Annotated in this window: 40 protein-coding genes and 1 pseudogene (2 of these 41 only partly in view); 22 read left to right on the forward strand and 19 right to left on the reverse strand. The window is 33.7% G+C overall.

Translation table 11 applies throughout. The features are described 5' to 3' along the window. From HND39_03285 to HND39_03310, 6 genes are all read left to right on the forward strand, one after another. Nucleotides 1-231, forward strand: the 3' portion of a protein-coding gene (locus tag HND39_03285; GenBank protein QKJ95375.1) for an AMP-binding protein. Its footprint begins 1,500 nt before the window's first position; only the last 231 of its 1,731 coding nucleotides appear in the window; the start codon falls outside the window, past its left edge; the stop codon is at nucleotides 229-231. A gap of 17 nt (nucleotides 232-248) precedes the next feature. After that, nucleotides 249-962 (forward strand): SDR family oxidoreductase, encoded by a 714-nt coding sequence (locus HND39_03290; GenBank protein QKJ95376.1) that lies wholly within the window; start codon nucleotides 249-251, stop codon nucleotides 960-962. A 706-nt stretch (nucleotides 963-1,668) separates the two neighbouring features. Then, nucleotides 1,669-2,124 carry a HEAT repeat domain-containing protein gene (locus HND39_03295; protein ID QKJ95377.1) on the forward strand — a complete coding sequence of 152 codons (456 nt, stop codon included), beginning with the start codon at nucleotides 1,669-1,671 and terminating at the stop codon, nucleotides 2,122-2,124. 276 nt (nucleotides 2,125-2,400) lie between these two features. Then, nucleotides 2,401-3,075 (forward strand): hypothetical protein, encoded by a 675-nt coding sequence (locus tag HND39_03300; protein ID QKJ95378.1) that lies wholly within the window; start codon nucleotides 2,401-2,403, stop codon nucleotides 3,073-3,075. 20 nt (nucleotides 3,076-3,095) lie between these two features. After that, nucleotides 3,096-4,685, forward strand: coding sequence for a hypothetical protein (locus HND39_03305; protein ID QKJ95379.1), 1,590 nt, complete (start codon nucleotides 3,096-3,098; stop codon nucleotides 4,683-4,685). Beyond that, nucleotides 4,672-5,238, forward strand: coding sequence for a hypothetical protein (locus tag HND39_03310; protein QKJ95380.1), 567 nt, complete (start codon nucleotides 4,672-4,674; stop codon nucleotides 5,236-5,238). The genes HND39_03305 and HND39_03310 overlap by 14 nt, the downstream gene beginning before the upstream one ends. 33 nt (nucleotides 5,239-5,271) lie before the next feature. Here the strand turns inward: HND39_03310 and HND39_03315 are convergent, their stop codons facing one another. The 5 genes from HND39_03315 to yidD all read right to left on the reverse strand — a co-directional run bounded on the left by HND39_03315 (nucleotide 5,272) and on the right by yidD (nucleotide 10,452). Continuing rightward, complete coding sequence (locus tag HND39_03315) at nucleotides 5,272-5,952, reverse strand: response regulator transcription factor (protein ID QKJ95381.1); 681 nt, start codon at nucleotides 5,950-5,952, stop codon at nucleotides 5,272-5,274. A gap of 51 nt (nucleotides 5,953-6,003) precedes the next feature. After that, nucleotides 6,004-6,909, reverse strand: a complete 906-nt coding sequence (locus HND39_03320) for a response regulator (protein ID QKJ95382.1) — start codon at nucleotides 6,907-6,909, stop codon at nucleotides 6,004-6,006. Continuing rightward, complete coding sequence (locus tag HND39_03325; protein ID QKJ95383.1) at nucleotides 6,887-9,358, reverse strand: hypothetical protein; 2,472 nt, start codon at nucleotides 9,356-9,358, stop codon at nucleotides 6,887-6,889. Before HND39_03325 ends, HND39_03320 begins: the two co-directional genes overlap by 23 nt. A 108-nt stretch (nucleotides 9,359-9,466) precedes the next feature. Continuing rightward, a complete protein-coding gene (gene mtgA / locus HND39_03330; protein ID QKJ95384.1) occupies nucleotides 9,467-10,189 on the reverse strand; it encodes a monofunctional biosynthetic peptidoglycan transglycosylase in 723 nt (240 codons plus the stop codon). A 14-nt stretch (nucleotides 10,190-10,203) separates the two neighbouring features. Continuing rightward, a complete protein-coding gene (yidD, locus tag HND39_03335) occupies nucleotides 10,204-10,452 on the reverse strand; it encodes a membrane protein insertion efficiency factor YidD (protein ID QKJ95385.1) in 249 nt (82 codons plus the stop codon). A 156-nt stretch (nucleotides 10,453-10,608) separates the two neighbouring features. Here yidD and topA point away from each other — a divergent pair, with 156 nt between their 5' ends. From topA to HND39_03350, 3 genes and pseudogenes are all read left to right on the forward strand, one after another. Further along, on the forward strand, nucleotides 10,609-12,951 hold the full coding sequence (gene topA, locus HND39_03340) for a type I DNA topoisomerase (protein QKJ95386.1): 2,343 nt from the start codon (nucleotides 10,609-10,611) through the stop codon (nucleotides 12,949-12,951). A gap of 72 nt (nucleotides 12,952-13,023) precedes the next feature. Beyond that, the gene (gene lgt, locus HND39_03345; GenBank protein QKJ95387.1) at nucleotides 13,024-13,839 is read left to right on the forward strand and encodes a prolipoprotein diacylglyceryl transferase; all 816 of its coding nucleotides are present in this window, start codon (nucleotides 13,024-13,026) and stop codon (nucleotides 13,837-13,839) included. Next, nucleotides 13,811-15,134: pseudogene (locus HND39_03350) on the forward strand (nucleotide sugar dehydrogenase). Before lgt ends, HND39_03350 begins: the two are co-directional and overlap by 29 nt. Before the next feature lie 20 nt (nucleotides 15,135-15,154). Here HND39_03350 and HND39_03355 read toward each other — a convergent pair. Then, a complete protein-coding gene (locus HND39_03355) occupies nucleotides 15,155-16,261 on the reverse strand; it encodes a glycosyltransferase family 9 protein (protein QKJ95388.1) in 1,107 nt (368 codons plus the stop codon). A 316-nt stretch (nucleotides 16,262-16,577) separates the two neighbouring features. On the opposite strand from HND39_03355, the gene HND39_03360 reads away from it, so the two are divergent. Further along, nucleotides 16,578-16,850 carry a hypothetical protein gene (locus HND39_03360; GenBank protein ID QKJ95389.1) on the forward strand — a complete coding sequence of 91 codons (273 nt, stop codon included), beginning with the start codon at nucleotides 16,578-16,580 and terminating at the stop codon, nucleotides 16,848-16,850. 96 nt (nucleotides 16,851-16,946) lie between these two features. Here HND39_03360 and HND39_03365 read toward each other — a convergent pair whose 3' ends face one another. The 3 genes from HND39_03365 to HND39_03375 all read right to left on the reverse strand — a co-directional run bounded on the left by HND39_03365 (nucleotide 16,947) and on the right by HND39_03375 (nucleotide 20,915). Then, on the reverse strand, nucleotides 16,947-19,442 hold the full coding sequence (locus tag HND39_03365; protein ID QKJ95390.1) for a T9SS type A sorting domain-containing protein: 2,496 nt from the start codon (nucleotides 19,440-19,442) through the stop codon (nucleotides 16,947-16,949). A gap of 381 nt (nucleotides 19,443-19,823) precedes the next feature. Next, complete coding sequence (locus tag HND39_03370) at nucleotides 19,824-20,681, reverse strand: SDR family oxidoreductase (GenBank protein QKJ95391.1); 858 nt, start codon at nucleotides 20,679-20,681, stop codon at nucleotides 19,824-19,826. Between the two features lie 18 nt (nucleotides 20,682-20,699). Beyond that, a complete protein-coding gene (locus tag HND39_03375) occupies nucleotides 20,700-20,915 on the reverse strand; it encodes a hypothetical protein (GenBank protein ID QKJ95392.1) in 216 nt (71 codons plus the stop codon). Nucleotides 20,916-21,420: 505 nt separating this feature from the next. On the opposite strand from HND39_03375, the gene HND39_03380 reads away from it, so the two are divergent. Both HND39_03380 and HND39_03385 read left to right on the forward strand, forming a co-directional pair. Then, a complete protein-coding gene (locus tag HND39_03380) occupies nucleotides 21,421-22,758 on the forward strand; it encodes a DUF362 domain-containing protein (protein QKJ95393.1) in 1,338 nt (445 codons plus the stop codon). A 320-nt stretch (nucleotides 22,759-23,078) separates the two neighbouring features. After that, nucleotides 23,079-25,709: a T9SS type A sorting domain-containing protein gene (locus HND39_03385; GenBank protein ID QKJ95394.1), complete on the forward strand. Its 2,631-nt coding sequence runs from the start codon at nucleotides 23,079-23,081 to the stop codon at nucleotides 25,707-25,709. Nucleotides 25,710-25,783: 74 nt separating this feature from the next. On the opposite strand, the gene HND39_03390 is transcribed toward HND39_03385, so the two are convergent. After that, complete coding sequence (locus HND39_03390) at nucleotides 25,784-26,308, reverse strand: hypothetical protein (protein ID QKJ95395.1); 525 nt, start codon at nucleotides 26,306-26,308, stop codon at nucleotides 25,784-25,786. Between the two features lie 270 nt (nucleotides 26,309-26,578). Between HND39_03390 and HND39_03395 the strand changes: the two genes are divergently transcribed. From HND39_03395 to HND39_03440, 10 genes are all read left to right on the forward strand, one after another. Then, on the forward strand, nucleotides 26,579-30,022 hold the full coding sequence (locus HND39_03395) for a T9SS type A sorting domain-containing protein (protein ID QKJ95396.1): 3,444 nt from the start codon (nucleotides 26,579-26,581) through the stop codon (nucleotides 30,020-30,022). 294 nt (nucleotides 30,023-30,316) lie between these two features. Further along, nucleotides 30,317-31,840: a DUF362 domain-containing protein gene (locus HND39_03400; GenBank protein ID QKJ95397.1), complete on the forward strand. Its 1,524-nt coding sequence runs from the start codon at nucleotides 30,317-30,319 to the stop codon at nucleotides 31,838-31,840. Between the two features lie 358 nt (nucleotides 31,841-32,198). Beyond that, complete coding sequence (locus tag HND39_03405; GenBank protein QKJ95398.1) at nucleotides 32,199-34,634, forward strand: hypothetical protein; 2,436 nt, start codon at nucleotides 32,199-32,201, stop codon at nucleotides 34,632-34,634. Nucleotides 34,635-34,650: 16 nt separating this feature from the next. Continuing rightward, a complete protein-coding gene (locus HND39_03410) occupies nucleotides 34,651-35,742 on the forward strand; it encodes a T9SS type A sorting domain-containing protein (protein QKJ95399.1) in 1,092 nt (363 codons plus the stop codon). A 389-nt stretch (nucleotides 35,743-36,131) separates the two neighbouring features. Beyond that, complete coding sequence (locus HND39_03415; GenBank protein ID QKJ95400.1) at nucleotides 36,132-37,454, forward strand: polysaccharide deacetylase family protein; 1,323 nt, start codon at nucleotides 36,132-36,134, stop codon at nucleotides 37,452-37,454. Between the two features lie 28 nt (nucleotides 37,455-37,482). Then, nucleotides 37,483-37,959 (forward strand): hypothetical protein, encoded by a 477-nt coding sequence (locus tag HND39_03420; protein QKJ95401.1) that lies wholly within the window; start codon nucleotides 37,483-37,485, stop codon nucleotides 37,957-37,959. Between the two features lie 16 nt (nucleotides 37,960-37,975). After that, the gene (locus HND39_03425; protein QKJ95402.1) at nucleotides 37,976-39,091 is read left to right on the forward strand and encodes a T9SS type A sorting domain-containing protein; all 1,116 of its coding nucleotides are present in this window, start codon (nucleotides 37,976-37,978) and stop codon (nucleotides 39,089-39,091) included. An 861-nt stretch (nucleotides 39,092-39,952) separates the two neighbouring features. Continuing rightward, nucleotides 39,953-42,007 carry a T9SS type A sorting domain-containing protein gene (locus tag HND39_03430; protein QKJ95403.1) on the forward strand — a complete coding sequence of 685 codons (2,055 nt, stop codon included), beginning with the start codon at nucleotides 39,953-39,955 and terminating at the stop codon, nucleotides 42,005-42,007. Between the two features lie 455 nt (nucleotides 42,008-42,462). Further along, nucleotides 42,463-44,253, forward strand: a complete 1,791-nt coding sequence (locus HND39_03435) for a T9SS type A sorting domain-containing protein (GenBank protein ID QKJ95404.1) — start codon at nucleotides 42,463-42,465, stop codon at nucleotides 44,251-44,253. 2,047 nt (nucleotides 44,254-46,300) lie between these two features. Next, entirely contained in the window at nucleotides 46,301-46,861 is a 561-nt protein-coding gene (locus HND39_03440; GenBank protein ID QKJ97864.1) for a T9SS type A sorting domain-containing protein, read from the forward strand. Between the two features lie 97 nt (nucleotides 46,862-46,958). Here the strand turns inward: HND39_03440 and HND39_03445 are convergent, their stop codons facing one another. The 9 genes from HND39_03445 to HND39_03485 form a co-directional block, all read right to left on the reverse strand. Then, nucleotides 46,959-48,089 (reverse strand): glycosyltransferase family 4 protein, encoded by a 1,131-nt coding sequence (locus tag HND39_03445; protein QKJ95405.1) that lies wholly within the window; start codon nucleotides 48,087-48,089, stop codon nucleotides 46,959-46,961. A gap of 204 nt (nucleotides 48,090-48,293) precedes the next feature. After that, complete coding sequence (locus HND39_03450) at nucleotides 48,294-49,763, reverse strand: oligosaccharide flippase family protein (protein ID QKJ95406.1); 1,470 nt, start codon at nucleotides 49,761-49,763, stop codon at nucleotides 48,294-48,296. Nucleotides 49,764-49,964: 201 nt separating this feature from the next. Then, nucleotides 49,965-51,278 (reverse strand): O-antigen ligase family protein, encoded by a 1,314-nt coding sequence (locus tag HND39_03455; GenBank protein ID QKJ95407.1) that lies wholly within the window; start codon nucleotides 51,276-51,278, stop codon nucleotides 49,965-49,967. Between the two features lie 199 nt (nucleotides 51,279-51,477). Next, nucleotides 51,478-53,349 (reverse strand): asparagine synthase (glutamine-hydrolyzing), encoded by a 1,872-nt coding sequence (gene asnB, locus HND39_03460; GenBank protein QKJ95408.1) that lies wholly within the window; start codon nucleotides 53,347-53,349, stop codon nucleotides 51,478-51,480. Nucleotides 53,350-53,372: 23 nt separating this feature from the next. Next, the gene (locus HND39_03465; GenBank protein ID QKJ95409.1) at nucleotides 53,373-54,281 is read right to left on the reverse strand and encodes a glycosyltransferase family 2 protein; all 909 of its coding nucleotides are present in this window, start codon (nucleotides 54,279-54,281) and stop codon (nucleotides 53,373-53,375) included. 25 nt (nucleotides 54,282-54,306) lie between these two features. Next, complete coding sequence (locus HND39_03470) at nucleotides 54,307-55,479, reverse strand: glycosyltransferase family 4 protein (GenBank protein ID QKJ95410.1); 1,173 nt, start codon at nucleotides 55,477-55,479, stop codon at nucleotides 54,307-54,309. Nucleotides 55,480-55,487: 8 nt separating this feature from the next. Continuing rightward, complete coding sequence (locus HND39_03475) at nucleotides 55,488-56,402, reverse strand: hypothetical protein (GenBank protein QKJ97865.1); 915 nt, start codon at nucleotides 56,400-56,402, stop codon at nucleotides 55,488-55,490. A 74-nt stretch (nucleotides 56,403-56,476) separates the two neighbouring features. Next, the gene (locus HND39_03480) at nucleotides 56,477-56,896 is read right to left on the reverse strand and encodes a methylmalonyl-CoA epimerase (protein QKJ95411.1); all 420 of its coding nucleotides are present in this window, start codon (nucleotides 56,894-56,896) and stop codon (nucleotides 56,477-56,479) included. Between the two features lie 17 nt (nucleotides 56,897-56,913). Beyond that, on the reverse strand, nucleotides 56,914-57,671 hold the 3' portion of the coding sequence (locus tag HND39_03485) for a peptidoglycan bridge formation glycyltransferase FemA/FemB family protein (protein ID QKJ95412.1). The gene runs 172 nt beyond the window's last position; 758 of the gene's 930 nt are visible here — the last part of the coding sequence; its start codon lies beyond the right edge, outside the window; the stop codon is at nucleotides 56,914-56,916.

The raw sequence follows: 57,671 nt of genomic DNA on the forward strand, positions 1-57,671 counted from the left end.
ATAGTTCCTGATACTTCTGCTTTTATTGAATACTCGAATAAAAATAATGTGCAGATAAATCCTGAATTAATTGATAATCTTATTTCACAGGCAGTAAAAGAAACAAACAAGCAGTTACCTGCGTTCAAGCAAATAAGAAATTTTTACATCCACGAGCACGAACTGGAAAAAACAACCACACAAAAAGTGAAACGTTATGCAGTCAACGTTAAGGAAAGGACAATTGTTTAATTAAATGGAAAAAGAATATGAGACTTAAAGATAAAGTAACTATTATAACTGGCAGCAGTCGGGGAATCGGAAAAGCTATTGCGTTAGGATTTGCAAATCAAGGTGCTCATATAGTTGTTGCTGCCAGAACAGAATCAGAAGTTACTTCAGTAGCGGAAAAAGTTAGAGATGTTGGCAGAGAAAGCATGGGTATTATTTGTGATATCTCAGATGAAACCCAGGTAAAAAATCTCGTTGATGCTACAATTAAAAAATTTAATCGGCTAGATGTGCTCATTAACAATGCTGGTATTGGATCTATGCGTCCTGTTTACGGAACTTCGCTTGAATCATTTGAAAAGGTTTTAAAAGTGAATCTCACAGGAACATTTCTCTGTACAAAACACGTCTGGCAGCCAATGAAAAATTCGGGTGGAGGCTCAATTATAAATGTTTCTTCACTTGGCGGATTGGTTGGTTACCCAATGCTATCAGCTTACTGTGCCAGTAAATGGGGACAAATTGGTTTTACCAAAGCTTGTGCTGAAGAAGGAAAGAAAGACAATATTAGAGTTAATGCAATTGCACCAGGTAAAGCTGATACAGCGATTCGTGCAAATATTAAAGAAGATAAAACCAAAATGCTAACTCCGGAAGATCAGGTGGATGCGTGTGTTTTCCTTGCTTCGGATGAATCAAGATACATAACCGGACAGGTAATTTCTTTGGAATGGTTTGGTGAAGAAAAGTAAACACCTCAGATAAACCTTATAATATTTCAACAATCAAGTATGTCATTCCGTGCTTGACACGGAATCTATAATCAAATTCTGATTTGAAATTCCTGTTATCCACTACACTCGATCTGAATGACAATTCAGATAAAATTACCAAACAAAAATCAAAGTCCCGTACGGGATGACATATTGTTTTTAAAAATGATAATAAATATGAACTCGATAAATAAATTTTATATATCATCCTTACAGGATTTTATTTGTTCTTTTTGTTCTTACATTTCTATAAACATTAAATCCCTACGGGATTAAAAAACTAATTTTATATATTCTGTTTTGAAGAAATTGTCCCGTTAGGGACAAAATATTTATAGACAAAATTACCAAACAATAATTAAAGTCCCGTACGGGACGACATATTGTTTTTATAATAGAAAATAAATATGAACAAAATGTTATTACATCAAGCTTTGTTAAAGACGGGATGCAAAAACTATTAAAAAACGCAAATGCGAAACACTCGATAAATAAATAGATGAATTGGTTTAACGGAAGGAGAAACATCACACGATAATAAAAATACAAACACAGTAGTGCGATATCATTCCTTTTTAAACACAAATCTTACGACCCTTTTACATTTAGCTGACAACCCCGCCTTCTTCATTAACTAAGTTTCAAGTGAATTCAATTTAATATTAACAATTATTTAGGAGGTACCGTGTATAAGTCAAAATTGATCGCAATTGTTATTTTAGTTTTGTTTTCACTTTTGATCTTTAAAGTTGAAACTATTGCCCAAACAGCTTGTGCAGGGACGAAAGATCTTAACGAGAACACTACTGCAAGTCTGATTCAGGGCTTGAACTCTGATAATGACGGTTTACAATCCAGTTGTGCTTACTGGCTTGGAGAATACAGAATAAATGAAGCTGTTATTCATTTACAGAAAGTGTTAAAGAATGACGAGTCTGAATCTGTAAGAATTAGCGCAGCATTAGCATTATTCAAGATCGGAACACCGAGCGCAATCTTCACAGTAAAACAAGCCGGAAGCTTTGATGTGAGTGAAAGAGTAAGAAGACTTTCTTCTATCTTCTATTCAGTTTATCTGGATGAATTCAGAGATAATGAAAATCGAATTGAGGAAAAAGGATGGCTTGCAGGAAAAAACTAAATTGCAATAAATCTATCTAAGCCTGCAATTGAAAAGTGCAGGCTTTTTTTATTTCTGAACGCTAAACTTTTACCACACGCTGTCAACTTTTATATACTTTCATCTTTTCCCCTGAAGATAAAATTACTGCAAATGATTTAAATAAGCCTTTTCATTTACATCACTGAAATTTGGATGAACTTCGTATCAGTAAAATATCAGACATGTATTTTACAATTCCATGACATCTACGCCGCTGTTTTAATTTACATTTTGAGCAGATAAAAGGAACTTAACATGAAACTTAAAATTATTTTTATTACAATTTTCTTAGTCATAAACAGCTTCTCCCAAATCAGGGAAGTTAAACCATTTTCATCCTTCAAACAGGGAGATTTTGAGGCTAATTTTTCAACAAATTTGGGCGCTGCATTCTCAAAAAACAATGTAACCACTACCAACCAGTACTTTAATTATTATGATTCAACCTACACTACCAGCAAAAATAATTCTGAAAATTCCAGCAAAGATTATCTTATGCTACTTACTGCTTCCATCGGATATTATTTTGTTGATGGGTTAAGTTTTGAACCTGAGCTTGATATTAACTTAATTACAGACGATGAAATTTCAATTTCAATTTTAGCTAACCTTACATACAATTTCAGTACTTCAAATAGCAAAACCTATCCTTATGTAAAAGTTGGTTATGGAATAAGCAACTACGTGACATATAATAATTATTTTGGTGGCTCAACGGATAATTCTCTTGATACACAGCTAATTAATACTGCTTTGGGTATTAAGCTGGCAAGTGCTTCTGGTTCTGTTATGAGGATAGAATTAAATTATAAATATTACACTAACTCCAGTTCATATTCTTATGGTGATCAATATAACAAGACTACAATTGAATCAGAATCAGGAATAGATGCCCTTTCAATTGCAATTGGGTATTCAATATTATTTTAAAATTCTTTTAGAGAAATAAAATGAAAATATTTAAAAAATTAGTTTACCCGATATCTTACAAGACTATACTTATTCTGATTAGTATTGAATTAATTTTACAATCCGGATGTGGATCAAGGATAGAAAGAATTTCAAAACCTCCCGATCAATTTCCTGTCAAGCAAAGTACGCCTGATCTTCCGTTTATTAAACTTCATATGAAAAACGGTGATTTATATGTGCTTGAAAAATGGGAAGTAAATAACGATAGTGTCAGGGTTGATGGTACCGGCAAACTTTATGATCTTAATCGTGCTACTATTTCATCCGGCAAGTTTAAAATCCCCTTAAATCAAATTGTGATTGCAGAAACAAATCAGATAAATCAATCAGCCAGCTCATTTGTTTTAGGAGCATTAACGGTCGTGACCGGAATTTTTACAATTGTGTGTCTTGCAAACCCAAAAGCTTGTTTTGGTTCTTGTCCGACTTTTTACGCATCGAATGGTAATGATTTCATTGTTCAATCAGAAGGTTTTTCGTCGAGTATATCTCCATCGCTTCAGGAAAAAGATATAGATGCTTTGTACAGGATAAAACTTCAATCAAAAAATTTTACTATTCAGTTGAAAAATGAGGCTTATGAAACACACATAATTCATTCAGCAAATTTATTAGCACTGCCAAAACCTGAAGGTGGTCGTGTGTTCTCTTCATCAGAGGGTGAATTTTATCAGGCAGTAAATATGAGAGAAGCCATTTCTGTAATTGCTATTGAAGGTGATATTTCTGAAAAGGTTTGCTCGTTCGACGGCGTAGAAAGATTCAGTCAAGCTGACTCCTTCAATCTAGCTGAAAAAGAAATTATAGAACTTACATTCAATCCTTCTGCATCAGATAGCTTAGGATTAATAATCGCATCACGACAAACTCTTTTAACTACGTTTCTTTTTTATCAATCATTGGCTTATATGGGAACAAAAGCCGGAGAATTCCTCGCAAACATTGAACGAAACAGTAATCAGTTTAAACCGGTTCTAAAAAATTTGCAATCTACCCTTGGCAATATTGATGTCTTAATTCAAAATGAAAAAGACGAATGGATTAAAGTTGGTGAAGTTGGTGAAACTGGTCCAATTGCAACAGATATAAAAGTTGTTCCTCTTAAAAATATTCTGAAACAATCTAATACAAATTCTGAAACGAAGATTCAATTGAGAATGGCAAAAGGTTTATGGAGAATTGATTATTTAGCAATCGCTGATTTATTACAAAAAGTCACACCTGTTGTGATTTCACCATCAACATCTTCACCTCAATTTTCTGGCAATAGTGAAGTTGTTGAACTACTCTCAAATCCTGACTCAGCATTAATAACATTCCCCGGTGATCAATATTTACTCAATTACCAGCTACCAAATGATTATTACAATTACGAACTCTTTATTGAACCAAATGGATATTACCTTGAATGGATGCGGAACGAATGGTTAGCTGAGGAGAATTCAAATAAAGTTTATGAGATGTTATTCAATCCAAAACAATATTACAAAGATCTTGCACCCGAATTCAAAAAAATTGAAGCGGAGATGGAAGAAACATTCTGGAGCAGTAAATATGTTTACCCATAAAAAATTATTTTTCTTCTCATTAATATTTCCTGTTTTAATTTTCTCTGCTTGTGCCGGATCTTACGCACCCGATAATTACCTGCCTGAAACAGAGAATATACCTCAAACAGTTTATGGTGCTTGGATAGTGGTCTTTACCGCCCCTGACACTTCTGATTCTGACGATAAATGGTTAATGTATGAAGGAGAGTTTATCGCAGTTGATGATAGTATAGTTTATGTAATGTATGACTCAATTTATCAGATATTAAAAAACAAAGTAACTGCAAGTTCTCTTGAACTTGATCGAAAAAATACAACAGAATATGGAGTTTGGGTGATGGGAGGATCTCTTTTGACTCTTTCAAATGGATATTATGCTTCTATAACATTACCTTTATGGCTAATTGCAGGAATTCCTTCTGTTGTTGGTGAATCTGAAAGAGACAAGTATGATATGGATGAACCGGATGAAGCATACTGGGACAGTATAAAAGTCTTTGCAAGATTTCCACAGGGTTTAGATGGAATTGACTTAAACCAAATTAAACCGTACGAAATTATTAAAGAATAATCGTGACTTAAATTTCAGACAAATTGCCATTCACTATTTCACAAATTTATACCCTGCACCGTGTATTGTTAAAAGGTGTTTTGGGTCTGAAGGTGTATCTTCAATTTTTTTCCTCAGATTCAATATGAAATTATCAACCGTTCTTGTTGACGGATAATTTTCATAACCCCAGACTTCGTCGAGAAGTTTATTTCTATCAATCACTTCACCTTCTCTTTGAACAAAATATTTCATCACTTTAAATTCCAATGCAGATAGTTCGATTGAATGACTTCCCTTCTTTGCTTCCTGTCCTTTAAAATTAAGATGTACATCAGCAAATGTATATTCGTCAATATCTGTTTTAATTTCTTTCGGACGACGAAGAATCGCATTCACTCGGGCTACAAGTTCTCTTACACTAAACGGCTTTGTAACGTAATCATCAGCACCGATTTCCAATCCGATAATTTTATCTACTTCTTCTTTTTTGCCAGTGAGCATTAAAACAGGTGTGTTGATTCCTGCATTTCTTAAATCTCTGCAGATTTCTATTCCGTTTTTCTCCGGAAGCATTAAATCAAGAATTATCAAATCAAATGGGCTGTCTTTAGCTTTTTCATAACCCATTTGTCCGTTCATTACTGTTGATACATCAAAGTGTTCTTCTTTCAAAGTTTCACTAATTCCGGTAAGAGTTGCGGGATCATCTTCAATGATTAATATTTTTTTCATATCGTCTCCTGAAAAATATTTTATGAATTAAGGTTAACATAAGATAAATATTCACACTGTATAAATATTAAATTGACCTTTAATATGCTTGAGCCTGACAGTTTTGAGCTTTTTCAGTTCTACTTTAGTTTTGCCTCTGATAATCAGGTAAAAATTTTCTGAAATATAAATTGAACCTGGTTCCGCTAACTCCTGAAATCTAGCTGTAATATTAAGAGCATCACCTTTTAATTTGCCCTCATATTCAATTACATCCCCAACGTGCAAACCGGTCCTTATTTTAATCTTTTCAAATTTTGGTTTAGCACTATTATACTCTTCGAATCTTTCCCTGATATAAATACAACAATTCAGACAATCAATTGCACTCTCGAATGCAGCCAGAAAAGCATCTCCAATAATCTCAATGACTCTGCCTTTGTAATTGAGAATTGATTCGTTCATAATCTTGTTATGATCCTGCAAAAGACGTAATGCAAGTATTTCATCCTGGTTCATCTTTTTTGAATAATCTGTCATATCAGTAAACATTATAGCCAGTAAATGGCGTTGAAGTTTTTTATCGTCTGACACTGAAAAATTACTCTGAGTATTTTCTATTCTTCTCAAATTAGTTCTTATTCTTGCAAGAAGTTCTCTTGAGTCGAATGGTTTAGTAACATAATCATCTGCACCAATCTCAAGTCCAACTACTTTATCAATTTTTTCTGCTTTTGAAGTTAAAATAATTACCGGATTCTGAAAACCATTTTCCCGTAACATCCTGCAAACCTGAATGCCATCCATTGAAGGTAAATTAACATCGAGTATAATAATCTCCGGTTTCTCTCTTAATGCAAGTTCATATCCAAGTCTTCCATCATCAGATTTAATTACATCAAAATTTTCTCCTTTCAAAAACATGGCAAGACCGAGCGAAATTGCCGGATCATCTTCAATTACTAATATCTTCTTCATTTTTCAATGTTGGGAATATAAGTGTAAATGTACTGCCTTTTCCAACTTCACTGATTAATTCAATTTTACCGTTGTGTGCTTCAACTATGTGCTTAACAATGGAAAGTCCGAGTCCGGTTCCTTCAGTAACCTGTGAAGTTTTATCTTTAATTCTGATATAAGGCTGAAAAATATTTTCCAGATCACTTTCCGGTATTCCTTTTCCCTCGTCTCTGACTTCGATAATTGTTTGGTTGTCTGAAAGAGAAGTTGTGATCAGTGTTCTGGTATTTTCCGGTGAATACTTGTTGGCATTTGTAATTAAATTCATGAGCATACTTTCGATTGCATCTTTATCGCCGGTTATAAAAATTTTTTGATCACACAGACACACTTCGATTTTCTGCTTTTTCATACCGAACATATATTCAACTTCAGAGACAGTTTTTTTTATAATTGAATTTATTTCCAGCTTACTCATCTGATAATTTTTCATTCCTTTTTCGATCATTGCGTTATCAAGAATATTATTAATCATCCGTTTAAGCCGCTGACTTTCACCATCAATAATACTTAAATATTTCTTATCAGAAGCACCTGAGTCAACTGTTTTATCCTGCAAAAGATCAGTAAATATTTTAATACCCGAAAGCGGCTGCTTGAGTTCATGAACCATTGTTGAGACGAATAAGGATTTCACTTCATTCAGTTCTTGTAATCTTTGTGCTTCAATATGCTCAAGAATTAATTCTTCCTGAAGTTTAATTCTCTCGATTGCAAGTGCGGCTGCTGTTGCGACAGTGTTTAGTAAGTCAACATCATCTTTGAAATATCTTGCGCCTGATTTCTTTGTGCCCAAAGCTATAAATGCATGAATGATTCCACTTGGTGATTTAACCGGAAACACCAGCACAATTCCCCACCTTTTAAAAACTTTAACATCGGCTGATTCGATTTTTAGCCCGGGTTCAACTCTATCATCAACTGCTACAGGTTTTGACAAATCAGTCTTAAGATTTTCCGATTCAAACCTGATACTCCTGTTCTTTAAAATATCCCATCCTCTATTTGCGATCATTTTTATTTTGTTATCTGGCTGACTGAGAATAAAGAATCCGATATTATCAACCGGAATTAACGAATCAACCTGCGAAACAATTTTATCCGAAAGAGACTGAATATCTACTGATGATTTGATATCATCCAGAAATTTTCTTTGCTCTTCGCGAAAATCGTATTCAACCTTAAAGAATTTTTTATCAACAAATTTCTGAATGATATTTTTCAGGGGCTGAAGCAAAACAACAGTTGCGATTGCAGTTAAAACGGCAGGAACAGCAGGATTAAGATCAACAACAAATCGTGTGATTATCCATGTAAGAATAATATATGTTATGACAATTGCTGAAAGAATTAATACATAAACCGAACTTCTTCTTATCAAGAGGTTGATATTCATTAAATGATATTTAACTATGGCTATGCTGAATGTAATTGGAATAGCGGTTAAAAATATCAAAACCAAAGACTCCGGGATCAGGCTTTCGCCGGTTAAGAAGATCGGAATCACCCAAAAAATTACAAAACTGAACGGACCAATAAAAAAGCCAAGCAGCAGCCACTGAAGTCTTTTTCTTTCTTCAATTTCATCAGTTGCTCTGTATGCATAAATACAAATTGATATTGCAATGATTATACAGGTTATCAGGAAAAGCCGGAAGAATGAATCAAAAAAAGTTACATAATATTTCAGGCTCTCAAAATTTTCACCGATCGTTGCGTCAAGAAATAAGTAGGAAAGAATTATTGCATTAATTACTGCACTTAAATAAAAATACCATAAAATATATTTAATTCTTTTTACTTTTTTCTTCGGGAAAGATGAAGTGAAATGTATAAATAGAACCGGAGTTAAACTGTACGCGATCAACCACATAATTCTGTTAAACTGACCAAATCCGATTGGATTGATTCTGTAACAACCTGCTGTCAGCATTATAACCATTCCTAAGCCGATACATGCCCAATGAAACAAGTAAGCCGAATAATTATCCGGTGCTTTGATTCTTACAAAAACACCAATCAGATAAAAAGTTATTCCAACAAGAACAATAATGATGAAATTAAAAAGATCATAATATTTTGTTAGCTGAACAGAGGCGTAAACAATAGTTCCATTTCGCTTTAACTCCAGATTAATATTTTCACCAATTCTTTTACCATCAAGATAAAGTTCTACTTCTTCCCACTTTGTAAAATGGTGATCGTTAATACTTATAATTTCGTCTGCAGGATTTATATCAGGAATCTTCCGGGAATTTTCAGAAATAAATAAGATATCGTTTTTAAAAAAAGTCTTAACAGGTAAGTCTGCTTTAATAGAAATGAGGTATAAACCTCCGGTACAGATGAGCAAAATCAGGATATCTGCAATTAATAGTGAAACTTTTAAATGAGCTGATTGTTTCACCCTGATCATCTTCCTTATAATAGTTATTGATAAGTAAGAACCGATTTAAGGAGGAATTAATTTATCACTAAAAGTATTATAAAAATTGCCTCCACATAACAAAGATAACTAAAGATTCCTGATATACTCAACACCTCCAAGCGAACTCATTTGCCCAAGAATCCAATTTTGTCTTCTTAAAATATAACCCGAAGGTCTCCTTACTGAAAAACGAACAGGATTTGGTATTGTAGCAGCAATTAAAGCAGCCTGACTTCGTGTCAACTTTGATGGGAGTTTTTTAAAATATATCTGGCTTGCTGCACCAACACCAAAAATCATGTCACCAGTTTCAATAATGTTAAGATAGACTTCAAGAATTCTTTCTTTACTCCACAAAAGTTCAATAAGAACTGCAAAGTATGCTTCCAGACCTTTTCTGATAAAACTTCTTCCCTCCCACAGAAATAAATTCTTCGCAACCTGCTGAGTAATTGTGCTGGCACCCCGAAGTCTTTTCCCACGATTACTTTGTTCAATTGCTTTTTCAATCTGTTCAAAATCAAATCCAAAATGGTTTGGAAAATTCTGATCTTCGGCAGCAATTACAGCAAGCGACATTTGTTTTGATATTTCATCATAGCTGAACCACTGGTAAGCAATCATTTGTTTTTCTTTAAATGTAACTAAGGCTTCAACTTTTCTTTGAATCATTATAGATGAAGTTATTGGGTTTAACCATTTTAGAAGCAGTACAATAAAGACTGTGAGGAAAATAAATCCGAGAAAAATTTTCAAAAGTAATTTTGGTAATTTTTTAATGAACCGTTTGAAGTTGAATTTTTTAGCCATTTACCCTAAAATAATTATGGTACCGGATCATAACCGCTTCCACCCCAGGGATGACATTTAATAATTCTTTTAAAGCCAAGCCAGCTTCCTTTAATTATTCCGTACTTCCTCAATGCTTCAATTGTATAATGAGAGCACGTTGGTGTAAATCTGCAAGATGGTGGAAATAATGGTGATATAATTAATTGATAAATTTTAATAACAATTATTAATGGAATTGCCAGAAACTCAAAAATCTTTTTAAAAAAAATTTGCACTCTCAAATTCTTGTATAAAAAAAATTACGATTATAAAATTTATTTAAAACCTGCTAATTCAGTGAATTAGCGCACAATAAAAAAATTATCTTTGAAATTCTCTTTAAATATAACTTAATTTGCGCCGTCAAAATCGAGACTTAAAACAAAATAAAAGATAATATGTCAAAAAATGTTGTAATTGTTGAATCGCCTGCTAAAGCAAACACAATTGAAAAATATCTTGGTGAAGATTTTCTTGTTACTTCCAGTTATGGTCATATCAGAGATCTGATAAAGAAAGATAAGGGGATTGATGTTGAAAATAACTACACTCCGCATTATATCATACCTGAAGATAAAAAAGCAAGAGTAAAGGAATTAAAGAAATTATCTGATAAATCAGAAACTGTGTGGCTTGCAACTGACGAAGACCGTGAAGGTGAAGCGATAGCCTGGCATTTAAAAGAAGTATTAGAGTTGCCCGAGAAAAAAATCAGAAGAATTGTTTTCTCAGAAATTACCAAACCAGCAATCCTTGATGCGGTAAAGAATCCGCGTGGGATTGATTATAACCTTGTGAACTCACAGCAATCGAGAAGAATTCTTGACAGGTTAGTTGGTTTTGAACTTTCTCCTATCCTTTGGAGAAAAGTGAAACCAAAATTATCAGCGGGAAGGGTTCAATCAGTTGCTGTAAGATTGATTGTTGAACGTGAAAGAGAAATAGATTCATTTAAATCAGAATCCAGATACAAAGTAACCGGCAATTTTCTTGTAACCGGGAAAGATGGCAAAAAATCTGAGTTCAAAGCTGAAGTACCCGATTATTTTGAATCATCCAAAGAAGCAAAAGATTTTTTGGAGAGTTGCAAAACTTCAGAATTTTTGGTTGAAAGTATTGAAAAGAAACCTGCAAAGAAATCTCCTTCTCCCCCATTTACAACTTCTACTCTTCAGCAGGAAGCAAGCAGAAAATTGCGTTTTTCAGTTTCACGAACAATGCTCGTTGCACAAAAGTTGTATGAAGCAGGCAAGATTACATATATGCGAACCGATTCAGTTAATCTTTCTGAAATTGCTCTCAATGCAGCAGAACAACAAATAAAAAATGAATACGGAAAAAATTATTCTCACCGCAGACAGTTTAAAACAAAATCTAAGACTGCTCAGGAAGCTCACGAAGCAATTCGTCCGACCGATTTCGGCAATGAAAGTATTTCAGGTTCCAGAGATGAAAAAGTATTATATGAATTAATTTGGAAAAGAGCTCTTGCATCACAAATGTCTGATGCTCAGCTTGAAAGAACTACTTTGAAAATCAATGTAAGCAAAGCTGATAAGTTATTTGTAGCAAAAGGCGAAGTAATAAAGTTTGATGGATTTCTTAAAGTTTATCTTGAGTCCATCGATGATGAAAACGGCGAGAACGGAGAAGATGGAATACTTCCGGATTTATCAGAAGGAGAAAAAATTTCATTCACCGAAATTACAGCCACACAAAGATTTACCAGACCGCCCTCCAGATTTACGGAAGCAAGTCTTGTGAAAAAACTTGAAGAGCTTGGAATTGGAAGACCTTCAACGTATGCACCAACTATCAGTACGATTCAGAAGAGAGGTTATGTTCATAAAGAAGAACGTGAAGGTACGGAACGTAAATATGAAGTTTTAACTCTTGATCAATCAAAAAAAATAAAGAGTGAAACACTAACCGAAATAACCGGAGCTGACAAAGGAAAACTGTTCCCAAACGATGTTGCAATGCTTGTTAATGATTTTTTGCTTGAACATTTTCCACAGGTAATGGATTATAAATTTACCGCACGCATCGAAGAGGAACTTGACGAGATAGCAAATGGTGAAATGGACTATCACGAAATGCTTGACGAATTTTATCCTCCTTTCAAGAAAAAAGTCGAGCATACGATTGAGACATCCGAAAGAGTATCGGGAGAGAGAATTCTCGGGAAAGATCCGGCAACAGGAAAGCAGGTTTCTGTAAGAATGGCAAGATTTGGTCCTGTGGCAGTCTTAAGTAATCCAAAAGATGAAAATGATAAACCACATTATGCTGGATTAAGGAAAACTCAGAAACTTGAAAACCTGACTCTCGAAGAAGCACTCCATTTGTTTAAACTTCCGAGACTTGTTGGCAAGTATAATGATCAGGAAGTAATTGCGGCAATCGGAAGGTTTGGACCTTATGTCAGGTTCGATGGAAAATTTTATTCCATTAAAGCTCAATATGATCCCCACGATATAGAAATTGATGAAGCGATTGAAGTAATTGAGGCTAAGAAAAAAGCTGATGCAGAAAAGACAATAAAAATTTTCGAAGAGAATCCAGAGTTTCAGATACTAAAAGGCAGATGGGGACCTTATTTAAAAGCCGGAAAAGAAAACGTGAAAATCCCAAAAGACCGGGAACCAGCTTCCTTAACTTATGATGAATGTGTAAAGCTGGCTGAAGAAGCAAAGTTAAAACCAAAACGAAAAGGAAGATTCAGCAAAAGTAAAACCTGATCTGATGTTAATAAATAATTATCTTAATTGATTATTTTGCTTTTATAAATTTCAAAATTAGTGATTTGTAATATGATGGCATTTATAGAGTGGAGTGTTAGTCCTGAGATTTTTCACCTGGGTCCAATATCGGTAAGATGGTATGGATTTTTATTTGCTATGGCTTTCGTGGCAGGTTATGTGATTATGTCCTGGATTTTTAAAAAAGAAGGAAGACCGGGAACAGATCTCGAACAACTTTCTGTTTATATGATATTCGGAACTGTTATTGGTGCAAGGTTAGGTCATTGTCTCTTTTATAATCCCGAATATTACCTCACACATCCAATAGAAATTTTTAAGGTTTGGGAAGGCGGTTTGGCAAGTCACGGTGCAGCAATTGGGATACTCATTTCATTATATCTTTTTTCAAATAAGAAAAAAAATTATCCGCTGTTATGGGTACTTGATCGAATAGTAATCGTAACTGCATTAGGTGGTTCCTTTATCAGATTAGGTAATCTGTTTAATTCTGAAATTATCGGCAAACCAACTGATGTTTCGTGGGCATTTATTTTTAGTTCTGTTGATGAACTCCCAAGGCACCCCACACAACTTTATGAATCTTTAGCTTACCTGATAATTTTTATTATGCTCTTCTTAATTTATTACAAAGGAATTGAAAAAAACCGGAGAGGTTTGCTATTCGGATTATTTCTTGTTCTGGTATTTACTTTCAGGTTTTTTATTGAATTCCTGAAAGAAAATCAAACCGGCTTTGAAGCAAGAATGACATTTAATATGGGGCAGATATTAAGCATCCCTTTTGTATTAATAGGATTATTTTTTATTCTAAAATCTTTTAAAGTTGAAAAAGCAAATGGATCTCATAGCAAAGATAAAAAATAAGTCAGTGGCTGTTGGAATTATTGGAATGGGCTACGTCGGTTTACCGCTCGGTCTGGCATTCGCTGATAAAAAAGTTAATGTTCTTGGTTTTGATCTTGACAACAAAAAAATCAATATGCTGAATAAAGGAAAAGGTTATCTGAAGCATATCAGCAATAACAAAATAAAGAAAGCAGTGCATTCAGGTTATCTTAGAGCAACCTCAGATTTTACAAGACTTAAAGAAGTTGATGCTATAATTATTTGTGTTCCTACTCCTCTTACTGAGCACAGAGAACCAGATATGTCTTTTGTGAAAAACACATCTGAGACAATTTCAAAATATTTGCGTAAAGGACAACTTGTTGTTCTTGAATCAACTACTTATCCAGGAACAACACGGGAAGTTTTGTTACCACTATTTGGAAACGCAAACGGAAAGAATAAGTTTAAAGCAGGTAAAGATTTTTATCTGGCTTTCAGTCCAGAAAGAGAAGATCCAAATAATCCGGAATATACCACATCTCAAATTCCAAAGGTAGTTGGAGGTCTTACTCCTCAATGTTTAAAAGTTGCAAAAGCTCTTTACGATCTCGTTATTATTAAAACTGTTCCTGTTTCTTCACCTGATGCTGCTGAAGCAACAAAATTATTAGAGAACATCTACAGGTCTGTTAATATAGCTCTGGTTAATGAACTTAAAATGGTATTCGATAAAATGAAAATTGATATCTGGGAAGTGATAGCTGCAGCTTCAACAAAACCATTTGGTTTCAAACCGTTTTATCCGGGGCCTGGATTAGGTGGGCATTGCATTCCTATTGATCCTTTTTATTTAACCTGGAAGGCTCGAGAGTTTGAGATCAATACGAAATTTATTGAGCTTGCCGGTGAAATTAATACGCAACAACCCTATTATGTTGTTGCAAAGTCTGCTGAAGCACTAAACAAATTCAAAAAAGCTCTGAATAATGCAAAGATATTAATTCTTGGAGCTGCGTATAAAAAAGATATAGATGATATGAGAGAATCCCCGTCTCTGAAATTAATTGAACTGTTTCAGGAAAAAGGTGCTATTGTTGATTACTATGATCCGCTTGTACCCGTTTTACCTAAAACGAGGAAGTTACAATCTTGAATTGAAATCAATCAAACTCACAAAAGAAAAAATCATGAAGTATGATTTAGTGGTACTAAGTACTGATCATTCAATATTTGATTATAAATTTATCGCTTCAAATGCTAAACTGATTTTAGATTCACGTAATGCATTCGAAACGAGAAGAATAAAATCTACTAAGATTATTAAAACTTAAGTAAATTCTGATGCGAACGACTATTTCTTAAACATCGATTCGATAGCATCGATTACCGTATCAACTGAAATCTTTTCCATACAAGAAATATCTTCAGTACAATATTTTCTATAATAACATTTACATTCCTCGGAGGAACAGAGTTTAATCCCCTTTCCATAAAGTTCAATTTCATGTATTGAAGTTGGACCGAAAAGTGCGATGATTTTTTTCTCAAGTGCTGTTGCAATATGAAGAGCAAGTGTATCAGCAGTTATTACCAAATCACATAAATCAACAATTGCAGCAAACTCTAGCAACGAGTTGTCAAGTCCGGTATTAATAACGTAGTCAAATTTTTTCTCCAGTTTATGAAAAGTTTCAACTTCCTCAGGTCCGCCAAGTAGTAATAAATTAAACTCATTATTTCCAAGTCTTGTAATTAATTCCTCCCATCGTTCAAGAGGCCAACCTTTACTTGGCCATTTGGTACCAATACCTACATTTAATCCGATTACAGGTTTTTTAGAATTTATTTTTGTTAAAAATTTCTTTCTTAAAATTTTTTCTTTTTCAGTATCAGATACTTGGATCATTGGTATTTCTACAGGTAACGCCAACTCTAAAATTTCATACATCAACTGTTGATTTGATTTTTTATTCGCTTTTTTATATTGATCGAAAGCGCTCATTTCAAGCCAAACCTTTGATGCTGTTGATGTTGGTTCAACATATCCCATTCTATTTAAAACAAATCCTATTTTTTCTTTTGCATCTGTGAAAGCCGCAATTGCGGAACTAATTTTTGAGGTATCAAGATTGATGACCATATCATAACTTTCTGCTTTAATTCTCAACAATGCATCGTCTTCAATTGTAATTACCTCATCAACAAGAAAATTATTTTTAAATAATTCTTTTGCATTCTGTCTTGTACACCATTCAATATAACTATCGGGAAACTTTTTCTTAAGTGGTTTCAATATAGAAGTTGTTCTAAGAACATCACCAATGGCATCGAGTTTAATGATGAGAATTTTAAATGAGATTGGTATGTAATGATTACAATCATCACAAATTATACCTTCATTTTTATTATAGGAACAAGGTCTGTCTCCTTTAAAATGGGCGCAATCAATTTTGAGCATATTTAATATCCTTTATGGAAAGCTGGTTTGTACAAAATTATCAATAGCGGCTATTTTACCAACATTTTGATAGTTAAAATGTAATCAAGAAGTAATAAAAACTCTTTTCGTTGCATTAATAATACCAATCTGAATTGAACTATAAAAACCAAACAAAACTGCAAAAGCAGCTACTATTACTTTTCATAAAAAATTGCACTTATGTTTATTTCCATGTAATTTATGAAGTGATAATTCACTGTGCTGTTGTATTAAATAACTATTTGCAGCTATTCTGATTTATAGCTGCCAACAAAAACAAATTATTGGAGGATCTATGCAACTTCGAAAAAGGGCATTCGGGTTAGCTGTAGGATTGTTCTGGGGGTTATTAATTTTACTGGGAACTTGGTTTCTTTTATTGAGAGGTTCACCAGGTGAAGTTTTTTCAAAAGCAAGTTCATTTTATATCGGATATTCCTATAGCTTTGGCGGTGCGATTATCGGTTTTATATATGGTTTTGTAACCGGATTTATTGCAGGGATATTCATCGCCTGGTTATATGAAGTTTTTTGCAAAATGCTTTATAAAACTGATTCTTCAAAATAAAAATCATTCTCATATTATCCCCACCAATCAGGTTGGTGGGGAAATTTATTTTTAAGTCATTCTGGTTAAAAGATGGCGATTTTATTTTTCAATTTTTTAACGAATTAAGATCATCTTCTTTGTTTCAACAAAAGCAGTTCCTGAATTTTCGGATGGATCACTAGCTGTTATCCTATATACATATACACCACTTGTCAAACTATTTGCATTAAATTCTATTTCATAAACTCCAGACCCTTGCTTTGTGTTCAGTAAGGTTAATATTTCTGTGCCAAGTATGTCATATATTTTGATCACAACTCTACTTTCGATCGGTAGCTGATATCTGATTTTCGTAGTTGGATTAAACGGATTCGGATAATTCTGGTGCAAAACAAATTTATCAGGAGTGATATCAACTTCGATTTCATTCGAGTATTCATAACTTCCATTCATATCTAATTGTTTTAATCTGTATTTAAGTTTACTTACTCCCGCAATATTTTTATCTGTAAAGGAATACGAGTTTGGCAGACTGCTGTTACCTTGACCACTAACAAATCCGACGGTAATCCAATTTTCTGCATCAACATATCTTTCTATTTCGAAACCATAGTTGTTTATTTCTGTTCCTGTTATCCATTCAAGATACACTTCATTATTACTCGCATTTGCCGTAAATGATATAAGTTCAACAGGAATGATGTCATTTTGGTATTTAAACATTGTACCGTTCATTCCTCCAATCCAACCGGTAGTTTCATTTGTAAAGCAAAGTGATGTCAAATCATTTTCGGTTACATCATCATACAAAATCCAACTATTACCAAAATCTGTTGTGTTAAGTATTGTTCCATTATCACCACATATCCAAATAGTGTTTGAATTAGTGAAAGTTACAGCTTGAAGATCGTTCAGAGAACCACAATTTAGAGTTACCCAAGATTCGCCTGCATCTGTAGATACTAAAACAGTACCATTATTTCCAACACACATACCCAAAATCGAGTCATAAAATTTAATATAGTTCAAATCATTGGTGGTTCCACTTGTTTTACTAACCCAGGTTTCACCTGCATCTGTAGATTTTAAAATACTGCCAGCTTTACCGATTGCCCAACCCGTATTGATATCGTTAAAGTAAACACTTGAACTACTGACTGAACTTTTTTGGATCCAGGTTATCCCGCCATCAGTTGATTTAAAAATTCCAGTGTTATATTCATCATTGGTTGTCCATCCAATATTCTGATCAATAAAAAATACGGAAGAATACAAACCTACACCTGCAATCCAATTCTCGCCACCATCAGTAGTTCTGTAAAAACCTGTCATTCCATCACCGACAGTCCATCCCATGTTTTCATTAACGAAATAAACTGATTTTGTTGCACCATCTGAACCTTGAAAAAATTGTTGTGTTTTCCAGATTTTGCCTCCGTTAGTTGTTTTAAGTATTACATCACCAGCCGATGGAAGCCAACGATTCCTTTTTCCTACTGCCCAGATAATGTTTTCATTTAGACAAAAGATAGAGTAAATATCGTCTCCGTTATAATTTGATGATTTGTCGCCGCTTAAGATTTGTAACCAGGAATTGCCATCATCTTCGGTTATAAAAATTGCGCCGGTAAAACCGACAGCCCATCCCTGTCCATGGTCATTCCCGCTTACTGAAACTAAACCATTTTCTTCCCATCCACTATACCTCCGAAACCAAGTAGAACCACCATCTGATGTAGTATATATTTGTCTATCCCAGCCATAGCCATTTCCTCCTACAGCATAACCTATGTTCTTATTTTTGAAATAGATTGAATTAATTCCTCCGGTTATATAAATATTAGTTTGTTCAATAAATCTTTTTTCGTTTTTCTTAAAACTTGGTGTTATAATTAATTGAATCCAGGTATCACCGCCATCAGTTGTCTTAAAAATTATATTTTGATTTGTATAACCGCCACCAATAAAACCGGTATCAGCATTTAAAAATTTAACGGCAAGTAATGACGAGTAATCATAATAAAAACTACTATGCTTATTACTCCAGCTTGAACCACCATTAGTAGTTTTCAGTATTGCATATGATCCGCACTCTCCTCCGACAGCATATCCTGCTGATGCATCAACAAAATTTACATCATACAAATCACTATTGGTGTTCGAAGATTGATATCTCCAGGTTGAACCACCATCAATAGTTTTTAATATTGTTCCTTCAAACCCTACAACATAACCTATTTCATTATCAATAAATTGAATTTTTGTTAAGTGATTTGTTGTTCCACTTGTCTGGTTAAACCATGTTTGTCCACCGTCAGTTGTTTTAAGAATAGTTCCTGACTCACCACATATCCATCCAGTGCTTTGATTAACAAAATAAATTGATTTTAGAATTAGTGATGTGCCACTATTTTGTTGAACCCACTCAATTCCAGCATTCGTAGTTTTTTTTATAAATCCTTCTGAGCCAATTATCCATCCTAAATTGTTATCTACAAAAAAAGTTGACCACAGATCATTACCATCCGGAACAGGGTTTTGATTTGTCCATTGTGCATATTGAATCTGAGTTACGAGTAGAAAAAAAATCAAAATTCGTAATAGGGACATTGCAGAAATTTTCCTTAATGATTGACAGTAAATTAAATGCATCATAAGATTCACTCTCATTCCCATAGTAAAAACATCAAACAAAATATGAGCAATATCTTATAGTATTTAACTATGGATGTTGGATGTTGTAGCAGGTTTATCCAATCATCATTCCACTAATAAATGTAGTTAATTAACAATTTATTGACTATAAAGTTATCAATTGAAGAAAGTGTATCAATTTTAGGCGAGACTATCGAATATCGAAATATCCAGAATTAAATGGCACCACAAATAGTAAACAACAATAACAACAACTATATATTATAAATTATGAAATGTAGGAATCAAAATGAGCAAGAAATGATCAAGAATAAGTTTTGAGCGAGAATTCAAAAATCAGAATTGCAAAGATTCAGTACCTGTTAATTTCAAACTTAATTGCCAAAGTTTCATCGCAGTTTCTTTACTATATGAAGCAGATGAAGAATTGATTTCTTTTTTTTCAAAGAAATACTTTCCAGAGATTCTACCAACTTCATCAGATGAAGCCAAATACACAACAGTTTCAGATGCTTTCTGCGGTGAAATTAATTTTAGATTAAGAATATAAGAGAGGTAATGCTTCATCCATGGAATGAGTCCGTTATTTCTGCTAAAGTTTGTTGCCACACCTCCCGGATCAACAGCATTTACTGTTATTTTACTACTTTGTAATCTACTTGCTAACTCGTATGTAAAATACAAATTTGCTAATTTTGATCGTCCGTATGCTAATCTCCTATCATAGTGCTCTGGTGCAACTATATCATAAAGTTCTTCCGTTCCATTTGCATGTGCTGCTGATGAAATATTGATTACTCTACCTTGTGAGGATTTCTTTAACATTTCAATTAAAGAAAGTGTTAATAAAAAATGTCCGAGATGGTTAGTGGCAAAAGTTAATTCTATTCCCTCATCGTTTTTAAAATAATTGTCGAACCTTGCGCCAGCGTTGTTAATTAAAACATCAATGTGATTAAAATCAGATTTTATCTTTTCTGAAACATTTCTCACTTGCTTCATAGAAGAGATATCAGCTTTGTAAAATTTCACTTGAGTATTATTTTTTTCCTTGATTTGATTGCAAATCTTTTCTCCTTTTTTCTCATTTCGCGAAAGAAGAATTAATGAAGCACCAGTATCCGCAAGTTTTAATGCTGCTGCTTTCCCAATTCCTGAGGTAGCTCCTGTTATTAAACAGATTTTGTCTTGCATGATTTATGATCCCGCTAATTAATAATCAGTATTTCTTTTTAACATTTTTGAAAAATCAATGAAGAAGATTAACCAGAATATTATTCCTAAAATGTGAAGTAACTCTTCAATTATTTCATCGTAGTCGAAGTCAATTATTTTACCATCTGACAAGAGATCGACGGTATTTGCCAAACCAAATAAAATATAAGAGATGATAATCAATAAGTATTTATTGTGTGACAATAGTTTCATATAGAATAAAAAATAGGTACCAACCACAATAAAGTAAAATAAATATGTAATCAAATTTGAAATGTTGAATTCAGACCTGAGTAAGTGATGTGGTCTAATTTCAATAATAAACGCTAAAAAGATTGTAATTATCAAAGAAGATATAAGAAAATTCTTTGATTTTTTTTCGATTTTATTGCCTCTTAACTTCAACATCATATAAATAATAAAGAAACAGGTTATAATAAGTAGCGTTATTTTAATATACACTAGCATCTGACAACTATTTGCTTAAGGAATTAACGGATATTAAATGATGCTGATTTACAGGTATAAAATTTTAAGTGATTGTACTTTGTATTATTTTTCAGGTGGTTTGAAATCAAACAGAAATATTTCAAGAAACTTCAACTCAAACAATTTTAATTTTAACAAAACAATAAGAGTGGAATAAAAACTCCCTGACAATATTCTGAATGAATATCACAATTACAAGACGATTAATAATTACAATGTTGAAAAAAAAATGAAGAAAATATTAAGGTTAATTGGAAGTTTAATACTGTTATTGGTGATAGTTATCATTGGTTTTATTATCATTACCAAGCCTTCGACTCCACATAAAGTAACAGTTAGTTCGCAATCAATTATTTATAGAGTGCTTAATGGAAGTCCATCCGAAAATTTGACGAAAGTCATTGAATTAATGGGTGGTATAGATAAGTTAATTGGCGAGAATGATATCGTTGTGATAAAACCCAACGTTCAATGGTGGAATCACGGGGCAACAAATCTCTCCGCGTTGAAAACTTTTGTTGACCTGATAATGAATCGTCCCTCAGGTTTTTGGGGTGAAGTTGTTATCGCTGAAAACTGTCACCATGGAAATGAGCCTTGGGAAGATGAAACCACAGGATGGAAGAAGAATTTTGAAAGAAATTCTGACATCAAGGGAATAAATAATTTTAATGACCTTACTAATCATTTGAAAAAAAATTATGGTGATCGTTATACAACTTCTCATTGGATTGATGTTGCTTATGGAACGAAGCGAGTTTTCAGTCCTGAAGATGGAACAGGTTATGTTTATTGCGATGGGACAGGTGGTGTGCCGTTAATTTATATGGATAATGGTGAAACCGGAGATAATTTTCGTGAAGTCATAATGACATATCCGATTTTTAAAACTGATAAAGGAACTATAATTGATCTTAAGAATGGTATCTGGAAGGATAGTTCATATACAGAACAACCACTTCGCTTTATAAATTTCGCAACTATAAATCACCATAGCCACTATGTTGGAGCTACTGGTGCAGTAAAAAATTATTTCGGAGTAGTTGACATTAGTGGTGGCGGCTGGGGTAAACTTGCTGAAAAGTATAATAATTTTCATTCCTTTGCATACAATGAATGGGATTTTGGACCAGTTGCCGGAACAATGGGTTCTGAAGTTGCTATGTTTTTGAACACCGTCCGCAAAGCCGATTTTAACATTATTGCCGCTGAGTGGGTTGGTTTAGCTTCACGAACCGAACCTCCGGTTGCACATACAAGAACTGTTTTAGTATCAACTGATCCGGTAGCGTTGGATTATCATGCAACAAAATATTTACTTTATTCAAACTCAAATATTCCTATTCACAATCCTGATGATGAGAATAGTCCTCTTCGACATTATCTTATCAAATGTGCAGAAAATAATGGAGGTATTTTTGATGAGACACAAGTTGAAGTAAAATCCTTTGATCTTAAAACTAACTCATTCCAGACTGATGATAATTTAGCGGTAATAGGTGAGACAACCTGGGGCAGTCATTTAAAGACTCTCTATAAATACTTGAAATTCAGATTAGATTTTTGATTTATCAGCGATTTTTATAATTGAATCTTGTATAATATTGTCTAACAATACATAGAATTAATAAAAGATCTTGTAAGAATAGTAAATAAAATCTATGTTTTAATCTGGAATTCTGTTTAATATTTGTATCTGAAATTCTTCATTCACTTGAAGTTCAATAAAATAACTTTCAAGTGCTGACAGAAGAATGTTACTCAAATTTTTGCTGTGCAATCTCAAAGATATTATCAACTAAACCTGAAGGATTAACTTTTAGTTACTTCTGATAGTATCTTATTCTAGAACAATAATAAAAAAAATGACTAGTGTGAGGATAAACTATGCTGCACTCTCTCAAAGGCATTTATCTTATTTTTTTCATGATCGTTTTGCCATTTTACCTTTGTGCATCAAATTATTATGTAGATAAAAATGCGTTGGGTCAAAACAACGGAACATCCTGGGTTAACGCCTGGAAAAGCTTTTCTGCAATCAATTGGAACTTAATACAGCCAGGCGATATAGTTTATATTTCAGGTGGAACCGATTCTACTGTGTATTACGAACAACTAAATATTCAAACTTATGGTTCACTAAATAATTATGTAAATGTCCGAAACAGTAATGATCAGGGACATAGCGGGAAAGTGATTATTGATGGTAATTTTGTAAGGGATTTTGGTATATATATCGAACAAGGGTGCGGAAGTCTAAATCGAGATTGGATTTATGTGAAGGGATTTGAAGTTCGTAGAACAGCATCACATGGTATTTATCTGCATTGTAATGTTAATCATATCGTTATTGATAGTTGCAGAATAACTGAAACATTAGGCAGAAGCATAATGATTATAGGCAATGATGATTACTATCTGACTGAAGGTGGTATATGTGCAGAAAATATTGAAATCAAAAATTGTCGGGCAGAATCACATCCGGATGAAAGCATTTCAGAAGATGATGTTTTCTATATTCAAATGGTGGCAGGCATAAATATTCATCATAATTATATTCATCAGCAAAACCGCCAAACAGGAAGAATCCCGCCAGATCATATGCACATAGATTGTATCCAAATGCATGTTACAAGAGATGTAAAAATATGGAATAATATAGCGATAATAGACTCAGGGGTATATGGGCATGCTATGATATTAGGAATACAATCAAGACCAGGAGAGATTGATACAAATATAATCTATAATAATTATATATATGGAGGTGGACACCTTCAGCCAGGCGGTAATCCTAATGTTCCCGAACTTTATCTCAGGTGGTATGGTTATGTTAATAGTGTTTATCCACCCACTTTTGTTTTTCATAATACGATCGTAACAGCAAATGGTGGATCATATCCGATATATCACGAAAGACCAGCACAGGTCAAGAATAATATTATAGTCCAATTCGGTACGAATGGACAAAATCCTGCTAACTATGGTGGTGTAGGCAGACCAACGTGGCAAGGTGGTTACAATTCCTCGTGGTATAATGATGCAGATAGTTCTGGCAATAATTTAATTTGGCGGGATTATAGTGGTATTGTATTTAGTGGAAATAGATTTAGAGGAAGTGGTGGTTATCCTATTGGAACGCCCTCTGGATGGTTAGGATGGCTAAACACATATGGTGGAACTGGTGTGAATGCGTACCCTGAATTTGTTAATAATGTTAGACAAAGAAATGGCTATGTTCTAAATACAAATTCTCCAGCTAGAAATTTGGGCGAAAATTTGCAATCTTTTATTGTGAGCAAAGGATTACCTTGGTCTGATATTAATGGTAATCCAAGAGATTCATCACCTGATATTGGTGCTTATCAATATTCAAGCGGAAGTGATACAACATTCTTTTTGTCGGTTCAAGTAATCAATAATTTCAATTTAGTATCTGTACCAGGAATAAATCCTGAAGGTATGGGAGTAAACACCTGGTGGGCATACAGAGATCAAACTGCAAATGTTTATAAATTTGCAAACGGATACCTACCAGTGACAATCACAACACCAGGAACAGGATACTGGATGAAGCACTCAGGTAACAGAAATTATAACACTGGTGATGAATGGCCTGCAACTGGAATCCAAACAGTGGCTAACACTCCGATTAACGGCACATCAGGATGGAACATGATCGGTGGATATGACTTCAGTGTATCCACATCCAATCTAACAACCAATCCCGCAGGATTAATATCCGGACCAGTTTATAAATTTTCTACTAACTACCGGCCAGCAACAACAATAAATCCCGGATATGGTTACTGGATCAAACTATCGGGTGCAGGCCAAATTATCTTACCACAAACATTGGAGAAGGGAGAGGAACCGAGAGAATGGTTCCCCGAGGATTGGGGCAAAATAATATTTACAGATGCAGCAGGTATCTGCTATACATTGTTTGCAGTTAAAGGAAAAGTCGATTTAAATCAATACGAATTACCACCCGCACCTTTAGAAGGAATGTTTGACATAAGGTTCTCAAGCGGAAGGATAGCTGAGGATCTTGAAAATGGTGAACATATAATAGAGATGACAGGAATTATTTATCCTATAAACGTAAAAGTTGAAAATATGAATATCACATTGCAGGATGAAAATGGGAAACAAATGACAGCGACTTTGAATAATGGAGAAGAGACAAAAATTAATGATAAATCTATTAACAAATTGAAAATAGTTTTCGGTCAGATAATCACGCCGGAGAATTATTCACTTGAGCAGAACTTTCCGAACCCATTTAATCCCAGCACCACTATAAAGTTTTCATTACCGGAAGCAACTCATGTAATATTAAGTATTTATAATGTGCTTGGTGAAAAAGTAACTGAATTAGTGAATGAAAAGTTGGAGGAGGGCAGATATAGTTATACCTGGAATGTACCACAAAGTGGATTAGCAACTGGATTGTATATCTATGAACTAAAAACAGATAAATTTATTTCTGCAAAGAAGATGTTGTTGGTTAAATGATGTCCAATAATATTTTCACTCTAAGTTAAATAAATGATATCCCTCCTATCTACTAGCTAGTTTAACTGGGATTTTTAGTTGTTGTTTCCAGACAATTTTTTGGAGTGAGATAGTTCAGCTATTAAATAAACATAAGTGCTAAGTACCATAATAATTATTACCTGAATGTATATCGGTGTTGCAATAAAACTACCTTCAATTAACGATAATTTAATAAACAAATATTTGATAAGATAGTACATTATCTTACTTAGTAAAATACTCACTGACATACATAAAAATTTATTTCCATAAACCTTGGTTAATTTGAAATACAAGACTACGTTTAACAGCAGGTCGGCTATTAGAATAAATGTTTTAGGAACTGATGGATGGTTTGAAAGAATTAATGAAAATAATGGCAATAACAAGCCAAGCAGATAAGCACCTTTTTTTGAACTATGGATAATTGATACTACAACAATTATCCTCATAGGTTCGAACAGGTAAAGTGGAATATTTATTATGCTTGAAATATTCGGCAGAAAATAAATTATTAGTAGTCCGCAAATAATAAAAGTCAAACCTTTCAAGTTCTGATAACTCCAATACAACAACATTTATAAAAAATATCCTTGATACAATTTACATTTTTATAGGCATATAGCATGGTAAAAAAAATTTATTCGACAAGTAACGAAAACTTTTTAATTTTTTATTTAGAGATAATTTTTTCCGAAGCACACGATGCTATTTGCAAAATATATCTTCTTTTTTTGATTTTTATTTATTATTTGCGCATTTTTGATGTGTCTTTTGATATCCTACCATCTGAGAACCCTATGATACAATTGATTTGAATAATAATCTTTCAATAAAAGAAACTTTTTATGAATTTTTTATTACAAAATATCCTATTCGTTTTGTTGGTTACACAATTTGCTTACCCGCAATGGACTAACCAAAACCTTGTCCCGGATAGGAACGATCTTTGGTCAACTTTTTTTATTAATGATAGTACTGGCTGGATGGTTGGCTCAAGTGGATTTATTAAAAAGACTACAACTGCTGGTAATGAATGGTTTCAGCAAAACAGCGGTACGAATTTAATTTTAAAAGCAATTCAATTTGTTAACCAAAATACAGGATGGATTTGTGGTGAGTTCGGACTAATATTAAAATCAACAGACGGCGGTACGACATGGGATTCTCTTCAAAGCGGAACAACACAACATTTATCTGATATTTATTTTTATGATACCGACACGGGTTATGTTGTTGGATTTAACGGAACAATATTAAAAACCACGAATGGTGGATCGGTGTGGACGAATTTAAACTCCGAAACAAGTAACGATTTATTATCATTGGATTTTGTTGATGCTTTTATTGGATACGCTGCCGGAGAGGTAAATGATACAAGTTCAGTGATTAAAACAACGGATGGTGGCTCAAGTTGGATTGATAAGTCAAGTGGTTTTCCAAGAACGAATGGCAATTGTATTACTCTCGACTTTATTGATGCCAATGTTGGTTTCATTGGTGGTGGTGGTGGTAGTACTTTTTTCTATAAAACCACAAATGGAGGAGATACGTGGGCTATGTCTGGATCATTATTCCAAACGAGACAAACAAAGATGGATAGTACGGAACAACTGAGTATTTATCCATATGGTGGAATAACTTCAGTTTACTTCAAAGATTCGAGTAACGGTTGGTTTGTTGATTGGAGTAGTGGTGTTGATAATATTATTCGAACCACTACTGATGGTGGGATAACTTGGAATACTGAATATATTGCTTGGGGTATATATGCTAACGCATTATTATCTATTTTTCTTACACAACATGGAAATGGACAGGCGGTTGGCGTTTACGGCATTATTTGTCTGAAGAAAGAAAGTACTTCTGATTGGTCTCAAATTCTCAGTGGAATGATGGATGACATTCATTCGATTTATTTTATTGATGAAAATATTGGTTGGGCAGTAGGAAGTCGTTACGGAAATCCCGACAAGGCCATAATCTTAAAGACAACTAACAGCGGAAAAATATGGAAAACTCAAATGGAGACCAGTGCCTATGGTATGAATTATGTTCATTTTATTAATGAATTGTTTGGGTGGGCTGTAGATTCAGATTTTGGCGAAGTCTATTTAACTACAGACGGTGGAGATAACTGGAATCGTAATAGTAGTCTTAGCTGTTGTGCCACCTCTGTTTTTTTTGTTAACCAGAATACTGGTTGGTTAACTGCTAAAGGCAGCAGCTATGAAGGAATTTATAAATCAATAGACGGTGGTGTTACGTGGACACAAAAAAGTTCAATCAACAGTTCGAGTATATACTTTTCAGATATAAATAATGGTTGGGCTGTTGGTGTTGGCGGCAGCATATTAAAGTCAACGGATAGTGGTGAATCGTGGGTTAGTAAAACAAGCGGAACAACGAATAATTTGAACTGCGTAAATTTTTACAACTCAAATGTAGGAATGTGTGTAGGCAATGCAGGAACGGTCTTATTATCTTCTGATGGTGGTGAATCCTGGGTTTCACAAAATGTCAATACCACAGAAAAATTAGCATCTGTTCAATTCACAAATTCTTCAACAATCTGGATTGCTGGTGATAATGGAACAATTCTTAATACAACTGACCTGGGAAATAATTGGACTTCTTTTACCGGAGTTACTGGAAAAGATTTAACTTCACTTAGTTTTGTAAACGAGTACACAGGATGGTTTGCGGGAATGGATGGAACAATGTTTAAATATTCAATTGAACCTCCTCCCCCACCAACTCCTCCCGTCTGGACCAATCAAATTACTATAAAGGATGCAAGCGGAACTGAATTGAATCAAGTTTTAACGTTCGGTCAACACATAGATGCGACAGATAGTATAGATGCATCGCTCGGTGAGTATGAACTGCCGCCGGCACCACCGCCAAGTATTTTTGATACAAGATTCAACTTGCCAACTAATCCACTGGTTAGTTCGCTCATTGATTATAGAGATAGTGCGGAGACAAATATTACCTGGAATTTGACATTTCAACCTAGCTCAGCAGGCTATCCGATGACATTTAGCTGGGATAGCACTGCTTTCCCTGAAGGAACTTTTTATCTGAAAGATAGAATTAATGGTTCGTTTGTAAATGTTAATATGAAAAACCAGAGCAGCTATACTCTTACAAATCAAGCTATAAATTCTCTAAGTATTAGCTACAGAGGTTTATGCAGTATTATGTCAGTAAACGATGAGTGGAATATTATTTCGGTGCCGCTGCTTGCAGATGATATGACATTAAGTAATTTATTTCCATCAGCTACTTCTCCAGCCTATAGTTATAATGCCGGGTATATTTCTCACGATACTTTAGAAACAGGAAAAGGTTATTGGTTGAAATTTGGAGCGAGCCAACAATTACAAATTTGTGGATTAACACAAGGCGATACAGTATCAGTTCATGAAGGCTGGAACCTGTTCGGTATATATGAGAAAGACATACCACTAAGTCAGATAACTACCACACCGCCAGGGATAGTAGCAACGTATTTTTTTGAATATAATGATGGATATTATATAGCCGATACGTTACTATCAGGAAAAGGATTCTGGGTAAGAGTAACAGATGATGGAGTTATAAATCTGAATGGAGGGCTGCTGAAAAATGAAGAAGAAGAAAAACTACTCTTAGCAGATATAAATCCGAATTGGGGAAAAATTATTATTACTGATAATGAAGGAAAGAGTACAATACTTTATGCAACGGATAAAGAAACAGATTTTAGTCTATATGAATTACCTCCGCCGCCGCCTGCAAGTGTATTCGATGTAAGATACAGCAGTGAAACATTAGCAGAAAATATTAGCAGCGAAAAAATAATTCAGATAACCTCTGAGAATTATCCTATTACAATCAGGGCTGAAGGAATCAACATAATAATCAGAGATAGAATAAAAGGAGAATTATTAAACGAAGAGCTAACAAGTGGTGAAGAAATTATGTTAACAAACTATAAAATTAGTTCAATAGAAGTTTCAGGAAAATTGACAAGAGAATTACCCATCAGCTACGAACTGTACCAGAACTTTCCGAATCCGTTCAATTCGAATACGGTTATAAAGTTCTCAATACCAGAGGAGGCGTACGTAACACTGAATGTTTATAATGTGCTCGGTGAAAAAGTTATTCAATTAGTAGATGATAAATTAGATGCAGGTAAATACAGCTACAACTGGGATGCAAATGATGCTGCGTCAGGTATTTACATCTGTGAATTAAGAGCAGATAAATTTGTTACTTTTAAAAAAATGGTTCTGCTGCGATAAAATTGTAACAGATAATTGTTAACTTAGAAAAAGAATATCAAAATCGAATTCCTTCAAATTTGGAACTTATTAAAGGCAATTTTGAAATTAGATAGGAATTCATTTATTTTTTAACAGAAAGAATTCCTTCATTTGATCTTCTTACATTTTACTTCTGTGTGAATTATTCTGGCTGCAACTGATATGAAGAAAGATCAGTAGTAATGAAAATTAAACGTGGTCAATTTAAAACACATAACTGAAAATAGATTCTTAAGAAAATATCATGATTTTTCAATCGGGGTATTGATAATTATGATGTCAGTTTCAACAATTACTATTTCACCCCAGTATCAAAAAGAAAATTTCACTATCACCGAAGCATTACCTACCTGGCAAGTAAATAATCCTGTATCAAAAGTTTTTGTAATGGATCAGATTCCTCCTACTGCCGGTTCATTAGCTGCTGGCGATTCCACGGTACCGAATGAATATCTTGTTGATCCTGCAATTGACACTCTGTTGCTGATGCTGAAGACACAAGGTATTCACCTATATAAAACAGCGACACATCCTTCAGGAATAGTTAGTTCAAATGATATAGTGATAATCAAAGCAAGTTTTCAATGGGATTTCAGAAATACTACAAGCACTGACAGAATTAAAGGTTTAATCTGGCAAATCCTTCAACATCCGGATGGATTCACAGGTGAAATTCTTATTGGAGATAATACACAATGGGCTCCTATTGGAGAAGATGATAATAATTCTGAAGATACGAATCAAGATATTCTTGATGTCATTAATACATTTCATTCCAAAGGATATCCTGTTTATTTATTTCGATGGGCAGATATGATGTATAATGTTGTAACTGAATATTCAGATGGTGACTATCTCGATGGATATCCCTACGATCCTAATTCAAAGATCAGTTATCCAAAATTCAAATCACCTTCAGGTAATTATTATATATCATTGAAGTATGGGATCTGGGATACAAATACTCAAACTTACAATCACGATCGTCTTAGCATAATTGATTTCCCGGTTCTGAAGGCTCACGGATGGACTGGCGCTACACTTGCAATAAAAAACTGGGTAGGAGTACTTACAGTTGCGTATCAGAACGAACGGTATGGAGGCGGTGATCCTATGCACTTTGACTATTTTTTCAGCCCGTTTGCTCTGGTCGCTAAAGTAATGCAAGTAACATTTCCAAAGCTTACAATAATTGATGCAGCGTGGACTAACCCTGAACGTAATTACGGAAATATAGCAATACAATTAAATATGCTACTTGGTTCTACCGATCCATTTGCTGCATCGTGGTATGCTGCTAAATACATGTTAACACCAGTTGCATATTATCCTCAAATTACAAATCCAGATCTATATGTTGGCTACAATTCTTATGGTAAATTTTTATTAAATAATATAAACTGCATGCACGATTCCGGGTTTGTGGTAACTAAGGATTCTGCAGAAATATCAGTCTATGATAGAACAGTTCTATCTGTAACTTCAAGTAATATCCAGACTGATCCGTATGAACCTTCCTTATTCAAACTCTATCAAAATTTTCCAAATCCTTTTAACTCACAAACTCGAATTACTTTTGACATTTATAATTCAGCAATTATACAACTACACATTTATGATACAAACGGTAACCTGGTGAAATCGCTTATAAAAGGAGAAACCAGAGATGAAGGAAGCTACCAACTACATTGGGATGGAACAAATGATCAGGGTATAGAACTTAGTTCAGGTGTTTACTTTTATAAACTGAAAGTGGGAAGTTTTAACGAAACAAGATCTATGATATTTCAAAAATAGAATTGATAATAAATGATTATGTTATAAAAATGTTATTGCCAACAGAATTGAAAGCCGTAATTTGTTTATGTAACGGATTGTGATTGAAATGAATAAGTATTTTGTTCATATGTTCAAATTTGATACGAAATAATTTTGTTCTGTACTAAAATAATACTCATTCTCAATATCATAAATTTTAAGATTGAATTTTGAAAATTTTACCAAATTTAATTGGTATAATCATTGAAAAATTTTTTATTAAATTTCACTTCGATTGCTCTTACTATGTCATCTTTGTGATTTTAAATATTATTAAAAGAGTCTGATTGAGCTCTTTAAATCTGAATATTTGTTTAGTTTATTTTATAGGACTATTTTGAAAAAGTTTACATTATTTATATTTATTCTTTCTGTTCAGTACTTATACCCTCAATGGGAGTTGCAAAATCCTTACCCTACGGGAAATATCCTAAATAGTGTGCATCTTATCTCTGAAAATGTTGGATGGGCTGTTGGTCAGGCTGGTACAATTCTGAAAACAGCAGACGGTGGTGTAAGTTGGACATTAAAATCAAGCGGGACAAAATCCGAACTCACGGATGTATGTTTCATCAATTCAAATAATGGATGGATCATTGGTAATGGTGTAATCCTGAGAACTACCGACGGCGGAGTAGTCTGGAATCTTCAAGAAATTCAATATTCTCTGCTAAGTGTATGCTTTACTGATTCCATTCATGGAACTGCCGTTGGTTATAACGGAATAATTCTCAGAACTACTGATGGTGGAACTAACTGGACTGCACAAACAAGTGGAACCACTAATGAGTTAATAGGAGTTTTCTTTTCAGATGACTCTACGGGAACTGCCGTTGGCAAGTCGGGAACTATCCGCAGAACTACTAATGGTGGCGCTAATTGGTCGGCACAAGCAAGCGGAACCACACAAATATTAACAAGTGTTTTCTTCACAAGTAAAAACACAGGTACAGCCGTTGGTTTAGAATCAACAATTCTTCGAACCACTAATGGTGGTACAACCTGGTTACAACAAAATACATCAATTATTACAGGTTTAGAGGACGTTTATTTTACGGACGCGGATAGCGGTGTAACTGTAGGTTGGGGTGGAGTTATATTACGAACCATAGACGGGGGTACAAGCTGGACTGAACCAGAACATTTAACAAAAACTTTACTTAGCGTCCACTTTACTAATCCAAATGTAGGTGTTGCGGTCGGAGTTTATGGATCTATTATGAAAACAACTGACGGCGGTAAAACCTGGAATGCATTTTCAAGCGGTTCCCAGGTAAATCTTTTCTGTACCTTCTTTACTAATAAAGATAGTGGATTTGCTGTTGGTAACGCCGGAAGAATTCTTCAGACTACAAACGGCGGGACAAGTTGGGATGTGAAAATATTTCCAATGGGAAGAGAATATGGATTTAAGGGTGTTCATTTTCCAAAGGGAAATAAATTTAAAGGACTAGCTGTTGGTGAAACCGGGGTTGTTTGCAGAACAACTAATGCCGGAGTTACCTGGGATACTTCAACAGTCGGGACAAATCATTTGAAAAGCGTTTTCATGACTGATACTACTAACGCGATAGCTGTTGGTGACATGGGGACTGTTATCAGAACTACCAACGGTGGAATAAGCTGGAATACAATTTCGAGCGGAACTTCAAATAATTTGACAAGTGTCTTCTTCACAAATGCAGATACAGGGTTTATTGTTGGTGATGCCGGAATAATCCTCAAAACTACTGACGCAGGGATAAGCTGGGATTCTATAACCAGCGGAACAGATAAGTACTTAAATTGTGTTTACTTTTCTGATGCAAATAACGGAACTATTGTTGGCAATAATGGGACAATTCTCAAAACTACTAACGGCGGAACAAACTGGACTCCACAAACAAGTGAAATAACACTACATTTGATGGGTGTTTTCTTTACTGATGCTAATAACGGAACTATTGTCGGAGAAAGCGGCTCAATTTTCAGAACTACTGATAATGGCACAACCTGGACATTAGAAGAAACTAATACACCTAATCCATTATTTGGTGTATTTTTTACAAATACGAATAATGGAACTGTTGTTGGACAAGGTGGTGTAATTTTGAGAACCTCAGGTTCTCCGGATTTTGTAATTGCAAATTTAAAAGTATATTTGGAAGGACCCTATAACGAAAACGCTATGACAACAATACTTAATACATATAATCTGATCCCTCTTACTTCTGATTCTGCATATTCAACTGCTGTCTATAATTATACTGCAAGTGTTGTTGGAAGTATTCCAAATTCTGATATTGTTGATTGGGTGCTTGTTGAATTAAGAACCGGAACAACCTCCGATTCTATAGTTGGTAAACGTGCAGCTTTTATTAAAAGCGATGGAACAATTGTAGATATTAATGGTTCGAGCCCGGTTACATTCACTGGCTTAAGTTACAGTAATTATTATGTTGTTATTAGACACCGCAACCATCTCGCTATAATGAGCAAAAATAAAATTGCTTTAAGCAGCAGTTCTGCATTATATGATTTTACAACGTCTCAATCGCAAGCATATACTTCTGGTACTGACCCTATGATAGCTCTTTCTGGTGGTGGTTTTGGAATGATTGCAGCCGATGCAAATACATCTGCAATTATAACAGCAGCAGATGTTACACCAATAATTTCAAATCTTAATAATTCTGTTTATGTTGGTGCTGATGTAAATATGAGCGCAATAGTAACAGCTGCAGATGTTACGAAAATAATTTCAAATCTTAATAAAGCTACTAATGTACCTTGATAAATAGGAGAAAGTAATGAAAAGTTTATATTATCTAATAGCAATTGTCTTCTTGATATCTTATACAATCTTTGCCCAGCAGCGTTTTGCAACACATACAATCACAAATTTTGATGTAAATACCTCAATAAATAAATTTTCTTTTGATATTTATTCCCTGAGAACAGGCACACTATCCGTTCGTGTAGGTCTTACTAGTTATTATATTAACTATAATAATACAGCGTTAAACACGCCTATTCTGTCCAACGTCAATCCTAAATATACAGTAGATTCTCCAACAGGAGATTACGATACAATGAGGGTTCAAATCTCTTTAGGTAAAATTGCTGTTACTATTAAATTCATTGGAAATGGAGAAGGAATTGGAGATCTTCTTTCAACCACCGTACCCACAGGTGAACGTATTTGTACAGTAACTTTAAACATTAGTAACCTAAACGCCCTTGCAGGGGTGAGCTGGGATACCACAAATAGCGCAATGCAAACGGTTTCCTTACAGAATATCACAAATAATTATCAGGGTTCATACGAAAGTCCTCTGCCTGTTGAACTTTCGTCTTTTACCGGGAAAGCAGATGGAGATAAAAGTATAGATTTGAAATGGGTAACAAAAACAGAAGTAAGCAACTACGGATTTAATGTTGAGAGAAGAATAAACGAAGGTGAATGGAACACTCTTGGTTTTGTTAAAGGAAATGGCAACTCAAACTCACCAAAGCAATACAGCTATACAGATAATGATCTGTTTGCAGGTAGCAGCAAGTTTCAGTACAGGTTAAAGCAGATTGACACAGATGGTCAGTTTGAATATTCGGATGCAATTGAAGTAGAAATAGTGCCAACTCAGTTTGAACTTTCGCAGAATTATCCGAATCCATTTAACCCGAGCACAACGATTAGATTCTCACTTCCAAAGGAAACTCGCTTAAAAATTAATATTTACAATCTGCTTGGTCAATTAGTAGAAACACTTGCTGAAGGGAATTACGAAGCCGGTTATCATAAAGTCACATTCAATGCTTCCTTTCTGCCAAGCGGTGCATACATTTACAGAATTGAAAGTGATGCTTTCGTTCAGGTCAAAAAAATGATGCTGTTGAAATAACAAGCAGTTGACTAAAAAGTAACTTAGTTCCGTAGGAACGTCCTGTTTGTAGAAAAAAATAAAAACAATTTACAAAACTCCATCGGAGCGACCTGTTCATGTGAATTCAAAAAAATGATAGGGTGCTTTCACCTGCGTCCTCGCAGGTGATACAATACAGGAAAGAATTGTAAAGAGTAATAACAAGATCGTAGATTTTTATTACAAACAGTACACACTTCTGGTGTTAATTTGGTTCAACTGTTCATCTTGTTTGCCGCAAATTACACTAATTAACACGAATATATTAAGTAGATTGAAAGATGTCATCCTTTTCGAGAAGAGAAAATAAAAACAATAGACAAATCTCCATAGGAGCGATCTGTTTGTAGAAAGGAAAAAGTGATGCAATGAAACGTAAAATAATTTTGTTAATAACTCTGTTATTGTTGAGTTACGGTTATTCAAACGCTCAGTATGGACCGGTAGTTTCCTTTACCTATGATGATGGGTCTGATACCTGGCCTGCTTTGTTTAATGTATTCCAGGAGTACGGATTTCCTGCGGTTGTTTACATAAATGCTTTGAATTGGTGGGTCAATGGTGCTGGATATAATGCTGTTAACACATTACTTGAAATGAAGGCAGCCGGGTGGGAGGTAAGCAATCATACCTATAACCACGATTTAGGAGTTACAGAAACCAATGTCAGCCAAATGAAAAGCTGGCTTGATTCTCATGAATTTCCAAATTCAGGATTTGCTTCACCTAATAATGATTGGTCTCATAGTCGAGTTAATATTGTTAAGAAATACAGCTCATATTATTCCAGGGCCACAGAATTACCGGGGATGTCTCAACCTTTTGATTTATACCATATAGAACGGATTAATCTGACAAACAGGGACAACATAACAACAATCAGAACCATGCTGGATTCTGCAGTGGCAAATAATAAGTGGATTATCTTTATTGCACATGAATTTGGCGGTACTTATAGAACTCCTGATGATACGTGGTATCAAAGTGATTCGCTTTTAAGGCTGGTTCTAAATGCTGTAGTAGAACGTGGGATTCCTGTTAAGTCAGTCAGAGAAGTCATTAATGATTTCTTCCCCCCTGACTGTGTAATTGAGTGTTCAAAAGATTCAATGCAGTTTCCAGTACTTCCCTATTTTGAACAGCCTGAAAGTCAAGCAGAACCACCAGTGTTCAACACATCCGTCTGGAATGAATACTGGCATAATACTACATGGACAGATCCTCACCTTATAGGGTCGCCTGTTGTGTATTATAACACTTCAAATGATAGTTTACAAGTTATGAAGTTTCACCGTTATGTCCTCAATGGTCAATATGATGTAACTGCTACAATTCTTTTGAAAAACCCCGGCGGAACTTACAGGTTATATTATTCATTTGATTCAACCAATACAGCGCAATACAATGTGGTTGTAAATAAAAATAGCGATGTTTCTTTGGGTCCGGTTACGGTTACTAACGGACAGTTCGCGCTTTACACTCAGAATGCAGATGTAGTCTCAGGCGGTGCTGGTGATGTTGGATGGGCATTTATAAAGTTATTTGCAAAGCCGTTATTGGTAAACATAAAAGTATTTCTTGAAGGACCTTATAATGGCAGCGGGACAATGACAACAACACTTAACACACAAGGGTTGATACCAAAGTATCAGCCATTCAAAAAAGCTCCCCTGGAATTATCTGGGAACTGAAGCAAGAGCAACTTTTCCAGCAAATGTAGTGGATTGGGTATTAATAGAATTAAGAAGTGACTCAACTACTATAGTGAGCAAACGTGCCGGATTATTGTTAAGTGATGGCAGCGTAGTTGATGTTGATGGATCTGGTCCGGTTAAGTTTAAAGGTATAAGCAATGGCAACTATTATGTTGTTGTTCGGCACCGAAACCATCTGGCAATAATGACTTCATCTGCAATTGCTTTGAGCAGCAGTTCTCCATTATATGATTTTACAATAGCTCAATCACAAGCTTATGGTACTGATCCTTTGGTTGCACTACCAGGAGGTGGTTTTGGAATGATCGCGGGTGATGGAAATAACTCTACAATCATAACAGCGTCTGACGTTACACCGATAATTACTAACCTAAATAATTTTGCTTATCTTGATGCTGATGTAAATATGAGCGCAATCGTAACAGCAGCAGATGTTACGAAAATAATTTCAAATCTTAATAAATCAACTAATGTCCCATAATAAAAAGGTTAGAGTAATGAAAAGTTTATTTATTATAACTTTCACTTTTTTATTATCGTTGAATATAGCTTTCGCCCAAAGGATTGCTACACATACATTAACAAATTTTGATGTAAATACCTCAATAAATAAATTTTCTTTTGATATTTATTCGCAAAGCACAGGAGCGCAGAGTATTCGGGTTGGTCTCACAAGTTATTATATTAATTTTAATAATACAGCATTAAGTACACCTGTAATTTCAAATATCAATCCAAAATATACAACTGGGTCTCCAACCGGAGATTATGGTGCAATGACAGTGCAGATAGCTTTAGGAAAAATTGCTGTTACAATATCATTTTCTGGAAATGGAGATGGTACGGGGGACGTTCTCTCAACTTCAAGCCCGAATGGAGAACTTATTGGAACCGTAACTTTAGATATTACAGACCAAAACGCCACAGCAATGGTGAACTGGGATGAAATTAATAGTAAAATGAATACACCAACATTTCAACTTGTAACGAACAATTATCAAGGATCTTTTGATGGCGTATTGCCTGTCGAACTAACTTCCTTCACATCAAAATTATTGAATGACAAGATCCAATTAAACTGGGTAACAAAGACGGAAGTGAACAACTACGGATTTAACGTTGAGAGAAGAATTAATGAAGGTGAATGGAACACAATTGGTTTTGTAGAAGGAAATAGAACGACAACAGAATCAAAAGAATACAGCTTTAGTGATAAAGATATTTACGCCGGAGGGAGTAAATTTCAATACCGGTTAAAGCAAATAGATTTTGACGGAAGCTTTGAGTATTCAGATGTTGTTGAAGTAGGAGTAGTCGCAAATCAATTTGAACTTTCACAGAATTATCCAAACCCGTTTAACCCAAGCACAACAATAAGGTTCTCACTTCCAAAGGATACACAGCTAAAAATTAATATTTATAATATGCTCGGTGAGTTAGTAAAAACACTTGCTGAAGGAACTTACCAAGCCGGTTACCACAAAGTAACGTTTTCCGCTCTAGGCGGATCCACTTCCAATGGAAATGTTTCTTTACTTCCAAGCGGAGTTTACATTTACAGAATTGAAAGCAATGAGTTTGTGCAGGTAAAAAAAATGATCCTGATGAAATAGTATCAAGTTTATCAGCAGCATTTCAGTGTACTTTAAGTTAGGAATACATGCGTGTCCGAAATCTTATAGCTGCTGACTTTATGTCTGCTAAATTAACCTGTAAACGCAAGTTAAGGTTAACAACAACTCTATGGCAAATAAGTTCTTATAATTAGCATATCTATGTATTATTATAGCCGGCTTTAACAATTAAATCATTTATTTTTTAAAATCAATTTCATAATTCGACTCATTTTATAACGGCAGCAGCTTTCATCTGATGATATACTTTTTCATTTTTTGACCAACCAACTAAATTTTCGTTTTGCAAGATTCATTTTTATTAATCTATCAAAATTCTCTGAATTGGAATTTGAATTTATTAAAATTGAAAATCTTTTTTCTTCATCTTTCGTTTAATGTATTTTTTTTAACCTTTATAACTGGTAAGATAATTGATAGTTTCCATTTGGAAATTATTGTTTATTAATAAGTATCAGGATCCGAGAGAGAATATGATGCAATCCCGGCTTTAGCACTTAACTTTCCTCGCAATTTCCATTCTCCTCAGTTAGTGTTTATCTCTCGTATCATTTTCTAATTCAATTATATTTTTTTAAATATTGGTTATTAAAATTTCCCGAAACACAATACTTGACGTCAATACAATATATGTCGTCCGGAAGTGATGATGATTAATTATTTTCATCTCAAATCTTTTCATATTCGTCTATTTTTAATTTTTAAGAACACGGCATATTAGTTGTCAAACTTCTGATGCAATTGTAGCTTCGTTACAATTCAAAAAAATATGGTGCAAGTTTATCAATTAATTTGTTTAGCAGAATTAAGTTATTATAAAAAAATAATCTTGGAGAACATATGAGAGCAATTCAACAACTCATTAACCTTTCAGTGTTATTTCTCTTTATAACACTAACAGCATATCCAACAAATCATTATGTGGATAAAAATGTAGCCTCGAATGGTAATGGACAAAGTTGGGCCACTGCGTGGAAAAACCTTTCAAACATTAACTGGAACTCGATACAACCAGGTGATGTTATTTATATTTCCGGAGGTTTTGACTCTACAATTTACCACGAAAGTATAACCATAGGGGCAAACGGTTCCTGGAGTAATTATATTTATTTAATGCCGGGTAAATATGCACCTAATCCAAATGGACACTCTGGCAGAGTTATTTTGGACGGAGATAGTGTGAGAAGTACCATTGTAACTATAGATGGCAGACGTTGGGTTTATATTAAAGGACTTGAAACAAGACACGGAACTGGACGTGGGTGGAATATAATAGGAGCAACAAGACATATTGTTATTGATTCAGTTTATAATTATGAACATTCAGATCATCATATGGCGATTATAGGCAATGCCTGGGGTGATTCCTGGATTGGTGATAATGACAGTACCTCTTTAATCACTGATGTTGAAATTAAGAATTGTGTTATGTATGGATATAAAAATCATAATAATCCCGGCGATGATGACTTAATCATAATTGATGCGGCTCAAAAGTTAAATATTAATAACAATTTTTTACACATACAAAATCAGCAAATAGGAGTTCCTATCGGTCAACATAAACACATTGACCCTTTACAAACAATTGAAGTGAAGAATGTTAAAATTTGGAATAACGTATGTATTGTTGATTCCGGTTGCTACGGACATACTATGATACTTGGTATGCAATCAGGAAATGGTGGTGTTGATACGAATATAATTTATAATAATTATTTATATGAAGGTGGTCACTTGAATGCCAATGGTGACCCTTCTGTTCAGCAGCTTTATCTCAGATGGTATGGACAGGGTCCTTATCCACCAACATTTGTAATAAATAATACTATAGTTGGAGCTAATGGTGGTACATACCCATTATATCACGAAAGACCAGCCTGGGTAAAAAATAATATTATTGTGCAGTTAGGAACAAATGGACAAAACCCTGCTAACTATGGTGGAGCGGGTAGAGAAACCTGGCAAGGCGGATGGAATACTTCGTGGTATAATGAAGCTGACAACAGCAACAATAATTTAATCTGGAGAGACTACAGTGATATAGAATTTGGTGGTAATAGATTTATGGGCAGTGGTGGTTCTCCAATTGGTACACCAAATGGTTGGTCAGGTTGGACAAATAATTACGGTGGCGTAGGTGTAAATGCTAATCCTGGATTCACGGGTAATTATAGATTAGGAAAATTTGAAATAAGTGAAAATTCACCCGCACGAAATGCGGGGGAAAATTTAAAAACTTTTATAGAGAGTAAAGGATTACCATGGACGGATATTGAAGGGAATCCAAGAGGTACTACTCCCGATTTGGGAGCTTATGAATATGTTGCTCTTCCAGTTGAATTGGCATCATTTACGACAACTTATCAGCAAAACAAAATATTACTCAACTGGATAACTGCTACTGAAACGAACAACCTTGGATTCGAAATTGAGAGAAGGCAAAATAATTCGGAATGGCAAAAAATTAGTTTTGTGGAAGGACATGGAACAACTTTAGAACCACAGTTATACTCCTATAGTGATGATATAAGCTCACTTATATTTACATCACTTGCTTACAGGCTTAAGCAAATCGATCTTGATGGAAGTTTTGAATATTCAAACATTGTGGAAGTAGAGATTATGCCGACTAAGTTGGAGTTAGCACAAAACTATCCAAACCCGTTTAATCCAAATACAACCATTAAATTCTCACTACCAAAGCAAACTCAACTTAGAATTAATATTTACAATATGTTGGGTGAATTGATAGAAACACTTGCTGAGGGAACTTTTAATGCTGGTTACCATAGTGTGACATTCAGTGGTACTCATCTGGCAAGCGGAACTTACATTTACCGATTGGAAAGCAGTGAGTTTGTTCAGACAAAAAAATTCCTACTACTGAAGTAGGCAAGAAATATTATTGTAAATTCTCCCAGAGTTATCAAGCCTGATTATAGAAGGTTTTACTCTGGGATTTTTATTTTTAGAATTTCTATCATTATTAACTCCGGAAAAATTAATCCCGCACATTTATAACAAATAATTATAAAAAATTAATTAAAGTTTTTTTGCAATTTTGTTTTCAGATATTTAGGTTTTCTTTTCTCTTTGCTTAAAAAAATTTATTAAATTCTTTTTCCTTCTTCTGCTTTACAATCAATAATTCTTATCAACTCATAGGCAAATTTTACGGATTTGTTATTAGTGTTCAATATGTGACGAGTAATTAGAATAATAAAATCGGGACAATTTATTTGGTTTAGTTTTTGAGTTAATTTGGACATATTTGCAAGTGGTTGTGGAATTATCTCTACTTAGCTGTGATATGCAGAGAATTTTATACATTTTTTTAAGGAGAATACATGAAATCCATTTTACGCCTAATTAATCTATCATTATTAGTGATATTTATATTTCAATGTAATACAAATATGTATTCATCAAATTATTATATTGATGGAGATTTAACTACTGGAAGCAATAATGGCACATCATGGGCTAATGCCTGGCAATCAATTTCTGCTATCAATTGGGGTTCTATTAATCCTGGTGATGTAATTTTCTTTTCGGGGGGTACAGATTCAACTATTTACCACGAAAGTCTTTCAATCGGTGCGAGCGGAAGTTGGAAGAAATATGTTTATATACTTCCAGGTAAATATGCACCGAATCCAAATGGACACTCTGGCAGAGTTATTTTAGATGGAGATAGTGTAAGAAGTACTATTGTAACTATAGATGGCAGGCGATGGGTTTATATTAAAGGACTTGAAACAAGACACGGAACCGGACGTGGGTGGAATATAATTGGAGCAACAAGACATATTGTTATTGATTCAGTTTATAATTATGAACATTCAGATCATCATATGGCGATTATAGGCAATGCCTGGGGTGACGACTGGATAGGAGATAATGACAGTACTTCTTTGATTACCGATATTGAAATTAAGAATTGTGTTATGTATGGATATAAAAATCATACTAATCCCGGTGCTGATGATTTAATTATTATTGATGCTGCCCAACAGATAAATATTAATAACAACTTTTTACACATACAAAATCAACAAATCGGAACTCCTCCTGGTCAACACAAACATATTGACCCATTACAAACTATTGAAGTGAAGAGTGTAAAAATATGGAACAACGTATGTATTGTTGATTCAGGATGTTATGGTCATACTATGATACTAGGTATGCAATCAGGAAATGGTGGTGCTGATACAAATATAATCTACAATAACTTTTTATATGAAGGTGGTCATTTGAATGCTGATGGAAATCCTTCAGTTCAAGAACTTTATCTCAGATGGTATGGACAGGGACCTTTTCCACCAACATTCGTAATAAATAATACTATAGTTGGAGCTAATGGTGGTACATACCCATTATATCACGAAAGACCAGCCTGGGTAAAAAATAATATTATTGTACAATTAGGAACAAATGGACAAAACCCTGCTAACTATGGTGGAGTAGGCAGAGACACCTGGCAAGGAGGATGGAATACTTCTTGGTACAATGAAGCTGATAACAGCAACAATAATTTAATCTGGAGAGACTATAGTGATGTAGAATTTGGTGGTAACAGATTTATGGGCAGTGGTGGTTCTCCTGTTGGAACACCAAATGGTTGGTCAGGTTGGACAAATAATTACGGTGGCGTAGGTGTAAATGCTAATCCTGGATTCACGGGTAATTATAGATTAGGAAAATTTGAAATAAGTGAAAATTCACCAGCACGAAATGCAGGGGAAGACTTGCAGTCATTTATCGAGAGCAAAGGATTGCCCTGGACTGATATAAATGGTAATCCAAGAGATTCTTCACCTGATTTAGGTGCTTATGAATATACAGAAACGCACGGAGATTTAGGTTCTAATAGTTCTTATACACTAAGTCAGAATTATCCCAACCCATTTAATCCGACAACAGCAATTGAATACTACACTGCTAAATCAAGTCAGGTTAAGTTGGTTGTATATGATATGATAGGTCAGATTGTACAAACTCTGGTGAATGGTGAGAAAGCATCTGGTTCTTATGAGGTTGTGTTCAATGGAAATAATCTGACAAGTGGAGTATATTTTTATAGATTAGAGATTGCAAATTTTGCTGAGACAAAAAAGATGATGTTATTGAAGTGAACAATTGGCTGAATTAATTTAAGTCTATATTAATTAAATCTTCCATTTCTGAATCGAAAACTGATGGCTGTTAATAATAACTCGAGGATAGAAAAAAGTTCAAATCCAAAAATTTACATGAATTATACACATAAACTCCCTCACCCGATACTTTCAATATTTGTGTATATAAATGATCTTGTCTCAGTACGATGTCAACAGAAATGGAATCATAGAAGAGGGAAATCTTTTTCATAGAAAAATCTATGAATTTCAGATATAAAAAAATATGTACTTTAGTAAAAGGTGTTTTGATTAATTCTTACTCTATTTTTAGTTGGTTTCAAAGGATTTGTTTTTGACCTTTCTCAATTGCTAAAAATTATTATTTTTTAACTGAGAAATATTATGCTTTTAGCTGAACTGAACTCAATGACTAAACATATCCCAATCTTCACCTTCACAGAAAACATTGTTTTCAATTATCACATTGTGCTAGTGTAGTGTTTAACTCGATCTCGTTATTCAAGCACAACCTGATTTTATACAAATAGAATATTTATTGAGCTATTTTCTTATAATCTTAGCACCGACATTTATGCAAACTTTGTCGTCCATATTTGGCGGTAGTCAAAATTGCAGTATCTACAAGATAGTCTATAAATTTTTTAAAGATTTCTTAATAAATGCTAATAATAAATCTGTTTAATACGGCATAGCAATTGAGATTTTTTCAGTCATAAATGTGGTTGGATAATTTTCACAATATATGATGCATACAAAAACTAATGAAGTTATCGAGCTGCGATAATTTTAACAATTCTAATTATAAGGAGAACGTATGAGATTGATTCAACGACTACTATCATTGATAGTTTTATTTCTATTAATTTCCATTTGTATTTATGCAACAGACCATTATGTGGATAAGAATGTAGCTTCGAATGGCAACGGACAAAGTTGGGCAACAGCCTGGAAAAATTTATCTAACATTAATTGGAACTCAATACAACCAGGCGATGTTATTTATATTTCAGGTGGCCCTGATTCTACGATTTACCACGAAACATTGGATGTTGGTAAAAGTGGTAGCTGGAAGAATTATATTTATATAATGCCAGGTAAATATGCACCAAATCCAAATGAACACTCTGGCAGAGTAATTCTTGAACAAGACAGTATCCGTGAAAATGCTGTCGAAATCGACAGTAAAAAATGGATATATATTAAAGGCCTGGAAACTAGACACGCAGTTGGTCGTGGTTGGAATATAATCTATTCATCAGCTCACATTGTTATTGATTCAGTTTATAATTATGAACATTCAGATCATCATATGGCGATTATAGGCAATGCCTGGGGTGACGACTGGATAGGAGATAATGATAGTACTTCGCTGGTTACTGATGTTGAAATTAAGAATTGTGTTATGTATGGTTATAAAAATCACACCAATCCCGGCGATGATGATATTATTATTATTGATGCTGCCCAGAAAATAAATATTCATCACAACTTTTTACACATACAAAATCAACAGATAGGAACTCCCGTTGGTCAACACAAACACATTGACCCTTTACAAACTATTGAAGTGAAGAATGTTAAAATATGGAATAACGTATGTATTGTTGATTCAGGATGTTATGGTCATACTATGATACTTGGTATGCAATCAGGAAATGGTGGTGTTGATACGAATATAATTTATAATAATTATTTATATGAAGGTGGTCACTTGAATGCAAATGGTAACCCTTCAGTTCAGGAACTTTACCTCAGATGGTATGGACAGGGTCCTTATCCACCAACTTTCGTGATAAATAATACTATAGTTGGTGCTAATGGAGGCACATATCCATTATATCACGAGAGACCAGCCTGGGTAAAAAATAATATTATTGTGCAGTTAGGAACAAATGGACAAAACCCTGCTAACTATGGTGGAGTAGGCAGAGACACCTGGCAAGGAGGATGGAACACATCCTGGTATAATGAAGCTGATAACAGTAACAACAATTTAATCTGGAGAGACTATAGTGATGTAGAATTTGGTGGCAACAGATTTATGGGCAGTGGTGGTTCTCCAATTGGTACACCAAATGGATGGTCTGGCTGGGTAAATACTTATGGTGGTGTAGGTGTAAATGCTAATCCTCAATTTGTAAATAATGTTAGAAATATTGATGGCTTTTTTATAGGTGCTAACTCTCCGGCAATTAATGCGGGAGAAAATTTACAATCATTTATAGAAAGTAAAGGATTGCCATGGAAAGATATTTTAGGTAATCCAAGAGATTCATCACCAGATTTAGGTGCTTATGAATACGATGGTTTACTTGACGTGCAAGAAGAATTACAACCATCAGCTTATAAAATAGAGCAAAACTATCCCAATCCGTTTAATCCGTCGACAACAATTAGTTATTTCATCCCTACATCTTCATTTGTGATACTGAAGGTTTATGATATTTTAGGAAATGAAATTAGGAGTTTGGTAAATGAAGAAAAGACACCAGGAAATTATCAGTTGGAGTTTAATGCAGCGAACCTACCTACTGGTATATATTTTTACAGACTTCAAGCTGGTAGCTTTATTGAAACCAGAAAGATGGTGCTGATGAAATAGTACCGAGTGATCCTGTAATCCTGAGCCTGTCGATAAATTCAATTTTAATAAAAAGTAATTCGACAGGCTTATTTTATATTAAATAAGAAGTTTTGATCTATTTATTTTCAATCATTTTTTCATAAATAACTTTCATCGATTCCGCTTGATTCTTCAACGTATATTTCGTAGTACTAAGAAGACCTGCATATTTTCCCATTCTCTCTAGTTTTATTCTGTCGGTAAATGCCTGTATAATCTTCTCTGATAAACTCTGCTGATTGTTAGAGGATAGAACGAAACCACTTTTTCCTTCTTCTATAAACTCCTCAAAATCTCCAACGTTTGTTGCAATTACTGGTCGTTCAAATGTATATGCCAGATTAAGTATCCCACTATGTGAAATTCTTCTATAAGGTAAGACTACGACATCAGATGCAATAAAATATTTAGCAACGTGTGCATCAGGAATAAAATCAGTATGATAGATAACCACAATCTCCTTTGGAAATTTTAATATTATTTCTTGGTATTCCAATTTGAGTTCAACGGGGTCAGGTCTCCCTGCAATTATCAAAACTAAATTTTTAATTTTTGAAGACATGTAAGGAAGGCAATTCAATAGTAAATCCAATCCTTTGTATTCCTTAATGGCTCCAAAAAATAAAAGAACATTCGCTTCATGAGATAAACCAAAAAATTGCCTTGCCTCAAGTTTTGATGGTGTTTGATTTGGAATGAGAAAATTAAAATCACCATGCGGAACAACTTTAATTTTCTTTTCGTTCAATTTTGTTTGTTGAAGCAGAGCTTTTTTATTCAGATTAGAATGTACAAATAAAATATCAGCTGTCTTATAAACTAAAAGATTAAAAAAATGATCAAGTTTATTCTCATTTAAAGGGGTGACATCATGTACGGTATGAGCAAGTTTAATTCCCACTAATTTGAGAAATACGAAATACAAGCTCTCAATTCTTCTTCTTCTGAAAAATTGAAAGTGAACAATATCATATCTATCCTTTCTTATAAGTCTATAGACTTTTAAAAGATAATTATAATACGTGAAAAACTTTTCAAATTTACTCATAGATTTTGCTTTTGCCGGCATAATCGTAAGGAGCGGAAAATTTGCAGTGCCATTATCTTTTATATCCTCAGTTACAACAAAACTTATATCAATACTATTCTTTTTTAATGCGTTACAAAGATGAATAATGTAATCATTGCCTACATTTGCATCCAACATCAATACTTTAATTTGATTTAAAATCATGAATTTGATTTACTTTCAGATAAGAAATAAAAAAATGAAATTTAAATTATTCGATTTAATATTATTTACTGTAATGATATAGTGATGAATCTGCCAATAAATAGTATTTTTATTAATATTCAGTTTTGCCTTCATAAAACTTAACATTTGCTTTCAAAATATTTTCGACTTGACTTATTAGGTGACTTTCTCACCACTATTTCCCGATTTAATCCTGAATAAATGTCTAACTATCTGTCTAAAGATTTCCTTAATTTCAGGCAGTAGTAGGTAAATCGTCAATAAATATGCAATTAATAAAACATTCTTAAAGATTAAGCTATCCGGTATAAACTGATAATAGAAAAGCAGCACTATAATTGTCAATAATGATGGTTTAATCAGATTAATCAAATCAATTTTCAGATTATACTTTATTAGATAGAGATAATGTAAGATTATTGAAAACAGACTATTCAATAGAATTGCATAGACTGCTCCCATAAAACCCCAAATAGGAACCATCAAGAATGCTGCGATCAAATTAATCGCACCTGCAGCAACATTGACCTTTAAAGTTGTTGAGGGGAGTCCTGCTGAAACCAAAGAATACCCCATAATGTTTGACATCGAAGTCAGATAGAAAGCAGCCATCAAAAATGAAAAAGCCATTGAAGAATCTAAATACTTATCAGAAAAAAGTAACTGGATTATCTCCTTATTGAAAAGAAAAGAAATCATTAACAACAGATTAAGTAAAATAGAGAAAGTAAAAAGCGATTTATTCATTAAAATTAATGCAGAATCACGTTCTCCCTTCGACAATAATCTTGCAAGATTTGGATAGAACACTATAATGAATGATTGAAATCCTTTTGCGCTAGCCTGTGGAATTTTACCTGCTACATCATAATTGGCTATACTAACCGGATTTAAATAGGCACTGATTATAAAAATATTCACTTGCGTTTGAATAAAATACGATATGCCAGAAAGGGAAAGCGGAATACTGAACCTTATAATTCTTTTAATATTTTGAAAATTTAAATCCCAATGAAAAATTTCTTTATAAGGAATTAAAGCCATTTGTAACAAAACAGTGAAAGTTACAGCTACGATTTCAACCAATAAAACATTCTTTAATGTCAATTCATGGATATACAAGATTACAAGCAACAATGCTACTCTGAATACAGAGGTTATTGTTTGAACTAATGCATATTTTTTAAAGAGGTTCATCCCCTGTAATAAATTATAAAACAACCCTCTGAAACTTGATAAAACGAAAAGTATAATAATTACATATAAAAATTCTGTTGCTGTAAAGCTAAACAAAGTCATTAAGGAGTTCCGAAATAATACTACAAGAATAATTGCAACAACTATTAAAATTATCCTAATCATTATAGTAGGAACAAAAGTAAATTTTCTTTCTATCTCATTCGTACTAGAAATAAACTTTACAAGACTTTGCTCAAGTGCCAAACCGCTCACTGTATCCAGGAACGTGGAAATCACAATTATTAACACATAAATTCCAAATTCTTCCTTTGTGATTTGCCGTGTAATAATAAGGATACTCACGAATTGAAATATCATGGACACAATAGTACCTAAAGAAGTGGCAGCGGAACCTTTTATAAAATCTCTTTTAAAACTTTTGTCCATATTGTCATTAATAAAATATCTAGGAGTTATGCTTTATGATGAATAACTAACTTAAATTAGTTTATAACGAATAAATTTTATTTATTCTATATCACACAACATTTATCAAACTATTCTTCAAAATCGAATCAACATTCAACATCTTTTAAGGTTCATATCAAATTTCTTTTTGATTGAACAATTATCTACAAATCCCAAATGTCAGTAACCTTCAAGATTATTCGAAGGTATATGCTTACTATACTTTACGGGTCTTAAGTTAAAATAGAACACTGCAATTGTAACATAGGCTGTCATAAAATAAAAGGTTGTAATTCCCAAACCTACCTTGAATAGTACAGATTCTGTGTAGTTTAAAGTTACGATTGATATAAAAATTAATATTGCAAGATTACTGTTTAACTTGAACATTCGCTGCACATATGCAATTATCGGAAATAAAAAAAATATAAACCCAACAACACCTAACTGAAGTAGTATTTCTATGTAACCGTTATGAGCTTCATTTACCATAAATCCCTCAAAATAGCTTGCAAATATTTCCAGTCTTGAAGAACCCATAATCCAATAAGTTGCGAAACCGTATCCAAGAAAGATTTTTTTTTCAACATCATTCAGTGCAAATTCCCAGATATCAACTCGGCCCGAAAGAGTCATATCCTTACCAAAATATCCCGGGATTAAACCGAATATCTCTGAAGAAAATATTAGAAATATGCCGCTAAAGGTTAGTATAAATAAGAACATTAAACCTAAAAATGATCTGCCGATTCCTAATTTAGAAAAAATTGATTCTATCTGAAAAACTAAACCCATAAGAACTAGTATAGCAACTGCAATTATGTTTGTTGAACTATGTGCCTTATAAATTATTAATACTGAAACAAAAATTAAAATAGAATCATACAGTTTTTTCAATCTTGTTCTATCGAAATTAAAAAGTACAATTGAAGATAAAAGACAATAGAAACTGTTTTGCGCAAGCCAGTTTTTTTGAACTTCGATTCCCCGCCAGGTTCCAAATATCGGATCAATTGCTGCTGGGATAAAACGACACGCATATAAATTAAAAAATAGATATGCTGAAACCACGATCTTAAGTTGTTTCAATAGGACTTCATGTTCAATATTTACTAGTGCTTCAACAATTACAAGAAACATTACAAATAACTGAAAAGATCTTTTTATTGATAACTCTGGGTGGTCGGACCAGAATGCACTTAATAAACATAATAGAACGAAAATGCTAAGATATTTTTCTGATTTTACAAAAGTTAATATTTTATTAAACCTTTTTGACATGACAAGTAATGATGAAAAAAACATGAATAAATAGACGATCTGATTTCTAATGTTGGTAGTCTCACCAGCATAGATATCAGCATAATTAGCAGGATCAAAGGGTATGTTAGTAGTAAAAAATATAACGTATAAGAGTATAAAAGAATTTATCTTAATCAGTAGATCAGTAAAATTAATTGGTTCGCGAAGTTTATTTAGTAAAAAGTCCAGCATTAAATAACAAAATAAATTTTGAATGCATTAAGTCGTTTATATAATTAAGATTAAAAAAAGATAAAAATCATTTATTAGAAAATTTGATCTTCATAATATCAATTTGCTAGCATTCTTTTTCCATATTGAGTTTACACATTCTCAAACATTACAAAAAATAATTTCGAATTTTTACTTTCGAATTTGCAAGAAAGAAATACTAAAAGTTATTATCTCTCATCCATTTTTCAAGTACAATCAAACTAAACAGAATTTTATGATTATCAGATTTACCATTGATATGATCTTTATACAAATATTGTACTTCCTCTGGTTTTAGAAATTCATACATACGTGAACTTTTATCCAGCAGCATACCATCAAATTCATTTGAAAGCGATTCCTTAAACCATCTATCCACAACATTTACTGCAAATCCACGTTTCTTTCGATTAATAATCTGCTTCGGTAAATAACTTGAACAAACTTGCTTGTGGATCCATTTTCTATTTCCAAATCTGATTTTAAATTTTGCCGGTAATCGTTCAACATATTCAACAATCTTTGTATCAAGATATGGTACACGAACTTCGAGGCTATGGGCCATTGATAATTTATCTCCATACATAAGTAATTCATCCGGCAGCGAGGATCGGATTTCCAGATATTGAAAACCTCCTAACTCATCTGTACTTTCAAGTAATTTTTCTAATTCTTTCCACGAGTCAGGTATCCTATTTCCAAATCCATCTGGCAAAACTTTTTCCTGGAAAAGATCACTGATAATTGATTGGGACATTACAGAAAATATTTGCTGATAACGAATCATCCGTTGAGGTACTTCGAGTGAATACAGACCTCTTCGAATAGACTCATTTCTTGGCAGTATTGTTAGCATTTTACCTACAGGTTTTCTCATAATCTCAGGTATAGAACGCCAATATTTACCGTATTGAACACCAAGATGACGAGTATATCCTCCAAATAATTCATCCGGTCCCTGACCCATCAAAGCAACTTTCACTTCCTGTCTTGCCTTTTGACAAACGTGATACATCGGAACAATTGAAGATGACGCTATTGGTTCTTCTACACAAGCAATAATTTTTGATAGTGTTTGTTCAAAGCTTTGCCGATTAATTTCGACTGAATAATGGGATGATTTAAATATCTCAGCAGTTTCTTTCGCATCATCTAGTTCATCGTCAGCAAATGATTTACCATAACCAACAGTAAAAGATTTCCAGCCTTCTCCAAACTCATTCATCAGTGCCAATAACATACTGGAATCAACACCTCCGCTTAATAGAATACCGAGAGGCACATCGCTAAGCAAATGGCTTTTTACTGCTTGGCGATATAACTCAAGTAATTCTTCTTTCACTTGCGCTTCACTTGGAACGGGATCAAACAATTGTGGTTTATAATTCCACCAACGTTTTACTTCAGCGTTACCATTTTCTACAATTAGACAGGTACCTGCAGCCAATTTCTGAATTCCATTATAAATAGTATGTGGCGCTGGAGTGTAACGATATCTTAAAAACAAATTGATTGCAGAAGAATTGATATCTGGCTTTTGATTCAAACCAGCAAGGATTGCTCGGATCTCTGAACCGAAATAAAGTAACCCATTTTCAATCTTGTAATAGATCATTTTGATTCCCATCCGATCTCTTGCCAAAACAAGTCGTTTCTTTTTTTCATCCCAGATTGCTAAACCGAACATTCCATTTAAATGATTAAGTACATCGATACCCCATTGTTTATAACCATGAACAATAACTTCAGTATCTGAGCGTGTTTGAAAGATGTGTCCGTATCCTTCAAGTTCTTTTTTTAACTCGGGAAAATTATAAATTTCTCCATTGAATATAACCCAAACATTTTTTTCCTGATCGGACATAGGTTGATGCCCGCCGGATAAATCTATAATAGATAACCGTCTGAATCCAAGTCCAATAGAATCTGAAATATGATATCCTTCATCATCAGGTCCACGATGAGTTATGGAATCAGTCATTCTTTTTAATTTTTGGATTGAAACTGGATGATTCTCTTTATAATAAAATTGGCCACAAATTCCGCACATATCACATTTCTATAATTTTGTTACTATTGTATTTTTATCATCCGGGATGTTTTAACAATGTGTCTTTTTTTCCGAAATGGTAAAAGAGATTTTAATCTTTCGTTTTGTTCGCTTCTGACAAAATGAATGAATTCATCACCGGCAGGACATTTGTCCTTCTTAAACCAAGCTTTTGAATATCCCACCAAGTTCAGAATACTTCCTATTAAAATCGGTTTATCGAACACTCTATAAAAACATCTGACGAGAAGAAATGTGGTTGAATAACCCAGAGTGTAAAACATCTTTCCACTTCTTAAATTCGCGTTGAATAAATTTCCCATTCCAGTACCTGTTGGTCTGTGATGAAGTACTTTTAATTCTGCTAAAGTTTGGACATTCCAACCCAGCTTTCTTGCCATTATTTCCATATATGCATCTTCTCCACCATACTTGAAAGGGATATAATAACCTATCTTCTCAAAACATTGTTTTCGGAATACTTGAATTGCTCCGGCAACTGTGTTAAGGCTTATGTTTTGTGGAATTACTTTATCATTTATACAATCCAAAATAATTCCACCTGCAATACCAAGTTTTGGATTTTTCTGAAATGCATAAAATATTTCTTCATAATAACTTTTATCAAGTGTAACATCGGCATCCAAATTTCCAATAAAATCAAACTGTTTTCCTTCTAATTTTTTCAATGCCAGATTGAGTGCATTAACTTTAGAACTAAAATTTCTTTCCTTATTTGGAGGCAAAACAATCAAGTCAATAAATATATATTTGTTCTTATACTTTTCAACTATCTCATTAGTGCTATCAGTAGATCCATCACTTACAATAATCCACTGCTCTGGTTTGATAGTTTGATTCAGAACCGATTGAATAGTTTTTTCTATATACGATTCTTCGTTCTTTGCTGCAGTTATTAAAACATATTTCATTGTTTCCGTGTCCGAAATTCAGAAATCAACTAAGTAATGCTTCATAAACTTTAATCAGATTCATACTCTGACTTTCCCATCTATGTTTTTGATATATTTCATATCCTTTATCGACTTTCTCTTCAGCTTTATCAGGATTCAAGTAAATATTCAATACAACATCAGCTAAACTTTCCGCATTACCTGAATCAAAAAAGAAAATTGAATCCTCATCAAAATAATCCTTTATCCCCTGTGTTCGTGGTACAACAACAGGTTTTTTCATATGCAAATATTCGAAAATTCTTGTCGGAAAATTTATTTGGGTAAAAGGACTAAGTCTGTTTGGAATTATTCCGACATTGCATCGTGGAATAATTTCTACAATTTTTTCAATTGGAACCTGCCCGAAATATTTTACAATACTATCCAAATTTAATTTTTTGACCATTGCCAGAAATAAAGGCAGATCTTCACCAGTACCATAAACTCTTAGTTCCAATCCGGGAATTTTATCTCTTAATAAATTTATTGCATTCACTAATTCCTCGAAGCCATATCTTTGAATAATTATTCCATGATACATAACAATATATTTATTCTCAACTGAATTTACCGATGATACATCACTCACCTTATTAAAAATAGTTTCCTGAGGTGAATTCATCACTATGCTAATTTTATCTAAAGGACAACCGCGGGAAATAAATCTATCTACAAAGGATTTATTTGTTGTGATAATTCTATGTGCAAACTTTATACTTATTTTCTCCTGCCATTTTAGCAACTTCATCAACAGACTATCATGATCCTCTGCAAATTTAGTTTTTAGCATCTCAGGTGTAGGATCGTGTAAATCCAGAATTACTTTTGAACCAAATAGTTTAGGTAATACACCAAGAAAAACTAGAAAATCCGGCATATTGTGAACGTGAATTACACTATATCGATTCTTTATCAATAATCGATTAACCAAGAAAAAGGAATGAAAGAAAAAGCTAGTGTACAGAAAAATATATTTCTTTTTGGATGACCTGGATTTGGAGATATTAATTCTATAGGTATTAACACCATAAATGATTTCAAATTTTGTTTGATCTGGAAATTTTAAACATATAATATCTACTTTATAACCCGCCTTAATCAAAGCTTCGGCTTCTCTGCGTGGTCTAACATCCTGAGGAAAATGGCTGTAAACCACCATTAACACTTTTTTCATTCTACTCCTTAGTTAACCGTTATCATTTTCTTATAATACTGTGCAACATCCTTTGGTAATGCATTCCAATATTTTCCTTCATAATTCTCTTTTACGTATTTAAGAAAATTTGAGTAATAGGATACGGGATATTCTTCCATTCCGTTCTGATTATTAAAATTCACATAATCAGGATGTACAATCAGAAGTGCCATTCCACCATTTTCAGCGATCCATTTTAATTTATCAATCCAGAATTGTGGTGATGATTCTTTCATAAGAATAAATAATGTAAAATCCTGATCTAATGTGTATGGTAATTCTACATAACCGGGTTGACCATTTTTTCGTTCAACCAGAAAAGGGAAAATAGTACCAACCCCATCCGGCTGTGGCTCAAACGGATCAGTGTCAAAAGTAGATGCATCATATTCAATATTCAGTTCTCCAATCCACTCCAGATTATGCTGCACTGCAGGAGCCCTGAATCCGACAATATTCCATTCTTTTATATATTGATTTATCTTGATTGCCCTTTCAGAAAATATCTTTTTGTTTTTGAATTTTTTGCCATCATGCTTTATTCCATGATTCCCGACTTCGAATCCTTCATTGACAATAAATTCCCGTAGTTCTTTATCAACCTTATATCTTTCAGCAACAAAATTAAACGAAGACTTAAACCCAAGACTTTTCTCTAACTTCAATAATTGTTTACATCTATCGTGACCTTTCCTCCATTCTACATCATGAGTTAATATGAAAGCAAACTCTTTCCCATCCGGCCATCCTTTCCAATTGTTGAGTTTTGTTTCGCTACCAGGAAGAATTGGCCAAATTGCTTTGTATTTATACAACTGTCTTTTTACCAACTGTCTTCTTAAAAATAATTGTAATCTTCGTGGAATCAGTGGTTTAATTATATAAAATAATTTTTTCATGATTTATTAAGGCTGATAGTTATTGATTTCAATACCAAAGAAAAATCTACTAAATAAAAATTCATGATAGGATATTCTTAATAAACAATCTCATTTGCCTTTTTATCGGTATCTATTAATTCAATATTCAAGCCATGATTTCCTAATAGAAAAGCTATTTGGTTATTCTCAAAAGCTTCACCGGGTTGAGGTTTTGCAATCAACCTCAATCCTAAATCTTTAAGCCTTGCGATTTCACCACTAACTTCTTCGCATCGAAAACCAAGATGATGCAAACCTCCTCCCTTTAAAGCAAACTTATAAATTGGTGAAGTTTCATCAGTTGGTTCAATTAACTTTATGAGCAGAGAATTTTCTTTGTTCATAAAAACTACTTTAACTTTTTGACGGGTATTAATCACAATTTCTGTCATCTGTCTGTAACCGAATACTCTTTCCCAATATTCAATCCCCTGCTCAATTGATTTTACAGCTATTCCTAAATGATCAATATTCATAATTCAATCTGGTTTTTTTACGCAATATGTTTGTATAAAACTGAACCGATAAGCCTGAGTACTGGTATTGGAAATTTATTAAGCGGTAATCTTTTGTGACTAAAAGATATTGTTGATTTATTTATGCTACCGATTTTTCCCAAATCAAAACGATAATAATTTAAGATTTTCTCCTGACTGCCCCAGCCTAGCTTGAATCGTCTTAATCCGACATTTTCAAGTTCTGTTCTTCCAAAATTTAATTCTTTATAATCCAGAGCTTTTAAATATTTTATTGATTCCCACATCAGCAAGTTATTCGGTCTTATGTTCTGATATTCAAATAGTGAAGCGCCATATTTATACAGTGCTTTATTCCCTATTAAAAGAAATACAGCCGAAGCAATACTCTTCCCATTATATTTTGCTACACTTATAAACCCTTTGTTATTTGCCAATACAACATTATGCAGATTTTTAAAAAACCGAAATGGTTGAGGCGGAAGACCATGCCTTCTCCTTGTGTAGCAATTCATATTATAAAATTCTTTTAACGCAGACAGAGAATTCGATATTTCAAAAGAAATTTTATTTTTGATTGCCTTTCGTATATTTCTTCTGGTACTATCTGAGCAGTGCTTAAAAAGTTGATCTTCACTAATTGTCAAATCTAAATTATGTTGATAACCAGCAGGTGTAAAATTAGAATAATCCATGAATGTCTCACCATCTCTTAACTCAAGCGAATTAAATTTTTTTGACTTAAAATGTTCAATTATCCTATGACGAATACGCT

This window comes from Ignavibacteriota bacterium, assembly GCA_013285405.1.
In the GTDB taxonomy this organism is placed as follows: domain Bacteria; phylum Bacteroidota; class Ignavibacteria; order Ignavibacteriales; family Ignavibacteriaceae; genus IGN2.

Coding starts and splice junctions, on each gene's coding strand:
- HND39_03395 (QKJ95396.1), top strand. CDS start 26,579: ATGAATTTTTTATTACAAAATATCCTATTCGTTTTGTTGGTTACACAA.
- HND39_03380 (QKJ95393.1), top strand. CDS start 21,421: ATGAAGAAAATATTAAGGTTAATTGGAAGTTTAATACTGTTATTGGTG.
- HND39_03455 (QKJ95407.1), bottom strand. CDS start 51,278: ATGCTGGACTTTTTACTAAATAAACTTCGCGAACCAATTAATTTTACT.
- HND39_03360 (QKJ95389.1), top strand. CDS start 16,578: ATGCAACTTCGAAAAAGGGCATTCGGGTTAGCTGTAGGATTGTTCTGG.
- HND39_03385 (QKJ95394.1), top strand. CDS start 23,079: ATGCTGCACTCTCTCAAAGGCATTTATCTTATTTTTTTCATGATCGTT.
- mtgA (QKJ95384.1), bottom strand. CDS start 10,189: ATGGCTAAAAAATTCAACTTCAAACGGTTCATTAAAAAATTACCAAAA.
- HND39_03370 (QKJ95391.1), bottom strand. CDS start 20,681: ATGCAAGACAAAATCTGTTTAATAACAGGAGCTACCTCAGGAATTGGG.
- HND39_03375 (QKJ95392.1), bottom strand. CDS start 20,915: ATGAAACTATTGTCACACAATAAATACTTATTGATTATCATCTCTTAT.
- lgt (QKJ95387.1), top strand. CDS start 13,024: ATGATGGCATTTATAGAGTGGAGTGTTAGTCCTGAGATTTTTCACCTG.
- HND39_03365 (QKJ95390.1), bottom strand. CDS start 19,442: ATGTCCCTATTACGAATTTTGATTTTTTTTCTACTCGTAACTCAGATT.
- HND39_03310 (QKJ95380.1), top strand. CDS start 4,672: ATGTTTACCCATAAAAAATTATTTTTCTTCTCATTAATATTTCCTGTT.
- topA (QKJ95386.1), top strand. CDS start 10,609: ATGTCAAAAAATGTTGTAATTGTTGAATCGCCTGCTAAAGCAAACACA.
- HND39_03315 (QKJ95381.1), bottom strand. CDS start 5,952: ATGAAAAAAATATTAATCATTGAAGATGATCCCGCAACTCTTACCGGA.
- HND39_03425 (QKJ95402.1), top strand. CDS start 37,976: ATGAAAAGTTTATTTATTATAACTTTCACTTTTTTATTATCGTTGAAT.
- HND39_03400 (QKJ95397.1), top strand. CDS start 30,317: ATGATGTCAGTTTCAACAATTACTATTTCACCCCAGTATCAAAAAGAA.
- HND39_03465 (QKJ95409.1), bottom strand. CDS start 54,281: ATGAAATATGTTTTAATAACTGCAGCAAAGAACGAAGAATCGTATATA.
- HND39_03410 (QKJ95399.1), top strand. CDS start 34,651: ATGAAAAGTTTATATTATCTAATAGCAATTGTCTTCTTGATATCTTAT.
- HND39_03435 (QKJ95404.1), top strand. CDS start 42,463: ATGAAATCCATTTTACGCCTAATTAATCTATCATTATTAGTGATATTT.
- HND39_03320 (QKJ95382.1), bottom strand. CDS start 6,909: ATGAAGAAGATATTAGTAATTGAAGATGATCCGGCAATTTCGCTCGGT.
- asnB (QKJ95408.1), bottom strand. CDS start 53,349: ATGTGCGGAATTTGTGGCCAATTTTATTATAAAGAGAATCATCCAGTT.
- HND39_03450 (QKJ95406.1), bottom strand. CDS start 49,763: ATGGACAAAAGTTTTAAAAGAGATTTTATAAAAGGTTCCGCTGCCACT.
- HND39_03390 (QKJ95395.1), bottom strand. CDS start 26,308: ATGTTGTTGTATTGGAGTTATCAGAACTTGAAAGGTTTGACTTTTATT.
- HND39_03480 (QKJ95411.1), bottom strand. CDS start 56,896: ATGAATATTGATCATTTAGGAATAGCTGTAAAATCAATTGAGCAGGGG.
- HND39_03305 (QKJ95379.1), top strand. CDS start 3,096: ATGAAAATATTTAAAAAATTAGTTTACCCGATATCTTACAAGACTATA.
- HND39_03470 (QKJ95410.1), bottom strand. CDS start 55,479: ATGAAAAAAGTGTTAATGGTGGTTTACAGCCATTTTCCTCAGGATGTT.
- HND39_03355 (QKJ95388.1), bottom strand. CDS start 16,261: ATGCTCAAAATTGATTGCGCCCATTTTAAAGGAGACAGACCTTGTTCC.
- HND39_03440 (QKJ97864.1), top strand. CDS start 46,301: ATGGGCAGTGGTGGTTCTCCAATTGGTACACCAAATGGATGGTCTGGC.
- HND39_03430 (QKJ95403.1), top strand. CDS start 39,953: ATGAGAGCAATTCAACAACTCATTAACCTTTCAGTGTTATTTCTCTTT.
- HND39_03445 (QKJ95405.1), bottom strand. CDS start 48,089: ATGTTGGATGCAAATGTAGGCAATGATTACATTATTCATCTTTGTAAC.
- HND39_03415 (QKJ95400.1), top strand. CDS start 36,132: ATGAAACGTAAAATAATTTTGTTAATAACTCTGTTATTGTTGAGTTAC.
- HND39_03300 (QKJ95378.1), top strand. CDS start 2,401: ATGAAACTTAAAATTATTTTTATTACAATTTTCTTAGTCATAAACAGC.
- HND39_03290 (QKJ95376.1), top strand. CDS start 249: ATGAGACTTAAAGATAAAGTAACTATTATAACTGGCAGCAGTCGGGGA.